Origin of the sequence: Thioclava sp. F36-7 (assembly GCF_002020075.1) — a bacterium.
Taxonomy (GTDB): Bacteria; Pseudomonadota; Alphaproteobacteria; order Rhodobacterales; family Rhodobacteraceae; genus Thioclava; species Thioclava sediminum.
Genome location: NZ_MPZR01000012.1, coordinates 1 through 56,124, shown reverse-complemented (window position 1 = coordinate 56,124; position 56,124 = coordinate 1). Strand labels below are relative to the sequence as shown.

General features: G+C 63.8%; 55 protein-coding genes and 1 tRNA gene (1 of these 56 only partly in view). 27 read left to right on the top strand and 29 right to left on the bottom strand.

Going from position 1 to position 56,124, the window contains the following annotated elements:
* On the bottom strand, positions 1-1,708 hold the 5' end (the start) of the coding sequence (locus BMI89_RS18585) for a peroxidase family protein (RefSeq protein WP_078572320.1). 5,069 nt of this gene lie to the left of the window's left edge; 1,708 of the gene's 6,777 nt are visible here — the first part of the coding sequence; its start codon is at positions 1,706-1,708; its stop codon lies beyond the left edge, outside the window.
* Positions 1,709-1,962: 254 nt separating this feature from the next.
* Between BMI89_RS18585 and BMI89_RS18580 the strand changes: the two genes are divergently transcribed.
* Complete coding sequence (locus BMI89_RS18580; RefSeq protein ID WP_168176837.1) at positions 1,963-3,465, top strand: ATP-binding protein; 1,503 nt, start codon at positions 1,963-1,965, stop codon at positions 3,463-3,465.
* A 180-nt stretch (positions 3,466-3,645) separates the two neighbouring features.
* Positions 3,646-4,308, top strand: coding sequence for a response regulator transcription factor (locus BMI89_RS18575; RefSeq protein WP_158522160.1), 663 nt, complete (start codon positions 3,646-3,648; stop codon positions 4,306-4,308).
* Between the two features lie 39 nt (positions 4,309-4,347).
* Here the strand turns inward: BMI89_RS18575 and BMI89_RS18570 are convergent, their stop codons facing one another.
* Positions 4,348-5,121, bottom strand: coding sequence for a 3-hydroxybutyrate dehydrogenase (locus tag BMI89_RS18570; protein ID WP_078520656.1), 774 nt, complete (start codon positions 5,119-5,121; stop codon positions 4,348-4,350).
* Positions 5,122-5,439: 318 nt separating this feature from the next.
* Here BMI89_RS18570 and BMI89_RS18565 point away from each other — a divergent pair, with 318 nt between their 5' ends.
* From BMI89_RS18565 to BMI89_RS18540, 7 genes are all read left to right on the top strand, one after another.
* Positions 5,440-7,266 carry an extracellular solute-binding protein gene (locus tag BMI89_RS18565; protein WP_078572317.1) on the top strand — a complete coding sequence of 609 codons (1,827 nt, stop codon included), beginning with the start codon at positions 5,440-5,442 and terminating at the stop codon, positions 7,264-7,266.
* Positions 7,263-7,382, top strand: a complete 120-nt coding sequence (locus BMI89_RS21260; RefSeq protein WP_338113616.1) for a lipoprotein — start codon at positions 7,263-7,265, stop codon at positions 7,380-7,382. The genes BMI89_RS18565 and BMI89_RS21260 overlap by 4 nt, the downstream gene beginning before the upstream one ends.
* 133 nt (positions 7,383-7,515) lie before the next feature.
* Positions 7,516-7,839, top strand: a complete 324-nt coding sequence (locus tag BMI89_RS18560) for a hypothetical protein (RefSeq protein ID WP_078520654.1) — start codon at positions 7,516-7,518, stop codon at positions 7,837-7,839.
* A gap of 142 nt (positions 7,840-7,981) precedes the next feature.
* Positions 7,982-9,502 (top strand): class I adenylate-forming enzyme family protein, encoded by a 1,521-nt coding sequence (locus BMI89_RS18555; RefSeq protein WP_078572316.1) that lies wholly within the window; start codon positions 7,982-7,984, stop codon positions 9,500-9,502.
* Positions 9,499-10,146: a DsbA family oxidoreductase gene (locus BMI89_RS18550; protein WP_078572315.1), complete on the top strand. Its 648-nt coding sequence runs from the start codon at positions 9,499-9,501 to the stop codon at positions 10,144-10,146. Before BMI89_RS18555 ends, BMI89_RS18550 begins: the two co-directional genes overlap by 4 nt.
* 138 nt (positions 10,147-10,284) lie before the next feature.
* Positions 10,285-11,505 carry a multidrug effflux MFS transporter gene (locus BMI89_RS18545; RefSeq protein WP_078572314.1) on the top strand — a complete coding sequence of 407 codons (1,221 nt, stop codon included), beginning with the start codon at positions 10,285-10,287 and terminating at the stop codon, positions 11,503-11,505.
* A gap of 68 nt (positions 11,506-11,573) precedes the next feature.
* Complete coding sequence (locus BMI89_RS18540; RefSeq protein ID WP_078572313.1) at positions 11,574-12,248, top strand: class I SAM-dependent methyltransferase; 675 nt, start codon at positions 11,574-11,576, stop codon at positions 12,246-12,248.
* Here the strand turns inward: BMI89_RS18540 and mfd are convergent.
* Positions 12,220-15,663: a transcription-repair coupling factor gene (gene mfd / locus BMI89_RS18535; RefSeq protein WP_078572312.1), complete on the bottom strand. Its 3,444-nt coding sequence runs from the start codon at positions 15,661-15,663 to the stop codon at positions 12,220-12,222. The genes BMI89_RS18540 and mfd overlap by 29 nt on opposite strands.
* Positions 15,664-15,712: 49 nt before the next feature.
* Positions 15,713-16,246 (bottom strand): hypothetical protein, encoded by a 534-nt coding sequence (locus BMI89_RS18530; protein WP_078550422.1) that lies wholly within the window; start codon positions 16,244-16,246, stop codon positions 15,713-15,715.
* A gap of 156 nt (positions 16,247-16,402) precedes the next feature.
* Between BMI89_RS18530 and hemB the strand changes: the two genes are divergently transcribed.
* Positions 16,403-17,404 (top strand): porphobilinogen synthase, encoded by a 1,002-nt coding sequence (gene hemB, locus BMI89_RS18525; RefSeq protein ID WP_078572311.1) that lies wholly within the window; start codon positions 16,403-16,405, stop codon positions 17,402-17,404.
* Positions 17,405-17,545: 141 nt separating this feature from the next.
* Positions 17,546-18,103 carry a YSC84-related protein gene (locus BMI89_RS18520; RefSeq protein ID WP_078520647.1) on the top strand — a complete coding sequence of 186 codons (558 nt, stop codon included), beginning with the start codon at positions 17,546-17,548 and terminating at the stop codon, positions 18,101-18,103.
* Positions 18,104-18,202: 99 nt separating this feature from the next.
* On the opposite strand, the gene BMI89_RS18515 is transcribed toward BMI89_RS18520, so the two are convergent.
* The 4 genes from BMI89_RS18515 to BMI89_RS18500 all read right to left on the bottom strand — a co-directional run bounded on the left by BMI89_RS18515 (position 18,203) and on the right by BMI89_RS18500 (position 20,437).
* Complete coding sequence (locus BMI89_RS18515) at positions 18,203-18,826, bottom strand: lytic transglycosylase domain-containing protein (protein WP_078520646.1); 624 nt, start codon at positions 18,824-18,826, stop codon at positions 18,203-18,205.
* 116 nt (positions 18,827-18,942) lie between these two features.
* Entirely contained in the window at positions 18,943-19,434 is a 492-nt protein-coding gene (locus BMI89_RS18510) for a helix-turn-helix transcriptional regulator (protein WP_232621768.1), read from the bottom strand.
* A gap of 54 nt (positions 19,435-19,488) precedes the next feature.
* Positions 19,489-20,088 carry a cytochrome b/b6 domain-containing protein gene (locus BMI89_RS18505; protein ID WP_078572310.1) on the bottom strand — a complete coding sequence of 200 codons (600 nt, stop codon included), beginning with the start codon at positions 20,086-20,088 and terminating at the stop codon, positions 19,489-19,491.
* An 85-nt stretch (positions 20,089-20,173) separates the two neighbouring features.
* Positions 20,174-20,437: a PepSY domain-containing protein gene (locus BMI89_RS18500; protein WP_158522159.1), complete on the bottom strand. Its 264-nt coding sequence runs from the start codon at positions 20,435-20,437 to the stop codon at positions 20,174-20,176.
* A 275-nt stretch (positions 20,438-20,712) separates the two neighbouring features.
* Here BMI89_RS18500 and ssb point away from each other — a divergent pair, with 275 nt between their 5' ends.
* The gene (ssb, locus tag BMI89_RS18495) at positions 20,713-21,231 is read left to right on the top strand and encodes a single-stranded DNA-binding protein (RefSeq protein WP_078572308.1); all 519 of its coding nucleotides are present in this window, start codon (positions 20,713-20,715) and stop codon (positions 21,229-21,231) included.
* Between the two features lie 88 nt (positions 21,232-21,319).
* On the opposite strand, the gene BMI89_RS18490 is transcribed toward ssb, so the two are convergent.
* The 10 genes from BMI89_RS18490 to BMI89_RS18445 all read right to left on the bottom strand — a co-directional run bounded on the left by BMI89_RS18490 (position 21,320) and on the right by BMI89_RS18445 (position 29,136).
* Positions 21,320-21,856 carry a DsbE family thiol:disulfide interchange protein gene (locus BMI89_RS18490; protein WP_143593947.1) on the bottom strand — a complete coding sequence of 179 codons (537 nt, stop codon included), beginning with the start codon at positions 21,854-21,856 and terminating at the stop codon, positions 21,320-21,322.
* Positions 21,849-22,067, bottom strand: coding sequence for a heme exporter protein CcmD (gene ccmD / locus BMI89_RS18485; RefSeq protein WP_078520640.1), 219 nt, complete (start codon positions 22,065-22,067; stop codon positions 21,849-21,851). Before ccmD ends, BMI89_RS18490 begins: the two co-directional genes overlap by 8 nt.
* Positions 22,064-22,792: a heme ABC transporter permease gene (locus BMI89_RS18480; protein ID WP_078572307.1), complete on the bottom strand. Its 729-nt coding sequence runs from the start codon at positions 22,790-22,792 to the stop codon at positions 22,064-22,066. The genes ccmD and BMI89_RS18480 overlap by 4 nt, the downstream gene beginning before the upstream one ends.
* An 80-nt stretch (positions 22,793-22,872) precedes the next feature.
* Entirely contained in the window at positions 22,873-23,529 is a 657-nt protein-coding gene (gene ccmB, locus BMI89_RS18475; RefSeq protein WP_078572306.1) for a heme exporter protein CcmB, read from the bottom strand.
* Between the two features lie 163 nt (positions 23,530-23,692).
* Positions 23,693-24,325, bottom strand: coding sequence for a heme ABC exporter ATP-binding protein CcmA (gene ccmA, locus BMI89_RS18470; RefSeq protein WP_078572305.1), 633 nt, complete (start codon positions 24,323-24,325; stop codon positions 23,693-23,695).
* Positions 24,322-24,702, bottom strand: a complete 381-nt coding sequence (locus BMI89_RS18465; protein ID WP_078572361.1) for an Mth938-like domain-containing protein — start codon at positions 24,700-24,702, stop codon at positions 24,322-24,324. Before BMI89_RS18465 ends, ccmA begins: the two co-directional genes overlap by 4 nt.
* Positions 24,686-25,672, bottom strand: coding sequence for a protein translocase subunit SecF (gene secF, locus BMI89_RS18460; protein WP_078520635.1), 987 nt, complete (start codon positions 25,670-25,672; stop codon positions 24,686-24,688). The genes BMI89_RS18465 and secF overlap by 17 nt, the downstream gene beginning before the upstream one ends.
* A 13-nt stretch (positions 25,673-25,685) precedes the next feature.
* The gene (gene secD, locus BMI89_RS18455; protein ID WP_078572304.1) at positions 25,686-27,356 is read right to left on the bottom strand and encodes a protein translocase subunit SecD; all 1,671 of its coding nucleotides are present in this window, start codon (positions 27,354-27,356) and stop codon (positions 25,686-25,688) included.
* A gap of 21 nt (positions 27,357-27,377) precedes the next feature.
* Positions 27,378-27,716: a preprotein translocase subunit YajC gene (yajC, locus tag BMI89_RS18450; protein WP_078520633.1), complete on the bottom strand. Its 339-nt coding sequence runs from the start codon at positions 27,714-27,716 to the stop codon at positions 27,378-27,380.
* Positions 27,717-27,972: 256 nt separating this feature from the next.
* Complete coding sequence (locus BMI89_RS18445) at positions 27,973-29,136, bottom strand: M20 aminoacylase family protein (RefSeq protein WP_078572303.1); 1,164 nt, start codon at positions 29,134-29,136, stop codon at positions 27,973-27,975.
* A gap of 63 nt (positions 29,137-29,199) precedes the next feature.
* Here BMI89_RS18445 and mazG point away from each other — a divergent pair, with 63 nt between their 5' ends.
* Positions 29,200-30,042: a nucleoside triphosphate pyrophosphohydrolase gene (gene mazG, locus BMI89_RS18440; protein WP_078572302.1), complete on the top strand. Its 843-nt coding sequence runs from the start codon at positions 29,200-29,202 to the stop codon at positions 30,040-30,042.
* Positions 30,043-30,149: 107 nt separating this feature from the next.
* On the opposite strand, the gene BMI89_RS18435 is transcribed toward mazG, so the two are convergent.
* The 5 genes from BMI89_RS18435 to BMI89_RS18415 form a co-directional block, all read right to left on the bottom strand.
* On the bottom strand, positions 30,150-30,965 hold the full coding sequence (locus BMI89_RS18435) for a sulfite exporter TauE/SafE family protein (RefSeq protein ID WP_078572301.1): 816 nt from the start codon (positions 30,963-30,965) through the stop codon (positions 30,150-30,152).
* A gap of 25 nt (positions 30,966-30,990) precedes the next feature.
* A complete protein-coding gene (gene dusA / locus BMI89_RS18430; protein ID WP_078572300.1) occupies positions 30,991-31,989 on the bottom strand; it encodes a tRNA dihydrouridine(20/20a) synthase DusA in 999 nt (332 codons plus the stop codon).
* 87 nt (positions 31,990-32,076) lie between these two features.
* Positions 32,077-32,153, bottom strand: a tRNA-Arg gene (locus BMI89_RS18425).
* Between the two features lie 51 nt (positions 32,154-32,204).
* Positions 32,205-33,311, bottom strand: a complete 1,107-nt coding sequence (gene aroB / locus BMI89_RS18420) for a 3-dehydroquinate synthase (protein WP_078572299.1) — start codon at positions 33,309-33,311, stop codon at positions 32,205-32,207.
* Complete coding sequence (locus BMI89_RS18415) at positions 33,304-33,876, bottom strand: shikimate kinase (protein WP_078572298.1); 573 nt, start codon at positions 33,874-33,876, stop codon at positions 33,304-33,306. Before BMI89_RS18415 ends, aroB begins: the two co-directional genes overlap by 8 nt.
* 234 nt (positions 33,877-34,110) lie before the next feature.
* Between BMI89_RS18415 and BMI89_RS18410 the strand changes: the two genes are divergently transcribed.
* The 6 genes from BMI89_RS18410 to BMI89_RS18385 all read left to right on the top strand — a co-directional run bounded on the left by BMI89_RS18410 (position 34,111) and on the right by BMI89_RS18385 (position 40,283).
* Complete coding sequence (locus BMI89_RS18410; protein ID WP_078520626.1) at positions 34,111-34,320, top strand: hypothetical protein; 210 nt, start codon at positions 34,111-34,113, stop codon at positions 34,318-34,320.
* Positions 34,310-35,914 (top strand): hypothetical protein, encoded by a 1,605-nt coding sequence (locus BMI89_RS18405; protein ID WP_078572297.1) that lies wholly within the window; start codon positions 34,310-34,312, stop codon positions 35,912-35,914. Before BMI89_RS18410 ends, BMI89_RS18405 begins: the two co-directional genes overlap by 11 nt.
* A complete protein-coding gene (locus BMI89_RS18400; protein ID WP_078572296.1) occupies positions 35,911-36,888 on the top strand; it encodes a site-specific tyrosine recombinase XerD in 978 nt (325 codons plus the stop codon). Before BMI89_RS18405 ends, BMI89_RS18400 begins: the two co-directional genes overlap by 4 nt.
* Before the next feature lie 33 nt (positions 36,889-36,921).
* Positions 36,922-38,244: an HlyC/CorC family transporter gene (locus BMI89_RS18395; RefSeq protein WP_078550460.1), complete on the top strand. Its 1,323-nt coding sequence runs from the start codon at positions 36,922-36,924 to the stop codon at positions 38,242-38,244.
* A gap of 148 nt (positions 38,245-38,392) precedes the next feature.
* Positions 38,393-39,955: a glutamine-hydrolyzing GMP synthase gene (guaA, locus tag BMI89_RS18390; protein WP_078572295.1), complete on the top strand. Its 1,563-nt coding sequence runs from the start codon at positions 38,393-38,395 to the stop codon at positions 39,953-39,955.
* Between the two features lie 52 nt (positions 39,956-40,007).
* Positions 40,008-40,283, top strand: coding sequence for an antibiotic biosynthesis monooxygenase (locus tag BMI89_RS18385; RefSeq protein WP_078520621.1), 276 nt, complete (start codon positions 40,008-40,010; stop codon positions 40,281-40,283).
* Positions 40,284-40,287: 4 nt separating this feature from the next.
* Here the strand turns inward: BMI89_RS18385 and BMI89_RS18380 are convergent, their stop codons facing one another.
* The 6 genes from BMI89_RS18380 to BMI89_RS18355 form a co-directional block, all read right to left on the bottom strand.
* On the bottom strand, positions 40,288-41,844 hold the full coding sequence (locus BMI89_RS18380; protein WP_078572294.1) for a trimethylamine methyltransferase family protein: 1,557 nt from the start codon (positions 41,842-41,844) through the stop codon (positions 40,288-40,290).
* 71 nt (positions 41,845-41,915) lie between these two features.
* On the bottom strand, positions 41,916-43,001 hold the full coding sequence (locus tag BMI89_RS18375) for an ABC transporter ATP-binding protein (RefSeq protein ID WP_078572293.1): 1,086 nt from the start codon (positions 42,999-43,001) through the stop codon (positions 41,916-41,918).
* A gap of 10 nt (positions 43,002-43,011) precedes the next feature.
* Complete coding sequence (locus tag BMI89_RS18370; protein WP_078550466.1) at positions 43,012-44,652, bottom strand: alpha-glucosidase; 1,641 nt, start codon at positions 44,650-44,652, stop codon at positions 43,012-43,014.
* Positions 44,652-45,809, bottom strand: coding sequence for a carbohydrate ABC transporter permease (locus BMI89_RS18365; protein WP_078572292.1), 1,158 nt, complete (start codon positions 45,807-45,809; stop codon positions 44,652-44,654). The genes BMI89_RS18370 and BMI89_RS18365 overlap by 1 nt, the downstream gene beginning before the upstream one ends.
* On the bottom strand, positions 45,809-46,786 hold the full coding sequence (locus tag BMI89_RS18360; RefSeq protein WP_078572291.1) for a sugar ABC transporter permease: 978 nt from the start codon (positions 46,784-46,786) through the stop codon (positions 45,809-45,811). Before BMI89_RS18360 ends, BMI89_RS18365 begins: the two co-directional genes overlap by 1 nt.
* Before the next feature lie 73 nt (positions 46,787-46,859).
* Positions 46,860-48,224, bottom strand: a complete 1,365-nt coding sequence (locus BMI89_RS18355) for an ABC transporter substrate-binding protein (RefSeq protein ID WP_078520615.1) — start codon at positions 48,222-48,224, stop codon at positions 46,860-46,862.
* A gap of 256 nt (positions 48,225-48,480) precedes the next feature.
* Here BMI89_RS18355 and BMI89_RS18350 point away from each other — a divergent pair, with 256 nt between their 5' ends.
* From BMI89_RS18350 to BMI89_RS18315, 8 genes are all read left to right on the top strand, one after another.
* Positions 48,481-49,512 (top strand): substrate-binding domain-containing protein, encoded by a 1,032-nt coding sequence (locus tag BMI89_RS18350; RefSeq protein WP_078572290.1) that lies wholly within the window; start codon positions 48,481-48,483, stop codon positions 49,510-49,512.
* Between the two features lie 46 nt (positions 49,513-49,558).
* Positions 49,559-50,887, top strand: coding sequence for a GH1 family beta-glucosidase (locus BMI89_RS18345; protein ID WP_078572360.1), 1,329 nt, complete (start codon positions 49,559-49,561; stop codon positions 50,885-50,887).
* Complete coding sequence (locus BMI89_RS18340; RefSeq protein ID WP_078572289.1) at positions 50,884-51,840, top strand: ROK family protein; 957 nt, start codon at positions 50,884-50,886, stop codon at positions 51,838-51,840. The genes BMI89_RS18345 and BMI89_RS18340 overlap by 4 nt, the downstream gene beginning before the upstream one ends.
* Before the next feature lie 113 nt (positions 51,841-51,953).
* Positions 51,954-52,244, top strand: coding sequence for an STAS domain-containing protein (locus BMI89_RS18335; RefSeq protein WP_078572288.1), 291 nt, complete (start codon positions 51,954-51,956; stop codon positions 52,242-52,244).
* The gene (locus tag BMI89_RS18330; protein WP_078520611.1) at positions 52,235-52,600 is read left to right on the top strand and encodes a response regulator; all 366 of its coding nucleotides are present in this window, start codon (positions 52,235-52,237) and stop codon (positions 52,598-52,600) included. Before BMI89_RS18335 ends, BMI89_RS18330 begins: the two co-directional genes overlap by 10 nt.
* Before the next feature lie 10 nt (positions 52,601-52,610).
* On the top strand, positions 52,611-54,848 hold the full coding sequence (locus BMI89_RS18325; protein ID WP_078572287.1) for a chemotaxis protein CheA: 2,238 nt from the start codon (positions 52,611-52,613) through the stop codon (positions 54,846-54,848).
* 3 nt (positions 54,849-54,851) lie between these two features.
* A complete protein-coding gene (locus BMI89_RS18320; protein WP_078572286.1) occupies positions 54,852-55,322 on the top strand; it encodes a chemotaxis protein CheW in 471 nt (156 codons plus the stop codon).
* Entirely contained in the window at positions 55,319-56,050 is a 732-nt protein-coding gene (locus tag BMI89_RS18315; protein WP_078572285.1) for a CheR family methyltransferase, read from the top strand. The genes BMI89_RS18320 and BMI89_RS18315 overlap by 4 nt, the downstream gene beginning before the upstream one ends.
* The last annotated feature ends 74 nt before the right edge of the window (positions 56,051-56,124 follow it).

Here is a 56,124-nt window from a genome sequence, read left to right as displayed (position 1 = left end):
AGACCTTGTGACGGGCCAGAAGCGCGTCATCGTAGGTGAAGGCGCCCGCATTCGGGTCCGAGGCCGGGTCGAGCTCGTTGCCCTGGAAATCGGCGCCCGGCGCGGCGCCATGCGCGATATCCAGAAGGATCGCCTGATTGGTGGTGCGCACCTCGCCGATATCGGCCGCGGCGCATTTGCCCTCCATCGCGTCCTGCAGGGTCCAGCGCACGAAGGGGTCATAGCCCGCAGCTGCCACATCGGCAAAGGAGGTGTAGGTCATGCCCCCGATCTCGATCCCGGTCGTGGAAGCGATCGCTTCGAGATCGGCGATGCTCTGATCCGAGCGGAAGAGGAAATCGCTCTGCGGCGTGAAGTTCATCCGGCCGATCGCATCTGCGTTGATCCACGGGCAATCGAGCACATCCGTGTCGACCAGTTCGATCCCGATCCGAGCCGCGTTGATCTTCATGTCGGCCCAGGTCGCCAATTCGTCCTTGCCCGTGACCTCCGTGCCATCGGGTGCGACTGCCGCCCCCGTCGAGACGTCGAGTTCCACCAGATTGCCATTCGCATCCGGGCGGTGGACGATCCCGTCCTCGGCCCCGGTGATCAGCTTGCCGGTGAGGACGCCATTGGCATCGTATTGGCGCAGCAGCACGTTGACCGCCTCATGCGAGCCGTAGGTCTGGCTCTGGTCGATCATCAGGCCGGTATTGTTGTTGTAGAGCGGCGTGACACCCGGCAGCAGGTTGCCGTTCTCGTCGAAATCCGTATCGGGGTTCGACAGTTTCGCCCGGCTCAGCATCATCATGTTCGAGACGCCCGGGATATAGGCCGGATCGGCGGGGTCGATCCATAGCGGATCGTTCGGGCTCAGCGGGATCATCACCACGCCGCCGGTCTTCTGGATGAAGTCCAGACCGTGATCGAAGAACTGACCGAAGGCCACGAACCATTCGTTATAGGTGACACCACCGAGGATGCCGGGGTTCGGCATGAAGGCGGTGGTGATGTCGCCCACGACGGAGTTCGACACGTCCACGGCCGAGCCGCCCAGATTGTTCATCGCGGCGACGGCGGCCGGGTTGTAGTTCGGATCGGTCATGTCGACATTCGAGCTGGTGATCAGCTGCGAGATCAGGCGCGGGGTGGAATCCACCACGACCGAGCTGTTGAGAATGTCGAGCGTCGAACCATCGGTGCCGAACTGGTATTCCGCCTGCGCGTCCGACATCGCCACCATCATCGACATCGCGTCGACGGTGGGCGTGTAATCGGGATCGCCGGGCATATTCCCTGCCCCATCCGCCACGAACATCGAGGGCGACATCGACATCGGGTTGTCGACCAGCACCTGCTTCGAGGTTGCGACATAATCGGGATCGTCGGGAAGACGGCCCTCACTGTCGGGCAGCACCAGCGTCACCCACATCTTCTGCACGGTCGCATAAGAGGTGCCGTATTCCGGCTCGGTCGGGTGATTGGTGGTGAACATGCGCAGGAACTCGGTATCGGCCTGCCCCCAATCGGGATGCACATTGCCGCCGGTCCAGACGATCGTGCCATCCGCACCGACGGTATAGCCGCCCGCGAGGTTGTTGTTATAGCCCGACACCTCGCGCACCCCGTTCGGGTCGAGCGCGCTCGTCAGTCGGGAATAATCGTTCAGGATATTTGCTTGTTGCAGCAGATAGTCGAGATCGGCTCCGGCCAGTTTGATCGTCATGTCAGCCCCCTAAGACCAAATCGGGCCGCATCGCGGTCCCGTGTCACACCCATCGCCGGTGCTTGGCTCATCAGGAGGCTGTGCGAGACGGCACTTACCCCTGTGCCTCGCCTCGCGCCGTCACCCCCCACAAGCACGGCGCTTTTTCCTGCCTTCCATCAGGCCAGCAAATCGAGGGGGCGAAAATTGTCTTAGGTCGAACGAGATTCTCCCCTATGGTCGGGAACGCTCCTCGCCAAAGGACGCAAGGGACTATGGGACAAAGGTCTAAGAGCGATGCGACCAAGGTCGGGGGTTTGGGGGCCCCGGACCCGGTGCAGACGGTGCGAAACCCGTTGCGCTGGTTTCTGGGGTTTTCGCTGTCGCTGCAGTTTCTCGTGGGGCTTGGGCTGGTGCTCAGCCTCCTGCTCGCCTCCCTCGCGTACTGGATCAACAACCGTGCGACGACGCGGCTGCTCGATGCCTCTGCCGACACGGCCGCCTTCTACATGCAGAACCTGTTGCAGCCGCATGTGCAGGCTCTGGGCCAATCGGAGGCCCTGCTCCCCGAGGATTTCGCCGCCCTGGATGCGCTCGCGGAGGGGTTTCGTAAACAGGGCAATTTCCTCGCCATCAAGATATGGAGCCGCGAAGGCAAGCTGGTCTTCGCGCCCGAGACCGGGCATGGCCACGTCCTACCCGACGACGAGATTTTCGAGGCGCTCAAGGGGAAGGTCTTCGGGCGCTTTCCCGATCTGGAAGACGCCGCCCATGATGCCGAACGCGCGCTGGGCGTGCAGCTTTATGAGATTTACGCCCCGCTGCGCGATATCGAGACCGGCGCTATTCTGGCGGTGGGAGAATTCTATCAGAATGCCGATGTGGTCCGGGGAGCGCTGCTGACCTCCGCCAAGACGACGTGGCTCTTCGTGGGGCCAGTGGCGATCATCGTCTTCACCATGCTGTTCCTGATCGTGCGGCGCGGCAGCCTGACGATCGAGCGCCAGACCGTCGAGCTCCGCCGTCAGTTCGCCGAGCGCGAGCGGCTGCTGCTGGGCAATTCGCAATTGCACCGCTCGATCGCGGAGGCCGCGCAGAATGCGTCGAACATCGACGAGCGCGCGAAACGGCGTATCGGGGCGGACCTGCATGACGGGGCGTGCCAGCTTCTGTCCTATCTGGTGCTGGAGATCGACCGGCTGGAGCATATGATTCGTTCTCCCGGTGCGACCGATGAGCCGAAAGCGGCCGGGATTGTCGCGGAAATCAAGAAAGTCGCACGCAAGACGATGGAGGAAATCCGTGCCATCTCGGGCGGATTGGTCGCGCCGCAATTCGACGCCGCGCCGACGCTTGCCGCGCTGATCGAAACGCTCGCCACGGACCATGGCCGACGCAGCGGAGCGCAGGTCACACTCGCGCTTGCGCCGGACGCGCCGGAGCTGACCGAGACGACGCGGCGCACCTTGGGTCGGATCGTGCAGGAGGCCTTGGCCAATGCTGCGCGTCACGCGCCCGGATCGAGCCAGAAAATTGAAACCTATCAAGAGGATGACCGCTTCGTCCTGCGCATTTCCGACAGCGGCCCGGCCCCCGGCTACACCATCGAGCAAGAGCGCGAATACCGCGAGGGTGGGCTTGGTCTGCCGGGGATGCAATTCCGGGCGCAATCGCTTGGCGGTACGCTCGAATTCCGCCGTCTCGAGCCGCAGGGCGCGGAGGTGGTTTGCCGCATCCCGCTCGATCCAGACACCCCCCTAAAGGTGACGCGAACGTAATCCTAACGGTCAACAGCCATAGACAGATTGGACTATACTGTAAGCGTCTTTCTTTATTGTGTTTCTTCAGGACACCTTCATTCTAATGGTCCGGGGGAAGACGGATTTCGCGGCATTCCGGACGGCATGTCCGTCGCGCGTTGGGGAACGCGGTCGCGGGATCGTTTAAGGGGTATTTCCATGTCTGATTTCGTGCCGACGACGGCTTGTATTGTCGATGATCATCCAATTTTCCGGCAGGGGCTGTGTGCCGTCCTGCAAGACGCGCTCGGGATCGACGTGATCGATCAGGGCAGTTCTGCCATCGACGCGATCGAGCTGGCCCGGACGCGCAGGCCGGACGTGATGATCCTCGATCTCAGCATGCCCGGCGGCGGGCTGAACGCGCTGCGCAAGATCATCGACCATGACCCGTCCATGCAATGCATCCTGCTGACCGCCTGCGACGAGCCTGCAACCGCGATCGAAGCGATGAGCGCGGGGGCAAAGGGCTACATTCTCAAGGGCGTGGGCGTCTCGGAGTTGCAGGCCGCGATCGACGCGATCCTGCATGGCGGCACCTTCGTCTCGCCCAGCTTCGCGGCGGCGCTGTTGCAGGCGGCGCTATCAGGTCAGGAGAAATCCGAGAGCGAGAACCTTACCCATCGCGAAATGCAGGTACTGCGGGAGTTGGAACGCGGCAAGACCAACCGCGAAATCGCCACGCGCCTCGCAATCAGCGAGAAGACGGTGAAGTTCTACATGACGAATATCATGCAGAAATACGGGGTGAAGAACCGCCTGGAGGCCGTGATCGCCCATCGTCAGGCGCATGAGCGCGCGCTCTCGTCGCGCCCCTATTGATCCGGCGGAGCATGCCCGCTCCGCCAGAGGGTTTTCCGATTACAGCGCCGTCCAGCCGCCATCGACCGAGATCGTGGTCCCGGTGATCTGCGCCGCCGCATCCGAGCACAGGAACACGGCGGTGCCGCCGATCTGCTCGACCGTCGCGAATTCCTTCGAGGGCTGACGCGCGAGGATGACCTTCTCGATCACTTCTTCCTCGGTCATGTTGTATTCCTTCGCCGTGTCGGGGATTTGCGCCTCGACCAGCGGGGTCTTCACATAACCCGGGCAGATCGCGTTGACGGTGATGTCTTCCTTCGCTGTCTCGAGTGCTGTGACCTTGGTCAGGCCCACGACGCCGTGCTTGGCCGAGACATAGGCCGATTTATAGGGCGATGCGGTCAGACCATGCGCGGAGGCGATGTTGACCACCCGGCCCCAGCCCGCCTTGCGCATCATCGGAAGCGCGACGGCGGTGGTGTGGAAAGCCGAGGTCAGCATGATCGCGATGATCGCATCCCATTTCTCGACCGGGAAGTCCTCGATCGGCGAGACATGCTGGATGCCCGCGTTGTTCACGAGGATATCGCATTTGCCCGCCTGCTCGATCAGCGCGCGCGCCTCGGCGCCTTTCGACAGATCGGCCTTGATGTAGCGTGCGGTGACGCCGAATTCCTTCGCGATATCGGCGGCGAGCTGATGGTCCTCATCGCGATCGGTGAAGGAGTTGATGACGACATCGGCGCCGGCCCGCGCCAGTTCGCGCGCGACCCCGAGACCGATCCCGGAATTCGACCCGGTAATGACGGCGGTTTTTCCCTGAAGCGACATGTTCTCTCCTTCGGTGGCGATAAGTTACGGATTCGCCGGGATCATGCCGTGCCGCGCCTGCGAACGCCATGCTGCAAGCGCAATACCGCGTGATATCGCGGTGAGGACCTTGTTTTCTTGGGGGATGACGTAAAAAAAGACGCCCGCGCTAGGGCGGGCGTCAAGTCATGAGGCAGGTTTCATACAGGCAAGAAACCTATCGAGCAGTGCATCCCTTATAAGCAATCCTGCGCCGCTCTCCAAGGGAAAAGTTTGCGCAGTTTCAAACCTCTCGCTAGCTTGGCGCCAATAAATGCAGGCAAGGCAGGGATTGTTAACATGACGAGATCGGTGTTTTTCCATTTACTCGGCGGGGCGCTTTTCGGGCTCGCCCCTGTATTTACAGGGATCGCCGCCGCGGAGCCACAACCTGCGATTGCAATGTATGGAGAGCCTGCACTTCCGGCCGGCTTTACCCACCTGCCCTATGCCAATCCCGACGCGCCCAAGGGCGGCGAGATCAGATTTGGCGTGGCCGGCATGTTCGATTCGCTTAACCCGTGGATTCTGAACGGGCGCCCGGCGGAGGGAATCAGCCGCTATGTCGCCGAATCGCTGATGGGCCGCTCGATGGACGAGCCTTTCACGCTTTACGGGCTTCTGGCCGAATCGGTCGAGACCGATCCCGACCGCACCTGGGTGGAATTCACCCTGCGCCCGGAGGCCAAGTTCTCCGACGGCAATCCGGTGACGGTCGCGGATGTGATCTGGTCCTACGAGACGCTCGGGACAGAAGGTCATCCGCGCTACCAGAACGCCTGGTCGAAGGTCGAGAAGATCGAGAAGACCGGCGAGCGCAAGGTCCGCATCACCTTCAAACCCGAGGTGAAGGACCGCGAAATGGCGCTGATCATGGGGATGCGCCCGGTTCTGGAGAAAGCGCAATGGGAGGGACATAACTTCGCCTCCACCACCAACATGGCTCCGATCGGGTCCGGGCCTTATGTCGTGGGCCGCGTCGATCCCGGCAAATTCATCGAGCTGAAACGCAACCCAGATTACTGGGGCAAGGATCTGGGCTTCAACAAGGGGCGGAACAATTTCGACACGATCCGCTACGACTATTTCGGCGATGGCGGGGTTGTGTTCGAGGCCTTCAAGGGCGGCGAGACCGACAGCTATACCGAATGGAACGCCGCCGACTGGGGCCGCAATTACGACTTCCCCGCCGTGCAATCGGGCGACGTGGTGAAATCCGAGATCCCGAACGGGCGTCCCTCGGGTATCAAGGGGCTGGTCATGAACACCCGCAACCCGGTCTTCGCCGACTGGCGGGTGCGTCAGGCGATGATCGATGCGTTCAACTTCGAATTCATCAACAAGACGATCAACGGTGGCGCCGAGCCGCGGATTTCCTCCTATTTCTCGAATTCTGAGCTGGGGATGGAGCACGGCCCCGCCGAAGGGAAAGTGAAAGCCCTGCTGGAGCCTTTCGCTGATCAACTGCCGCCCGGTACGATCGACGGCTATACGCTGCCCACCTCCGACGGCGGCGTGCGCAACCGCAAGAACATGCGCGCCGCGGCGAAGCTGCTGGAAGACGCGGGCTGGCAGGTCGATAGCGACGGCGTGCTCAAGAAGGACGGCAAGCCCTTCACCTTCGAGATTGTGCTGCAGCAAGGCGCGGCCGAGACCCAGAGCATCGTCGATATTTATACCGAGGCGCTCAAGAAGCTGGGGATCTTCCCGAAAGTGACCGTGATCGATGACGCGCAATATACGCAGCGCACCAATGCCTATGATTTCGACATGGCGTGGTACTGGCGCGCGCTGTCGCTGTCGCCCGGTAACGAGCAGAACCTTTATTGGGGCTCGAAAGGCGTGAAAGAGCCCGGCTCGCGCAACTGGATGGGCATGAACTCCCCCGCCGCCGAGGCGATGGTCAAGGCCATGCTCGACGCCAAAAGCCACGAGGATTTCGTCGCCGCGACCCATGCGCTCGACCGGGTGTTGACTGCAGGTCGCTATGTCATCCCGATCTGGTATGCCCCGGTTGACCGCATCGCCCATATCAAGCAGCTTCACTACCCTGAGAAGACCCCGCTATACGGGGCATGGCCGGGTTTCCAACCCGATGTCTGGTGGTATCAAGAGGCAGGACAATGAAAAAACTCATCCTTCTGGCAGCAGTCGCTGCGGCATTGGCAGGCTGCAACACGGTGGCCGGTGTGGGCGACGACATCTCTGGCGGTGCGCGCTCGGTGCAGGGCTGGTTCAGGTAACCTCGCGGATCTGATCACGATATGGAACCGCGCGAGGTATCTTTGCCTTGTGCCTTGCAAAGCCCCCCGGGCGTCCCTTTCTCAGAAATAGGGCCGCCCGTGAGACGAGCCGCGAAGAAAAGGATCAAAAGCGATGAAATGGCACCATATCGAGGAAAACTGGGCGGCATTTTACGAGGCGATCGTGGACAAGTGGCCCGAAGCCGACGAGGCCGAACTTGACGAGATCGACGGCGATCAGAAGGCCTTCATCCGCTATATCGCCGAGCTGACCGAACAGGAGCCGGCCGACGCGCGCGACGAAATCCGCGACTGGATGCGGGGCGAATTGCCCTCCGACGTGGTCATGGACCCGACCCATGACGGTCATTCGATTGCGCTGTCGGCGAAATATGTCGGCGAGGGCGAAGACGAGTATGACGACGACGCCCGCTTCGGCGACGACGACGAAGAGTGAGCGTCGCGCGCATGACCTAGGTTGAACGGGGCTCTGCCCCGCGGCTCCGCCGCTCCCCGGGATATTTTCGCCAAGGCGAAGCGAAAGTGATGTCGGCGCGTTCGGGCTTGCTCGGGCGCGTGCTGCGTCCTAGCTAGGCTGCATGGATTCCGTTTACCGCACAGACCCGATCCCCGACCCGCCAAGCGCCTTCAACATGGCCGCACATGTTTTGGCGGCGGGGTCCGCGACGCCCGACAAGCTGGCGATGCAGATCGTGAAGCCTTCCGGCGCGCAGCGCTGGTCCTATGGGCGGCTGATCGCGGCGGTGCGCGGTGCTGGGTCTCTTCTGTTGGAGACAGGGCTCACGCCCGGCGACCGCGTGATGCTGCGGCTGGGCAACGGGCCGGAATTTCCCATCGCGTTCCTTGGCGCCATCGCCGCCGGTCTGGTGCCGGTGCCGACCTCGGCGCAGCTGACCGAGGCCGAGATCACCAAGCTCGCCGCCGATCTCGATCCGGCGGCTGTCGTGGCGGGCGACGGGATCGCCCTGCCCGATCATCCAGCGCGCGTGATCCCTGCCGAAATTCTGCGCAAGGCCGAGGACGCCGCGCCCTGCGAGTTCGCAATGGGCGATCCGAACCGCCTCGCCTATATGATCTTCACCTCCGGCACGGGCGGTTCGGCGCGGGCGGTGATGCATGCGCATCGCGCGATCTGGGCCCGGCAGATGATGTATCGCGGCTGGTATGGCATGGGATCGGACGACCGTCTGATGCATGCGGGCGCGTTCAACTGGACCTACACGCTCGGGACCGGGCTGATGGATCCGTGGACGCTCGGCGCGACCGCGCTGATCCCGGCGGACGGGGTGGAGCCACGCAGCCTGCCCCTGCTGCTCAAGCGCTTCGACGCGACGATCTTCGCTGCTGCCCCCGGGGTCTATCGGCAAATCCTGAAACATCACGAGACGCTGTCACTGCCGAAGCTGCGCCATGGTCTGAGCGCGGGCGAGGCGCTACCAGACCCCACGCGCGCGGCCTGGAACGCGGCGACGGGCACCAAGGTCTATGAGGCGCTCGGCATGTCGGAATGTTCGACCTTCATCTCGGGCAGTCCCGATCATCCCGCGCCGCCTGGCACCTGCGGCTATCCGCAGGCGGGCCGCCATGTCGCCGTGCTGGGCGAGGATGGGCAACCGGTGCCGCGTGGCGAACCGGGGCAGCTTGCGATCCAAGAGAGCGATCCCGGCCTCTATCTGGGCTATTGGAACGCCCCCGAAGAGACGGCCGCGCGCCGGATCGGCCCGTGGTTCGTGACCGGCGACACGGTCTCGATGGGCGAAGACGGTGCGATCACCTATCTCGGGCGCGGCTATGATATGATGAATGCGGGCGGCTTCCGGGTCTCGCCGATCGAGGTCGAGGAGGTCATGCATGACTGCCCCGGCGCGGGCGATGTGGCCGCGGTCGAGATCGCGGTGAAGGCCGATGCCAGCGTCATCGCGCTCGCCTATACCGGCGATGCAGAAGAAGACAGTTTGCGCGCTCATGCCGAGGCGCGGCTTGCACGTTACAAGCAGCCCCGCCTCTACGCCCATATCGCCGCCCTGCCCCGCAACCGTAACGGCAAGGTGCTGCGCTCCGAAATCCGCACCATGCTGCAACAGGAGGTCACCTCATGATCACGCTCGATATTTTCGCCGATCCCGTTTGCCCGTGGTGCTTCATCGGCAAGGCGCGCCTCGACCGGGCCTTGGCGCAACGCCCGAACCACCCGTTCCAGCGTGCCTGGCAACCGTTCGAGCTGAACCCGACGATGCCGCCCGAGGGGATGGCGCGCGCCGATTACCTTCAGGCGAAATTCGGTCAGGACGGGGCCGCGAAAATGCATGTGCAGCTCCTCGAGATCGCGGAGGCCGAGGGCTACGATTTCCACCCCGAGCGCGTCACGCATCAGCCCAATACCCGCAACGCGCATCGCCTGCTCCACTGGGCGGGGCTGGAAGAGCGTCAGGAGGACGTGATGGAGGGGCTGCTGGCCGCGCATTGGCGCGATGGGCGCAATATCGGCGACGCGACCGTGCTGTGCGAAGTTGCGGAAGCCGCGAAGATGGACCCGCGATTGGTGGAACGCCTTCTGGCCTCGGATGCGGATATCGACACGATCGTCGCCAAGGAAGCGCATGCGCGCGAGCGTGGGATCAACGCGGTGCCCTCGGTCGTCGTCGCGAACGCCCATCTGGTGAGCGGCGCGCAACCGACCGAGCTGTGGCTGCAGGTGATCGACGAGCTGTCCGGCGCACCGTCCGACGCGACCCAGCACTGACCGCTTTGTCCGGCGTCGCAACCGCCGTCACTATCGCGTGAGCGCACAGGGGGCTGCGCGCCCGGCCCTCTGGCCAAATCGGCGCAGCTCCCTATGCTCGCGCTTCGAATAAATCCGACTTTCGGAAAGCCCCCCAGAATGTCCCAGATCTCTGACGCGCCCCGGGCGCGTACGCCTCTTTCGCTGCCCGAACTGACGGTCATGCTCGCCTCGCTGATCGCGACGATCGCCTTTTCGATCGACGGGATGCTGCCGGCGCTGCCGGATATCGCGGCCGAGCTGAGCCCCGATGCGGTGAACCGCGCGCAGTTGGTGCTGACCTCCTTCGTGCTGGGCATGGGCGTGGGCACGCTGTTCGCCGGGCCGATCTCGGATGCGCTGGGGCGGCGCAAGACCATCGCGGGCGGGATCGCGATCTACATGGTCGGGGCGTTCGTCGCCGCCCACGCCCAAAGCCTAGAGGCGCTGCTGGCCGCGCGGGTGCTGCAAGGGATCGGCGCTTCGGGACCTCGGATCACCGTGATGGCGCTGGTGCGCGATCTGTTTGCCGGGCGCGAGATGGCGAAGATCACCTCCTTCATCATGATGATCTTCATCCTCGTACCCGCCGTGGCGCCGTCGATCGGCCAGCTCGTGATTGCGTTTGCGGGTTGGCGCGGCGTGTTCTGGGCTTTCATGGTCTTTGGTTGCGTCGGCGTGAGCTGGCTGATGATCCGGCAACCCGAAACGCTCGCCCCCGAAGATCGCCGGCCGCTGAGCGTCTCAAAACTACGCGCAGCCGCGATGGAGGTGATCACCCATGCCGATGTGCGCCTCTATATCGTGACGATGACGCTGGGCTTCGGGCAGATGTTCGGCCTGCTGTCGACCGCGCAGCAGCTTTACGCGGCCCATGGCGTGACCGACACGTTCCCGATGTGGTTCGCGATCGGCGCGCTGATGGCGGGCTCGGCCACGATCTTCAACGCGCGCTACGTGATGCGGCTGGGGATGCGCAAGATCGTCAAAGGGACCTATATGATCCAGATCGTCGTTTCGGCGGTGATGCTGGTTCTGGTGCTTTCGGGGCTGACCGAGGGTGCAAGGGGCTTCCCGTTCATCTTCGTCTATTCGGTCTCGGTCTTCGCGATGGCGGGCCTGACCTTCGGGAACCTGAACGCGCTGGCGCTGGAGCATATGGGCCATATCGCGGGCATGGCGGCCTCGATCGTGGCCGCGATCTCGACGGTCGGCGCGGTGGTGATCGCAGCCCCCGTGGGTCTGTCCTTCAACGGCACGGCACTGCCGATGGTGGTCGCGACGCTGATCTGTTCGAGCCTCGCCTGGTGGCTGATCCGCAAGACGCAGGAGACCGACTGACGGGGCTTTACGCACGGGGGCAAAGGGCGCATACCCGCGCATCTTTCCCCGGTCCCGAGTCGCTCCCGATGTCCTCGCCCTATGCCCGCCCCGGGTTCTACGATGAGGCGCTCGCCAAGGGTCGCCACCGCGACATCGTGGGCGGGCGCTGGGACGAGACCGGCCGCGCGCAGATGGCGGCGCTCATGGATCACGGATTGCAGCCCGATCACGTGCTTCTCGATATCGGCGCGGGCGCGTTGCGGCTTGGCTGCAAGGCGGTGCCCTATCTGGAGCCGGGCCACTACTGGGGTACCGATGCCTCGCGCGCGCTGATGCTCGCGGGCTATGCGGCGGAGCTGGATGCCCGCGAGCGGCTCGACCCTGTGCAGCTGGTCGAGGATGCGGATTTCGGTTTTGATGGTGTCACCGACACGATCACCCATGCCATCGCCTTCGGCGTCTTCCCGCATCTTGAGAGCGACGCAATTGCACGCTGTCTCAATGGGTTGCGGCGCTTTCCTCAGCTGGAATGCGTGCTGCTGACGGTGTTCCTCGCATCCGACGAAGCGACCAGCCACCGCCAGAAAGACGGCGTCGTCACCCATGCCGCGCGCGCGCCCTATCACCTCTCGGAAACCGCGCTCTACGCGATGGCGGACGCCTCAAGCTGGCGCCTCACCCGCGACGACCGGATGCTGCCGCGCGGACAGGTGATGTTCCGCGCGGAGCCGCTCAGGCTTTCGCCTTCTTCGCCTCGATAACCTTCTCGGCCAGATCGCGGGCAATCGCGAAGGCGCCCTTGATCTTGTCCTTGTCGTTCTTCCAGTCGCGGCGAATGACCAGCTTGTTGTCCTTCACCTTGGCCAGATCGCGCTGCGCAGTCAGGAATTCCACGAGGCCCTGCGGGTTCGGGAATTTGTCGTTGTGGAACTGGACCGTCGCGCCTTTCGGACCGGCATCGAGCTTGGCGATCATCGCGCGTTTGCACATCGCCTTGATCCGGACGACCAGCAGCAGCGTGTTGACCTCTTTCGGAAGCTCGCCGAAGCGATCGATCAGCTCGGCGGCAAAGCCTTCCAGCTCGACCTTGGTGGTCAGGCTCGACAGACGACGATAGAGTCCGAGGCGCACGTCGAGGTCGGGAATGTAGGCCTCCGGGATCATCACCGGCACGCCGAGATTGATCTGCGGCGACCAGTCGCCATCCCCGGCCTCGGTCAGCTCGCCCGATTTCAGCTTCGAGATCGTCTCTTCCAGCATCGACTGATACAGCTCGTAACCCACCTCGCGGATATGGCCCGACTGTTCCTCGCCCAGAAGGTTGCCAGCGCCGCGCAGATCGAGGTCCTGGCTCGCAAGGTTGAACCCCGCCCCGAGACTATCGAGCGACCCCAGCAGACGCAGCCGTTTCTGCGCCTGCGGCGTCAGCGGCATCCGCGGCTTCGTCGTGAGGTAGCAATAGGCACGCGTCTTCGCGCGGCCCACCCGGCCGCGGATTTGGTAAAGCTGGCTGAGGCCGAACATATCGGCACGGTGGATCACCATCGTGTTCGCGGTCGGAATATCGAGGCCGCTTTCGACGATCGTCGTCGCGAGCAACACGTCGTATTTTCCATCGTAGAAGGCGTTCATCCGGTCATCGAGTTCGCCCGCCGCCATCTGGCCATGCGCCACGAGATATTTCACCTCCGGCACGTGGGTTTGCAGAAATTCCTCGATTTCGGGAAGATCGGAAATCCGCGGCACGACATAGAAGCTCTGCCCGCCCCGGTAATGCTCCCGCAGGAGCGCTTCGCGCACGGTGACGGTGTCGAATTCGCTGACATAGGTGCGGATCGCGAGCCGGTCGACGGGCGGCGTGCCGATGATCGACAAGTCGCGCACCCCGGTCAGCGAGAGCTGCAGCGTGCGCGGGATCGGCGTCGCGGTCAGCGTGAGCACGTGAATTTCCGAGCGCATCTCTTTCAGGCGCTCTTTATGCTGCACGCCGAAATGCTGCTCTTCGTCGATGACCAGCAGGCCGAGGTTGGCGAATTTCACCGACTTGGCCAGCACCGCATGGGTGCCGATCACGATATCGACCGTGCCATCGCGCAGCCCCTCGCGGGTCTTTGTAGCCTCCTTGGCGGAGACGAAGCGGCTGAGCGGTTTCACGTTCAGCGCGGTGCCCCGGAAGCGTTCGGCGAAGGTCTTGTAGTGCTGGCGCGCGAGCAGCGTCGTCGGCGCGATCACCGCGACCTGCATGCCCGATTGCGCGGCGACGAAGGCCGCGCGCATCGCGACCTCGGTCTTGCCGAAACCCACATCGCCCACGACGAGACGGTCCATCGGCGTGCCCGATTTCAGATCGTCCACGACATCCTCGATCGCGCTCATCTGATCGTCGGTCTCGGTATAGGGGAAGCGCGCGGCGAAGCTTTCCCACTCGTGATGCGGCGCTTCCAGAATGGGCGCGTTGCGCAGGTGACGCTCGGCCGCGATCCGCATCAGCTTGTCGGCGATCTGGCGGATGCGTTCCTTCAGCTTGGCCTTCTTGGCCTGCCACGCGCCCCCGCCGAGCTTGTCGAGCAAGCCTTCCTCATGGCCATAACGGCTGAGCAGTTCGATATTCTCGACCGGCAGATAGAGGCGATCCCCGCCCGCATATTCCAAGAGCACGCATTCATGCGGCGCGCCAAGCGCCGTGACCGTCTCCAGACCCTTGTAGCGCCCCACCCCGTGATCGACATGCACGACCAGATCGCCGGGCGACAGCGTCGTGTGTTCGGTCAGGAAATTCTCGGCCTTGCGCTTGCGTCGCGGCTTCGAGACGAGCCGTTCGCCCAGCACGTCCTGCTCGGAAATCACGGTCATCTCGCCGCCGTCGCGCGGGGCTTCGAACCCCTCGTCGAGCGGCCAGACGGTGAGGTTCACTCCCGGCCCGATCTCGCGCGCAGAGCCGATCAGCTTGGCGCCGATCAGCCCTTCGTCTTCCATCAACCCGCGCAGACGCTCACGTGCCCCCTCGGACCAAGAAGCGATCACTACGGGCCCATCGGCCAGACGCGCTTGAACATGATCCTTCAAGGCGCTGAACAGGCTGACGTTTTCGACCTTGCGCTCGGGCGCGAAATTTCGCCCCACGCGCCCGCCCGCATTCAGGATGCCGGGTCCGGGCGGTGCCGGGATCACCTGCAGGCGCAGCACGCGAAGCGGTTTCAACACCGCCTCCCAACCCTCTGGGTTCAAATACAAAAGCTGCGGCGGAGCGGGTTTGTAGACCGAATCCAGCCGGTCGCGCCGGGTCATCGCCTCGCGCCGCGTGTCATACTGATCCGCAATCCCGTCCCACCGGCTTTCCTGCTGCGCGGCGATCTGATCGTCGAGCATCACCGACGCGTCGGGCAGATAGTCGAATACCGTCTCGAGCTTTTCATGAAAGAAGCCCAGCCAATGCTCCATCCCCGCCTGTTTGCGCCCTGCCGAGACGGCCTCGTACAGCGGGTCTTCCGCGCCGCCCGAGCCGAATTCGATCCGGTAATTCTGCCGGAAGCGCGTGATCGCCGCCTCGTCGAGGATGACCTCGGAGACCGGCGCCAGCTCCACGCCTTTCAACTTCTCGGTCGTGCGCTGGGTCACCGGGTCGAAGCCGCGCGCGTCGTCGAGCACATCGCCGAACAGGTCGAGCCGCACCGGGCCGCCCTCGCCGGGCGGGAAGATGTCGATGATGCCGCCGCGGATCGCGTAATCACCGGGCTCGGAGACGGTCGAGGCCTGCGAGAAGCCCATCCGCACGAGGAATTCGCGCAACGCCTGCTCGTTGATCCGCTTGCCGACCTGCGCGGTGAAGCTCGCACCGGCCAGCACCTCGCGCGCGGGCACGCGCTGCATGGCAGCCGAGAGCGTCGTCAGCAGAACGAACGGCCCGGGCATCCCCGAGGCGAGCGCAGCCAGCGTCGCCATCCGCGTGGCCGAGATATCGGCATTGGGCGAGACCCGGTCATAGGGCAGACAATCCCAGGCCGGGAAGTCCAGCACCGTCGCCTCGGGCGCGAAGAACGCGAGTGCCCCGCGCATGGCCGCCAGACGGCGATCGTCGCGCGCGACATGGATGACCGATTTGCCCTTCGCGAGCTCTTTGGCCAGCAAGGCGGCGTCGAACCCTTCCGGGGCGCCCGAGAGAAGAAAATGCTCCATAGCCAAGCGAGGTATCGGCCCTGCCGCCGGTGTCAAGTTGCTTCGCGCGTCAAACCAGCATCGAAGCGAGAAGGTTCTGATACATTCCCCAAAGCGCGCTCACGATGATCGCCACGACGCCGATCGCCTGCACGTTCACCCGGTGACGCGAGAGCGCCTTGATCGCAAGCGTCGGATCATGCGCCAGCGCTGGGTCCGCGTCGAGTTTATGCGCCAGACGCAGGCTCAACCCGAACACCCCCATCATCGGAACCAGCAGCAGCGCGAATGCCTGCGCCGTCTCCGAGCCATAGATGAAACCGGTGATCAGCAGGAAGCTCAGCATGAACGGAATGGAGATCGACATCGAAAACCCCGCATCGCGCCGGATCCGGTTCAGCCTGCGCGCGTTCAGTGCCGTCATCGCGGCGAGATCCTCGGCCGCCTCGCCGCCCTTGCGGCGCGCGCGGATCACCATGTCCCACGGCACGCCCAGCACCCAATGCGAGGCGGAGGACCAGACTGCGGCGAGCGCGATCCAGTACCACAAGTTGGAAAAGCTGCGCAGGTCGATCAGCCGCGCGATCGTGTCGAAAACTTCCAAGCCCCTCGCCCTCGTTCTTCCGGGTCGTCGTGTCGCGGCCCCTCAAGTCGATGCATAGACCAGCCTCGGCCCGAGCGGAACCCCGCGCGGATCGGCCGCGCTTGCCTGTGGCACCGATCCATGGCACCCATTTGGCCGAGCCAGAGGAGCCTGCCGATGAACCCGATCCTTCCGCCCTTCCCCCACACCCGCCTGCGCCGGATGCGCCGTACTGCCGCGCTGCGTGATCTCGCGCAGGAACACCGGTTGAGTGTGAAGGACATGATCTGGCCGATCTTCATCACCGACGTGCCGGGCGCGGATGTCGAGGTGCCGTCGATGCCGGGCGTTGTCCGCCGCACGCTGGAGGGTGCGGTGCGCGCCGCTGAAGAGGCCGCAAAGCTTGGTATCCCGGCGATCTGCCTTTTTCCCTATACCGATCCGGCGGTGAAGACCGAGGCCTGCGAAGAGGCCTGGAACCCCGAGAACATCACCAACCGAGTGATCCGCGCGATCAAGGCGGAGGTGCCCGAGATCGCGATTATGACCGATATCGCGCTCGATCCCTACAATGCGAACGGCCATGACGGGCTGGTGCGCGACGGGATCATCCTCAACGACGAAACCGTTGAATGCCTTGTGAAAATGGGGATTGCGCAGGCCGAGGCCGGGGCGGATATCCTCGGGCCCTCGGACATGATGGACGGGCGGATCACGGCGCTCCGCTCAGCGCTCGAGGCCGCAGGCCATGCCGATGTGACGATCCTCAGCTACGCCGCGAAATATGCTTCCGGCTTCTACGGGCCGTTCCGCGATGCAGTGGGCGCCACCGGTGCGCTCAAGGGCGACAAGAAGACCTATCAGATGAACCCCGGCAATTCCGACGAGGCGATCCGGCTGGTTGCGCGCGATCTCTCCGAGGGCGCGGATATGGTGATGGTGAAGCCGGGGATGCCCTACCTCGACATCTGCCACCGCGTGAAAGAGCAGTTCGGCGTGCCGACCTATGCCTATCAGGTGTCGGGTGAATACGCGATGATCATGGCGGCGGTGCAGAACGGCTGGCTCGACCATGAAAAGGTCATGCTCGAAAGCCTGATGAGCTTCCGCCGCGCGGGCTGCGATGGTGTGCTTACCTACTTCGCACCGGAGGCTGCGAAACTGCTCGGTAACGGCTAAGCAGGGTCTTGCCACTTCAGCGTGAATGGGCTCAAGAATAAGTGACAAAACGGGTTCCCTCGTCTATTAATTGTGCCAAGCGGTCGTAATAAGACCAATCAGCCCGGCGCGAGATCGGGCATATCGAGCGGAGCGAAAGACATGACGAAACTTTCCAGACGGACCCTTCTGGCGATGGGCGGTGCGGGGCTCGGCCTTGCAGCCTGCGGCAACGGTGTGGGCAGTGCGGGCAGCGCCAAGCTGGACGCGCGGGTCGATGCGACCCGGAACTACCTTCTGACAAAATATCCCGGCACCCGCGATCTCGAGAACAAGTCGGTCGGCGTGCTCTGGATGCCTCTGATGACCGAAGCGGGTTTCGGCATCGGTGGCGCATTCGGGCGCGGCGCGCTGCGGATCAACAACGTGACCGTGGATTACTACTCGGCAGCGGCGGCGAGCTTCGGCCTGCAGATCGGCGCACAGCAATACGCCCATGCCCTGTTCTTCATGACGCCCGAGGCGCTTGCCGGCTTCCGCCGCGGCGATGGCTGGCAGCTCGGCGCAGATGCGCGCTATGCGGTGCCGGATCAGGGCGGCGCGATTTCGGCCTCCACCCTGACCTCGACCGCGCCGATCATCGCGCTGGTCTTCGGCCAGGCCGGTCTGATGGCGGGCGCGACGCTCGCGGGCACGAAATACACCCGTATTATTCCGTAAGATCAGCCGCTTCGGCGGCTCTCTTCAGACGAGACATAAAGAAAGCCCCGCAGATCGCTGATCTTGCGGGGCTTTTCTCTATTTGTGAGTTGAGAAGGATCAGCCGCCGAGGATGATCCGCACATAATTCCGGGTCTCGCGATAGGGCGGAATGCCGTTATGTTTCGCGACGGCCTCCGGTCCCGCATTGTAAGCCGCGAGCGCCAGCCGCCAGCTTCCGAACCGATTATACATCATCTTCAGGTAGCGCGCGCCGCCTTCGAGGTTCTGCGCCGGATCGCGCGGGTTCACGCCGAGTTTGCGTGCGGTGGCGGGCATCAGCTGCGCCAGCCCCATCGCGCCCTTGTGCGAACGCGCCTGCGGGTTCCAACCGCTCTCCTGCTGCACGAGACGCAGGAACAGATCGGTCGGGATGCCATGGCGCGAGGCCACCGATTTCGCGGTGCTCATATATTGGCCGCGATACTTGCCGTTGTAGCGCGGCACGTTCTCTACACTGGCGGTCTGAGTCAGCTTGCCCTTGGGCGTCAGCCGCGAGGAATGTTCATATTGCTGTGCGGCGCGGGTATCGAGAATGTTGGTCTGGTTTCGGAACAGCATCGCGCGGGATTTCGAAGAACTCCCCTGAAGCCGCAGCCCCTCTGCCTGGGCGCTCATTGGGCCCGCCATCACCGCTGCCGCGGCAATCGCCGCCAGCCCGAGAATTCCGATCGTTCTACGCATCGGCCCCCACCACTCACTGTCCACGTATTCTGGGGCAAACTATAGAGAAATCAGCGAAAAGTTAAAGCAAAACGCCAATCGCCTCGGCAACCTCCCGCCGATAAGCTGCCGTTGCGTCAGATTGCGTGCGCCTGTTGCTTTTTCGCATCGGCCTTGATGGGGCCGTGAAACAGTTCCTCCACGAAGATCGAAACGAGCTGAGAGCGACCCGATACGCCCGCCTTGCGATAGACGGAATTGAGGTGGGATTTCACCGTGGCCTCGCTGGAGCCGCGGAAAGAGGCGGTCTCCGAGACCGAGAAGCCCTTGATGGTGAAGGCTGCGACATCGGCCTCCGCGGGGGTCAGTCCCCATTGGTCGAACTGCGCGCTCATCATCTCGGCCATTGCGCCTTGTGCAGCCCCGATCGTGCGGTCGGCATGCGCCTGACGTCGCAACAGCGCCCAAAGCACGGCCGCCTCGACGACGATCCCCGCGATCAGGCCGAGATTGGCGAAAAGCTCCATGTTGAGATGCAGGGAGAGACGCCCGGCCTCGCGGAAGTCGTCGAACACGTCGGCCACGAAGAGCGATGTGCAGGCGGCTTGGAATATGATGAGGGCGACCAATGCGCCCTCTTTCGTCCAGATTGAGACTCGCTCTCGCGAAACCGCCATCGGCGCTTACCCTCTGTTGCCGCGGAACACCTTCTTACCGGTGATCATCGCGCGCGCAAGGTTCACGCGCAACCGGCGGCTTTCGAAGACGACGGCAGCGATATGGACGGCGATCGAGACTTCGGCCCAGTTGACGGCGAGTTCATGCACTTCCTGAGGCCATTTAACGCCCCAATAGGCGTCAGTGGTCATCAACCACCCCGATCCCGCTATGACGAGAAGCGTGATCAAAAGGTTGTAAATCATCAGCGCGCCGAGCGGCGAATGGCCCAGATGCGCGTGCCGCCTTCCCGTCGCCATATCGCGCAGCTGCGTCAGCGCGCCGGTGGGCGATGGCGGGAAATCCTTGAACCGTGCATGGCGCGTGCCGAACAGCCCCCAGAGGATGCGCGCGGTCACGAGCCCCGCGACCGTGTAGCCGATCCAGTGGTGCAGATCGTGCTTCGGCGAGGTGAAGAACGCATTGGCGGTGAAGAGGCCCGCAATGGACCAGTGGAACACCCGAACGAACGGGTCCCATACGCTATGCGCACCGACGGGCGGCGGTTCTGCGTGAGACGTCTCCTGCGACGGAAGATCGGTAAAGCTCGCGTCTTCGATGGCCATGATCGGGCCCTCCTGCTGCTTCTGGAAAGACTGGCGTGAGGAAGACGGGCCGGATCATACCGGCCCGTCGAAAAGGCGCTGACGATTAGTTGTCGCCCGAGCGCTTCACCTGCTTGAGGTTGGAATCGAAGTAGAGTTGGGCGCGCTTGCCGTCCTTCATCGCGTAGACTTCGATATAGCCGTCTTCCATTTCCATCCGGCGCACGTCGTAGCCCTGATTTTTCAGCTCGGCGGAAAGCTTCTGCTCTTTCGCCGGGGCCACGGCGCCTTCGCCACCTTCTGCGAGAGCGGGGAGAGTGGAGGCAGCGGCAATCGTGGCGCTCGCGGCGATCAGCATCAGGTATTTCATGGGGTATCTCCTCATGGGATGTAGGGTTGCTCGACCGGATCGGGTGGGGTTCGTCCCCGTGTGCCGTCCGGCTCGTCCAGACCTGTGGCAAACCCACGGCGCCATCTATCGGCACAAGGTTGGAAATCCGGGGCCGAAATCGCTCTCAAACCAAAGATGCACGCGGGATTTCGCCGCTTTCCGTCACGGTTGAGCGAAGCTTCGCCCCTAGGCTCTCGCGGGGCTCTGCTCTATACCCTTTGGGACCAATTCTAGAATCGCGAGGCGGAGGCAATATGGCAGGCAGCGTCAACAAGGTCATTCTGATCGGCAATCTGGGCCGAGACCCGGAGGTGCGGACCTTCTCGAACGGCGGTAAGGTGTGCAACCTGCGCATCGCCACCTCCGAGACGTGGCGCGACCGCAATACCGGCGAGCGCAAGGAGCGGACCGAATGGCATTCGGTCGCGATCTTCTCGGAGCCGCTGGCGAAAGTGGCAGAGCAATATCTGCGCAAAGGTTCGAAGGTCTATATCGAGGGCCAGCTCGAAACCCGCAAATGGCAGGACCAGAACGGTCAGGACCGCTACTCGACCGAGGTCGTGCTGCGCCCCTATCGCTCGGAACTGACCATGCTCGACGGGCCTGGCGGCTCGGGCGGCGGTCAAGGCGGCGGTGGCGGTGGCTACGGCGGCCCGTCCTCGGGTGGCGGCGGCTACGATGATGGCGGCGGCTATGGCGGACCGTCCTCGGGCGGCTCCGGTGGCGGCGGCGGCGGTGGCCGCTCGGATTTCGACGACGAAATCCCGTTCTGAGTTTCAGACAAGAAAGGCCCCCGGTTCGGGGGCCTTTGCTTTTGGTGCGATCGGGATCGGGGCCAGTGACGCGCTTGCGCCCTGCCCTTTACTTCGCGGTCGTCTCGCCGTTCAGGAGCGGGCGCAGATCCGAGGCGATCACACGCTCGGTCAGCGGACCGGCGAAGCGATAGAGCACTTTGCCGGTGCCATCGATCACGAAGGTCTCGGGCACGCCGTAGACGCCCCAGTTCAGCGCCATCTTGCCGTTCGGATCGGCGCCGAGCTCGGCGAACGGGTTGCCCATTTCGCTCAGGAAGCCCTGCGCTTTGACCGGCTTGTCCTTGTAATTGACCCCGTAGATCGGGATCCCCTCTTCGGCGAGCGCTTCGAGGTTGGGATGCTCCACCCGGCACGGCGCGCACCACGAGGCCCAGAAGTTTACCAGTTTGACCTTGCCGTCCTTGAGATCGGCATCGGTGAAGGGCTTGAAATCACCCAGCGGTTCAAGTTGCACCGGCGGCGCGGGCTTGCCCGCGAAAGCGGTCGGCAGCTGCGTCGGGTCCTCGCGCGTCATCCCCCAGATGAACACGCCCGCAAGCCCCGCGAAGATCAGCGGCGGCAGCAGCATCAGCGGCTTAACCATGGGCGCCCCCTTTCCGGCGAGCCTCGGCCTCGGCCAATTGACGTTTCACCTTCGCGCCACGCATCAGCGAGACGACGATGATCAGCACCAGAAGCACAACTGTCGACGCCCAGGCGATGTTGACGGTTTCGGTATAGGATTTGGTGGACGGATCCACGAGGACGACGCCGCCCTCGGTGACGGTGCCGCCTTGCTCGGTCGTATCACTCATGCCATGCGCTCACGTTGCTGGATGGCGCCCAGACGGCGCGCGCGGACCTCGGTGCGGGTGCGGATCAGCACCAGAGAGAGGAAGAAGAAGATGAACCCGGCCATGCACAGAAGCAGCGGGAACCAGTAGACATCGGCGATGTGCTGCTCAGAATCCATCGAGAGCGTCGCGCCCTGATGCAGACCCTGGTTCCAGAAATTCGCCGCGTAGCGCGAGAGCACGGCGAACACCCCGCCGACGAGGCTGAGCACGCCGGTCAGATCGGCGGCCGTATCGGGGTTCTCGACCGCCGCCCAAAGCGCAATATAGCCAAGGTAGAACAGGAACAGGATCAGGAACGAGGTCAGGCGCGGATCCCATTCCCACCAGGTCCCCCACATCGGCTGGCCCCAGACCGCGCCGGTGATCAGCGCGATCAGCGTCATCACCGCGCCGATGGGCGCCGCGGCCTTCGCGGCCAGCGCCGAGACATGGTGGCGACGGATCAGCCAGATCAGCGAAGTCACGACCATCATCACCCAGATGTTGATCGCCATCATCGCGGCGGGGACATGGACATAGATCACCTTCACCGAGCCGCCGAAGTTCTCGGCAGCCGGGACGAAGAAATAGCCCCAGACCAGCCCGACGATCAGCGTGATCGCGGCAATTCCCACCGTCCAGGGCAGGATCTTGTCCGTGGTCTTCATGAATTTGACGGGGTTGGCGTATTCCCAAATCGACATCTTGTTGTTCTGCTCACCTTCTGGCCAGGTTGGCTCTGTGTATCACGGCTCTTCCTATCACGGCGCGCGCATGGGTTGCGCTAGCGCAGATTGACGCGGATCGCGGCGGCCGAGGCGAAGGGCACCAGCGCGACCGTCGCCGCCGTGATCCCGGCCAGCATCAGAAGCGGTGTCTCAGTGTTCATCCCCTCGGCGCCACGGCGCACGAGCTCCGCCCCGAAGATGAGGGTCGACACATAGAATGGCAAGACCAGCAGCGACAACAAAAGTCCGCCGCGCTTCAGCCCGACCGTCAGCGCGGCCCCGAACGTGCCCAGAACCGAGAGCGCCGGCGTGCCCAGAAGAAGCGAAACGACCATCCAGACATGCGCGCCCTGCGGCAGATGCAGCAAGATCCCGAAGATTGGGGCCGCGATAACCAGCGGCAGCCCCGTGGTGATCCAATGCGCGAGCGCCTTGATCGAGACGACCCCTTCGAGCGGCACCGGCGCCGTGACCAGAAGATCGAGCGAGCCATCCTCGTAATCGAGCGCGAAAATCCGGTCGAGCGAGAGCAGGCAGGCCAGAAGCGCGCCGACCCACAGGATGCCCGGGGCGATCCGCGCGAGGATTTTCCCCTCGGGGCCGACCCCGAACGGGACCAGCGTCACCACGATCAGGAAGAAGGCCAGCCCGAGGCCGAAGCCGCCGCCCGCTCGCACGGCGAGGCGCAGATCTCGCATGAGAAGTGCGATCATGCCCGACCTCCTTTGCCAGCCAAGGGGGCGCTGCCCCCTTCGCGGCTGCGCCGCTCATCCCCCGGGATATTTCCCCCAATCTGAAACAGCGCGCAGCTGGCTTCGCCTTGGTTCAAATATCCCCGCCGGAGGCTCCCGACCGCGCCGATAGCGCGCCGCGCGATCATAGGAAGGCCTCGTCGAAAGCGCCCTGCATCCCGCCCTCTTCCGGCGTCTTGGCCTTGAAGGGCGTCAGGTCGAGAACCTTGGCCTCGTTTAGCCCGAGATCGATATGGGTCGCGATCAGCGCGGCCCCGCCGCTCGCCAGATGGCCGCGCACGGCCTCGGCGAAAAGCGCGACGGAGGCGGTGTCGAGCGACACGGTCGGCTCGTCCAGCACCCAGATCGGGCGGCCGGTCACGAGAAGCCGCGCAAGGCCAAGGCGGCGCTTCTGCCCGGCAGACAGGCTATGGGCGGGCCGCGTCTCGAGGCTTTGCAGGTTCATCCGCTCCAGCGCCGGTTCGATATCGTTCGTCGCATAGATCGAGGCCCAGAAGCCAAGGTTCTCGCGCACGGTCAGCGTCGATTTCAGCCCGTCGGAATGGGCGGCATAGGCCATGCTCTCGGGCGGCATCGAGACCGTCCCGACCAGCGCCGGTTGCAGCCCGGCCAAAGTGCGCAGAAGCGTCGTCTTGCCGACCCCGTTGGGGCCGCGCAACACCAGCGCATGGCCTGCGTCGAGCGAAAAGCTCAGGTCTTCCAGAACCGGGAGACCACCGCGCGACACCGCGAGCCCTTCGACCGACAGCATGCTCATTCAGGCGTCTCGGGGTTTTCCGGCATAGCTATCAGCGCGCAGCCGACCCGACGGCCTTCGGACAACAGCACGTTGTAGGTGCGGGCCGCCGAAGGCGTGGCCATGCCCTCGCACATCAGACCTTCGGCCTCCAGCTCGGCCACGAGGTCCTTCGGCAGATGGGCGATCTCTTCGCCCGTGCCGATGAACAACACGTCGAGCTTGTCTGCCAGCGCACGCAGCGCAGCGCGGTCGTCCAGACCGCCCCAGCTGCCCATCTCCTCGCCCGCGACCCAGATCGAGCCGCGCGTGACCTCTCCGGCCACGCGGAAAAACCCCGGCCCGTAGCCGTCGATCGGCAGCGAGGCCCCGAAATTGGCTTCAGTCAGTAGCGACATCCGTTTTGTCGAAGAACTTCTCCGAGGGGTCCTTCTTCTCCTTGTTGCGGTCGAGTCCGATGAACAGGACGATGTTCTTTGCGACATAGACCGAGGAATAGGTACCCACGATCACGCCCCAAGTCATCGCGAAGACGAAGTTGCGGATCACGTCGCCGCCGAGAACCAGCAGAGAGATCAGAGCGAGCAGCGTGGTGCCCGAGGTCATCACGGTCCGCGACAGCGTCTCGTTGACCGAGAGGTTCATCACGTCGCGCAGCGGCATCTTCTTGTATTTCACGAGGTTCTCGCGAAGACGGTCGAAGACGACGACGGTATCGTTGATCGAATAGCCGAGGATCGTTAGCAGCGCCGCGATGATCGACAGGTCGAACTTGATCTGGAACAGCGCGAAGATGCCGACCGTGACGGTCACGTCATGGATCAGCGCGGCGACCGCGCCCACCGAGAACTGCCATTCGAACCGAAGCCAGATATAGACAAGGATCGCGGCGACGGCGGCCAGCACGGACCAGATTGCGGTCCAGATCAGCTCGCCCGAAACTTTCGGGCCGATCGACTCGGTCGCGACGATCTTGATGTCCTTGTTCACCGACTTCAGCGATTCCAGCACTTTGGCCTGGGTGTCGGGGCTGATCGCCTCCTGCCCGTCCTGCGCCTGGATGCGGATCGTGACGACCTTCTGATCGGCGCGGAAGTTCGGGTCATAGACCTGCGTGATCAGCACGTCGCCCAGATCGAGCGGCGCGATGGCAGAACGGTAAGCGCCGATATCGACCGGCTCGGTCTGATCGGCCTCGGTGCGGATCGTGGTGCCGCCGCGGAAGTCGATGCCGAGGTTCAGCCCCATCACGAGCACCAGCACGATCGAGGCCAGCACCATGAAGACGGAGAAGCCGAAGGTCGCGACCTGATGTTTGAAGAAGTCGAAGTTGGTCTTCTCGGGGACCAGTTTCAGACGGAATGCCATGTCTCGATCTCCCTTACAGTACCAGTTCGCGGGGACGACGGCGCGCGAACCAGATGCTCACGAACAGCCGCGTCACCCAGATCGCGGTGAAGACCGAGGTGATGATCCCGATCAGGAAGGTGACGGCGAACCCGCGCACCGGGCCCGCGCCCAGCACGAAGAGGATCACCGCCGTGAGGAAGGTGGTCACGTTGGCGTCGACGATGGCGGACATCGCGCGCTCGTAGCCAAGCTCGATCGCGCGGGCGGCTTTCGCCTTTTGCTGATTGCGCAGCTCCTCGCGGATACGCTCGAACACGAGCACGTTGGCGTCGACCGCCGTACCCATCGTCAGCACGATCCCTGCGATACCCGGCAGCGTCAGCGTGCCGCCGATCACCGAGAGGATCGCGAAGATCAGCGCGATGTTGATCCCCAGTGCCAGCGAGGCGAAGACGCCGAAGGTGCCGTAGGAGGCGATCATGAAGACCACCACGAGCACCGCGCCCACGGCTGCGGCCATCTTGCCGGCCGCGATCGAATCCGCGCCCAGCTCCGGGCCGATGGTCCGCTCTTCGAGGAAGGTCATCGAGGCGGGCAGCGCACCGGCGCGCAGCAGCAGCGCCAGATCGGTCGCCTCTTTCACCGTGAACCGACCGGTGATGATGCCCGAGCCGCCCGCGATATGCGATTGGATCGTCGGCGCCGAGATCACCTTGTTGTCGAGCACGATGGCGAAGGGCTTGCCGATATTGTTTTGCGTGTAATCGCCGAAAGTGCGGGCCGCGCTCGCATTGAAGCGGAAGGCCACCGCCGGATAGCCGTTCTGATCGGTATCGGGGCGCGCATCCGTCAGGTCCTCGCCGGTCACGACCGGAAGGCTGTCGAGAATGTAATAGAGCCCCTTCTGATCGGCCGAGGGCAGGATTTCCTGATCGGAGCCCACCGCCTCGTTCGGGTTCGAGCTGGTGCCGATCACCGAGTTGAAGGTCAGCTTCGCCGTGGTGCCGATGAGCTGCTTGATCTCTTGTGCGGAGCTTGCGCCCGGCACCTGGATCAGGATGCGGTCGGAGCCTTCGCGCACGATCGTGGGTTCACGGGTGCCCGCAGCGTCGATCCGGCGGCGCACGATCTCCAGCGATTGCTGCATCGTGCGGTCGTCGGTCGCGGCCTTCTCGGCATCCGAGAGCTGCACGATCAGCTGGTTGCCTTGGGTCGTGATCGCGAGCGTCTTCTGCCCCACACCGGTCAGCGACGAGACCGGGTTGTTCAGCGTCTCGGCGATCTTCTGGGCTTCCGCGATCTGGTCGGCATTGCCGATCTGGATCCGCAGGACGCCCGGATCGGCATTCAGACGACGGATCGAGCCGAGCGTACCGCGTTCGGCGGCGAGCGCCTTGCGGAACTCGGGCCAGAGCGCATCGACGCGCGCCTTGTAGACTTCATCGACATTGACCTCGGCCAGAAGCTGCGCGCCACCGCGCAGATCGAGGCCGAGATTGACGATGTCGGAGGGCAGCCAATCGGGCCAGCCAGCCTGCGCGGCCTGCTGCTCGGGCGTCAGAGACTCGCCCTTCGCGGCGGCGGCAACGGCATCGTTATGCCCCTCCACCCGGTTGTAAAAGATGTTCGGCGCGGCAAAGACGACCCCGATCAAAATGATGATCAGGATCAGCACGCGCTTCCACAGCGAGATGTGCAACATGGGGGACGGGCCTTTTATGGCTTATTCAGAGGTCTTGGCGGGTTCGGTGCGCGAAACAACCTGCACGATGGTCGATTTCACCACGCGGACTTTGACGCCCTGCGCGATCTCGACCTCGACCTCGCCGTCTTCCTTGATATGGGTGACTTTGCCGAGAATACCGCCCTGGGTCACGACCTGATCACCGCGGCGCAGCGCCTCGAGCATCGCCTTGTGCTCCTTGGCTTTTTTCTGCTGCGGACGGATCAGCAGGAAATACATGATCACGAAGATCAGGATCAGGGGAAGGAACTGGCCGAACGCGGCGGCGGGGTTACTGGCGCCACCGGCGGCCTGCGCGAAAGCGGGGGTCACGAACATGATCTATGGTCCTTTGTCATGGGCCTTGGGGGCAGCAAGCCCCGGTTGTCGGCGCGCACCCTAGCCGTGGCCCTCAGGCTTGGCAAGGCGAAGCGGCCCCTGTGAACGCGTCCTCACGTCGCGGTGACGGAGCGAAAGGAAACGGGGCGCAGGCCCCCTGTCGCCGGAGGGCTGTGATCGGCAAGGAAAAAGGGGCTCTGCCCCCGCTCCTGCGGAGCGTCCCCGGGATATTTTTCCCAAGATGAAGAGAGGCGGCTCAGCCCAAGGGCAAGGCGCGCTCGGCCAGACGGGCGAGGTAGGAGGCCCCCACGGGCGCGGCCTCGTCGTTGAAATCGAAGCGCGGATGGTGGAGCCCCGCGCCCTCGCCCGTGCCCATGAAAAGATAGGCGCCAGGCCGGGCCGCCAGCATATAGGCGAAATCCTCTGCCCCCATTTCGCGCGGAGCGTCGGTCACGACGCGCTCGGGGCCTGCGATTTCGCTTGCGACTTCGGCGGCGAAGCCTGTCTCGTCGGGGTCGTTCACGGTGGGCGGGTAACCACGTTCGTATTCGATCTCGACGCTGACGCCATGCGCCGCCGCGATGCCTTCGCAGATCTCGCGTAGCCGTTTTTCCGCCAGATCACGGATGTCCGGCTCGAAGCAGCGAATCGTCGCGGTGAGGAAGCCGCTTTCGGGGATGATGTTGAGCGCGGTACCCGCATGGATCTGCGTGACCGAGACGACGAGCGCATCGCCCGCGCCGACATTGCGCGACACGACCGTTTGCAGCGAGGTCACCATCGCCGAGAGCGCCGGGATCGGATCGATGCAGCCCTGCGGGGTCGCCGCATGGCCGCCGCGCCCCGTCACCGTCACGCGCGCCTCGTCGACCGAGGCGAGATAGGGGCCGGGCGTGGTGTAGAAATGTCCGAAGGGAAGCCCCGGCGCGTTGTGGATCGCGAAGACGCGCGAGATGCCGAAGCGCTCCATCACGCCGTCCTCGACCATCACCTCGGCCCCGCCGCCGTCTTCCTCGGCGGGCTGGAAGATCAGCGCCACGGTGCCTGCGAATTTCCGGGTCTCGGCCAGATAGGCCGCCGCCCCCAGAAGCATCGCGGTATGCCCGTCATGGCCACAGGCATGCATCTTGCCTGGCGTCTCGGAGGCGTATTCCGCATGGGTTTCTTCCGTGATCGGAAGCGCGTCCATATCGGCGCGCAGGCCGATTGTGGCCCCCTCGCCCTGCCCTTTGATCAGCGCCACGATCCCGGTCTGCGCGATCCCTTCATGGATCTCATCCACCCCGATTTCACGCAGCCTTGCTGCGACAAAACCCGAGGTCTGGTGCAGGTCGAAACGCAGCTCGGGATGGCGATGCAGCCAGTGCCGCCATTCGGTCATCTGCGGGCCGAGATCGGCGATACGGTTGAGAACGGGCATAGTGGACTTCCCCTTGCGGGCTGGTTAGGCCAGAGGCATTCGCATGGCAGGAGGCAAGCTGCAATGGCCAAACCCGACGACGCACTCATCTTCGACGATACGGGCGATGCGGCCCATCAGTTCACTCGGCTGACCGCGATCATGGAATGCCTGCGTGATCCGGAGAGCGGTTGCCCGTGGGATCTGGAGCAGGATTTCGCCTCCATCGCGCCCTACACGATCGAGGAAGCGCATGAGGTGGCCGATGCGATCACGCGGCAGGCCTGGTCGGAATTGCCGGGCGAGCTGGGCGATCTGGCGCTGCAGGTGGTCTATCACGCGCAGATGGCGTCCGAGGACGGGCGGTTCGATATCTCCGACGTGCTGCGTGCGATCAACGCGAAGATGGTCGCACGTCATCCGCATGTCTTCGGCGACGAGAGCCGCGAGAAATCGGCCGAACAGCAGACCGCCGATTGGGAAGCGATCAAGGCGGCCGAGCGCAAGGCTGCGGGTAAATCCGAGCGTGTCGGTGTGCTCGATGGGGTGGCTCTGGGTCTGCCCGCGCTGACCCGTGCGATCAAGCTGCAGAACCGTGCGGCGCGGGTGGGGTTCGACTGGCCCTCGACCGATGAGGTGCTCGACAAGATCGTCGAGGAAGCGCGCGAGTTGGAAGAGGCGCGTGACGAGTTGGGTCCGGAAGAGCTCGCCGAGGAATATGGCGATCTGCTGTTTGTGATGGTCAATCTCGGGCGGCATCTGGGGCTGGACCCGGAGGCGTCCCTGCGCGCGGCAAATCTGAAATTCACCAATCGGTTCAAACATATCGAGCGTGAACTTGAAGCGCGCGGTAAGGCACCCAAGGACAGTGATCTGGCCGAGATGGATGCGCTTTGGAACGAGGCGAAGGCGCGCAAGATCAAGTGACGGTGGGGGCTCTGCCCACGCGCGCGGCTGCGCGCAAAACTCAAACGTTGAGGGGGCGCTGCCCCCGCGCTAGCGCGCCCCCCGGGATATTTTCGCCAAGAGGAAGTTCAGAGAAACGCTTTGCGCAGCATGTTGAGTGCGACGAGCATCAGGAAGCCCGCGAAGACGCGCTTGAGCTTCTTGGGGTCGAGCTTGTGGGCCAATGCCGCGCCCAGGGGGGCGGTGATCGTCGTCATCGCGATGACGATCAGAAAGGCGGGAATGTTGACCGCGCCGATCGAGTAAGGCGGGGCGTCGGCCACCGGCGTCAGCAGGAAGCCGATCGCCGAAGGCAGCGCGATGGTCACGCCGAAGCCTGCCGAGGTCGCGACCGCGCGGTGGATCGGGATACCGTGGAGCGTCTGCATCGGCGTGCCGATCGAGCCGCCGCCGATACCCAGAAGCACCGACAGGAAGCCCATCAGCGGGCCGAACCACGCGCGGAAGATCCCACCCGGCAATCCATCCGAAATCCGCCAGCTCGATTTACCGAACATCATATAGCAGGCGATCACCAGCACCATCACCGCGAAGATGATCTGCATGGTCGAAGAGCGCAGCTGATGCACCACCAGCACCCCGATGATCGCGCCGATGGCAATGGGGGCGATCCATTGCTTGAGAATGTCCCAATCGACCGCGCCCTTGCGGTTATGGGCCATGACCGAGCGGATCGACGTGACGATGATCGTGGCCAGCGAGGTCGCGACGCAGACCTGCATCAGATCGTTCGATCCGTAGCCCAAGCCGCTGAAAAGATAGAAGAAGGCGGGCACGAGGACGATCCCACCGCCGACCCCCAGAAGCCCCGCCAAGACGCCTGCGAACGCCCCCACTGCCATCAGGATCAAGACGAGCGGCGCGAGCGTGGCGAAATCGGGCATGTCGGGAAATCTCCTTGGGTTCCGCTCAGTTAACCCGTTCACGTACGGCTGACAACGCACTCTCGAAAAGTTCAACCCCAGCACCCTCGCGGGTCGCGCCGTCCGAGAGGATCTGCCGGAAGCGGCGCGCGCCTGGCTTACCGTGGAACAGGCCCAGCATGTGGCGGGTGATCTGGTGCAGCCTGCCGCCACGCTCGATATGACGCGCGATATAGGGGATCATCGCCTGCGCCACGTCGAAGGGATCGCGGGCCGCGCCCTGCCCCCAGATCCGCTGATCGGCGGCGCCCAGCACCTCCATCGGCTGATGATAGGCGGCGCGGCCCACCATCACCCCGTCGAGCCCTTGCGCGAGTTCCACCTCGGCTGCGGCGAGATCTTTGATGCCGCCATTGATCGACAGATGCAGCTGCGGATAGGCCGCCTTCATCGCGTGGACGAACGGGTAATCGAGCGGCGGGATTTCGCGGTTGTCCTTGGGCGAGAGGCCCTGCAGCCAAGCCTTGCGGGCGTGGATCGTGATGCGGGTCACGCCTGCGGCAGCGACCTTCTCGATGAACTCGGGCAGCACCTCCTGCGGGTCCTGATCGTCGACCCCGATGCGGCATTTCACCGTGACTTCAACGGGTTGTGCATCGATCATTGCGGCACAGCACTCGGCCACCAGATCGGGCGACTTCATCAAAACCGCGCCGAAGGCCCCGGACTGCACACGATCGGACGGGCAGCCGCAGTTGAGGTTGATCTCGTCATAGCCGAAATCCGCACCGACCTTCGCCGCCTCGGCCAGTTCCTTCGCGTCCGAACCCCCGAGCTGCAGCGCCACCGGGTGCTCTGCCTCATCGAACCCAAGCAGCCGATCGCGATCGCCGTGAATCACCGCGGGCGCGGTCACCATCTCGGTATACAGCAGCGCGTTGCGGCTGATCTGACGGTGGAAATAGCGGCAATGGCGGTCCGTCCAGTCCATCATCGGCGCGACCGAGAGCTTCGCTGCGCGGATCAGGGCGTCATCTGTCGTCATCGCATCTCTCATCGGGTCTGTCTCGGGGCCGTCTCGATAGCGTCTGTGCCGCCCCCAAGGCGCTGATATTCCGGAGATTGGGGGAAATGGCGCACCCAGAAGGATTCGAACCTTCGGCCTCTGCCTTCGGAGGGCAGCGCTCTATCCAGCTGAGCTATGGGTGCCTGAAGCGGCGTATAAAGAAGGAGCGCGCGGCTCGCAACTGGGAAATCGGCTTACCGGGCGGCGAGCGCGTCGTCGAGCACGCCTGCCAGCGCATCGCGCGGCACATCCGAGGTCACGAAAGCCTCCCCGATGCCGCGCGCGAGGATAAAGCGCAGCTTGCCGTCGAGCACTTTTTTGTCCTGCGCCATCAAGTCGATCAGAGCGTCACGGCCCGGCAAATCGCCTTCGATATCGGCGAGATCGGTCTTCATTCCCATGTCGCGCAGGTGCGCGCGCACGCGGCTCGGCGCTTCTTGCGAACACAGGCCGAGGCGCTGGCTGAGCTCGAACGCCATCGCACACCCGATCGCCACGCCCTCGCCATGCAGGAGCCGGTCGGAATAGCCGGTCGCGGCCTCCAGCGCGTGGCAGAAGGTGTGACCGAGGTTGAGGAGCGCGCGGTCGCCCTCTTCCGTCTCGTCGCGGGCCACAATCTCGGCCTTCATCTCGACCGAGCGTTTCACCGCATGCAGGCGTTTTTCCATATCGCCCGCGGCCATTGCGGGGGCGTTTGCCTCGAGCCAGTCGAAGAATTGCGCATCGCCCAGAAGGCCGTATTTCACCACCTCGCCATAGCCCGCGAGGAAGTCGCGCGGCTCGAGCGTGCCGAGCACGTCGAGGTCGGCCAGCACCAGCGACGGCTGATGGAAGGCGCCGATCAGGTTCTTGCCCTGCGGCGCATTGATCCCGGTTTTGCCGCCCACGGAGCTGTCGACCTGCGCCAGAAGCGAGGTCGGGATCTGCACGAAGCGCACGCCCCGGCGCAGCACGGCGGCCGCAAAGCCAACCAGATCGCCGATCACGCCGCCGCCCAAAGCGATGACTATATCCTTGCGCTCGACCTTCTGCTCCAGCAGCCATTCGACGGTGCGGGTAAACTGCGGCCAGCTTTTCGTGCCCTCGCCCGGCGGCAGGGTCAGCGAGACCATCTCGATATCGCCAAGGCCGCGGCGCAGGGTCGCGAGATGCAGATCGGCCACCGTCTGATCGGCGACGACAGCCACGCGCGGACGGCGCAGCAAAGGCGCGATCTCGGTGCCTGCGTTTTCCAGCAGCCCGGTGCCGATGCGCACCTCGTAGGAACGCTCGCCCAGCTCGACCGGCACGATCTCACGCATCTTTCACCTCTTCGATCAATCCATCCACCTCGCGCAGATGCGAAACCACCTTGCGCGCCATGCCCTGCACCGAGAGGCCCGGCTCGGCCTCGACCACGATCTGAGCCTTATGATAATGCGGAATGCGTGCGGCCAGCAGATCGCTCAGCGTCCGTTTGGGGTCGGCCGTGCGCAGCAAGGGCCGCGTATTCTTGTGGCGCACCCTGTTCCACAGGATCTCCAGATCCGCCTTCAGCCAGACCGAGACGCCGAGCCGGTTGATCAGCTCGCGGTTCTTCTCGGAAAGGAAGGCCCCGCCCCCGGTGGAGATCACGCCGGGCGGGCCCATCAAGAGCCGCTCCAGCACTTCCGATTCGCGGGCGCGAAAGAACGGCTCACCATCGCGGGCGAAAATCTCGGCCACGGTCATCTGGGCGGCGCGTTCGATTTCATGGTCGCTGTCGAGGAATGCCGAATCGAGCATCTTGGACAGGGCGGTGCCGACCGCCGTCTTGCCCGAGCCCATCATGCCGACGAGCACGACGGAGCGCGTCAGATGCCCCTCGATCCCGCTTTCGCCTTCCACCTAGCGCCCCCTGCCTCGCGTCGCCTGCGGTATTCCTGCCCTGTCAATCCCGGCGGGACGGACAAGGCTTGCCATCGGCGGAGCCTTGCACAATCGTGACGCAGGACCCCTTGAATGGCGTGAACTTCCCTGAAATGCCATATATGATCAACGCGAAACCGCAACCAAGAACGGCCCGCCCGCCGAGAGACACGTTATGGGACGGGCCGCGACAGACGGCAGAAAAGAGAGATTATGGGGCGCATCTTCAAGCTTATCGTCATCCTTCTGGTGCTTGGCGCGATCGGCGTGATCGGCTTTGCTTACTTGGGCGACATGAGCCCCGACAGTCAGGAACAGCGGATCGAAGTCACCCTGCCCGACGGCTCGGGCATGGCGGGCACGAGTAATTCCGATGCAGGGACTGCGACAGGCACTGACAGCGAGGCTGCGAGTGGCAACTGATCGCCGTGCGGCGACCCTTGGCCTGATCTGGCTGAGCGGTTTCGCGCTTGGCGGTCTGGTGGCGGGTCCCGCCGCCGCGCAATCGAATGCCGCGGTGGACGCCAGCGCTGCGGCCGGCAGCCCGATGTCGGCGATCGACTGGCTGTCGCATTCCTTGGCGAATTCGCCGCGCGACGGGTCGGCGTCTTCGACTGCGCCTGTCACCGGGGCGGGCGGGATCGAGGATATCGCGGTGCTCTCGCTCGACGCGCCCTCCGCCGATACTCTGGGGCTGCTGACGCCGGATCGCACCGGGTTGCCGCGCGATCTCTGGGGCAAGACCCCCGAACCGGAACTGGCGCAGGCGCTGCGCGCGATGCCCCTCGATCAGTTGCCCGCGCTGCGGGAGCTGAGCCTGACGCTGCTGCTGGCCGAGCTGAACCCGCCGCAGATCGAGACCCCGTCGCAGCGCAACCAGCTATTCCTTGCCCGGATCGACCGGCTTCTGGACATGGGCGCGCTGGAACAGGCCAATGCGCTTCTGGGACAGGCGGGCACCGCCAGCCCCGAGATTTTCCGCCGCAGCTTCGACGTGGCGCTGCTGCTTGGGCAGGAGAACCGCGCCTGCAAGATCATCGAGCGCACGCCCGGTATCGCGCCGTCGTATGCCGCGCGGGTGTTCTGCCTTGCGCGCAACGGGCAGTGGGACACGGCCGAGCTGACCTATGGCACGGGGGCCGCGCTGGGGCAGATCCCGCAGGAGGATCGCTCTCTGCTGGAACAATTCCTCGATCCGGCCCTGGCCGAAGAGTCCGAGGATGCGCCGCCCCCCGATCACGTCACGCCGCTCGCGTTCAAGATGATGGAAGCGATCGGTCAGCCGCTGCCCACCGCGACGCTGCCGCTGGCCTTCGCTCAGGCCGATCTGACCGAGAATAACGGCTGGAAATCGCAATTGGAGGCCGCCGAGCGGCTGGCCCGTGCGGGCGTGCTCGACCCGAACCGGCTGCTGGGCCTCTATACCGAGCGCAAAGCCGCGGCGTCGGGGGCGCTCTGGGATCGCGTGTCGGCCGTGAGTGCGCTCGATCAGGCGCTTGAGGCGAGCGATACCGACAGGGTCGCGACCGCCCTGCCCGCCGCCTATGACGTGATGGCCTCGGAAGATCTCGCGCCGGTTCTGGGCGCGCTGTTTGGCGACCAGCTCGCGGGGATGGACCTGCCGGGCCGCGCGGGCCGCCTCGCCTATGAGCTGAGCTTGCTGACCCCGAATTACGAAGAAAACGCCCGCAAAGGGACGCAGAGTTCGGCGCAGGCCGCGCTGCTCAAGGGGCTGGCCGCAGGCGATACCAGCGCAACCCCCGCAACGGGCGCGCGCGATCAGGCGCTGAAGGCGGTCTTCGATGCGCCGCCCGGCGCCGCGCCCGACCGCTACAAGGGATTGCTGCCCGATCAGCTTGGCCTCGCACTGATCGAGGCGATCGGGGATGTCGGCGACGGCGCGAAGGGCGATTATCCGCGCTTGCAGGACGGTCTGAGCCTTCTGCGTCTGGCCGGGCTGGAAACCGTCGCGCGGCGCGCCGCGATCGAGCTGATCGTGCTGGGAGATCGCGGATGACCGGACCCGGTTCAGACGCGCCGCCCGATCCGCAATGGCTTCCGAGCTTTCTCGACGCGCAATCCGCCGAAGCCGGTGCCGCGCGCAACACGATCCTCAGTTACGGGCGCGATCTCAATGACTTCGCAGGCTTTCTTCAGGCGAAGGGCCTCAGCTACACGACGCTCACCCGCGCCGATATCGAAACCTATCTGATCCGCTGCGAGGCGGAGGGCTTGGCGAAATCGACCCGCGCGCGCAGGCTCTCGGCGATCCGGCAACTCTATCGCTTCGCCTATGAGGAAGGTTGGCGCGCTGACAATCCGGCGATCCGCATCGCAGGCCCCGGGCGCGCGCAACGCTTGCCGAAGACACTGAGTCTCGAAGAGGTCGAGGCGCTGCTGGAGGCCGCCCGCGATCAAGGGCGCTCGCAGAAGGATCAGATCCGCAATCGCTGCCTGATGGAGCTACTTTACGCGACGGGGATGCGGGTCTCGGAGCTGGTCTCGCTGCCGGTGTCCTCCGCGCGCGGCGATCCGCGGATGCTTCTGGTGCGCGGCAAGGGCGACAAGGAGCGGATGGTGCCGCTCTCGCCACCGGCGCGCGAGGCGCTGGCCGCGTGGCTGACCGCGCGCGACGAGGCTGAAGAGCAGGCCCGCATCGAGCATCGCGCGCCGCCCTCGCGTTTCCTCTTTCCCTCGGGCGGCAAGGAAGGTCACCTGACGCGTCAGGGCTTTCACAAGCTGCTGAAGGACATCGCGGTGAAGGCCGGGGTCAGCCCCGCCAAGGTCACGCCCCACGTCTTGCGCCACGCCTTCGCCACCCATCTACTGCAAGGCGGCGCGGATCTGCGCGCGATCCAGATGCTTCTGGGGCACGCGGACCTGTCGACCACGGAAATCTACACTCATGTCCTCGACGAACGGCTCAAGGAGCTGGTGCTGACGCATCACCCGCTGGCGAAACCGCGCGGCAAAAGTGACGGCACCGCTTGAATGCGCCCTGCCCGCGCCCCATAACCTGACACCATGGAAAACACTCTCGATTTTGCCTTCTGGATCACCGCCGGTTCGATCATCCTACTGCTGGCGCTCTCGGCCTTCTTCTCCGGCTCCGAAACGGCGCTGACGGCGGCCAGTCGCGCCAAGCTGCGCGCGCAGGCCGATAAGGGCGAAAGCGGCGCGCAGACCGCGCTGGAAGTCACCGAGGACAGCGAGCGGCTGATCGGCGCGATCCTTCTGGGCAACAACGTCGTCAACATCCTGTCCGCCTCGCTGGCGACGGCTTTGATGACGCGGGTCTTCGGGCAATCGGGGGTGGCGCTGGCGACGCTGGTGATGACGGTGCTGGTGCTGGTCTTCTCGGAAGTGCTGCCCAAGACCTATGCGATCACCCTGCCCGAGAAAGTCGCCTCGAAGGTCGCGGGGCCGATCCGCGTGGTCACGCTCGTCCTCGCCCCGATCGTCGCCATCGTGCGGATGATCGTGCGCGGCATCCTCTATGCCTTCGGGATGCGGACGGACAAGGACACCCATATGTTCTCGATCCACGAGGAGATCGCAGGCGCGCTGGCGCTGGGGCAATCCGAGGGCACGGTCGACAAGGAAGACCGCGACCGGCTGCTGGGCGCGCTCGATCTGGGCAATCGCACGGTCGAGGAGATCATGCTCCACCGGAGCCAGATCGAGATGATCGATATCGAGGAAGATCCCGACACGATCCTGACAGCGGTGCTGTCCTCGCCCCACACCCGCCTGCCGCTCTATCGCGGCGAGCGCGAGAACGTGGTGGGCGTGATCCACTCGAAAGACCTGCTGCGCGCGGTCGAGAAGGTCGTGCGTGGGGGCGACGGGACGTTGGAAAGCGTCGCCGATCTCGACATCGCCAAGGTGATGATGAAGCCCTATTTCGTCCCCGAGACGACGCCGCTCGACGAGCAGATGCAGGAGTTCCTGAAGCGTCGCACCCATTTCGCGCTGGTGGTGGATGAATATGGCGACCTGCGGGGTCTGCTGACACTGGAGGACATCCTCGAAGAAATCGTCGGCGAGATCACCGACGAATTCGATCCCAAGGCCGAGAAGCGTCTGAAGCCCACCGAGAGCGGCGATTACATCGTCGACGGCGCGATGACGATCCGCGACCTGAACCGCGAGACCGACTGGACGCTGCCCGACGAAGAGGCCAACACCGTGGCCGGTCTGGTGATCCACGAGGCGCAGACCATCCCGACCGAGGGGCAGGTTTTCTCCTTCCACGGCTTCCGCTTCGAGGTCGCAGGCCGCAAGGACAACCGGATCACGCGGCTGAAAATCCGGCCGCTGATCCCGGGCGGCTATCCGGAGAGTTAAACGGCGATCCCGGAGGGGGCGCTGCCCCCGCGGCTGCGCCGCCCCCCGGGATATTTTTGCCAAGAGGAAGGGGTGATCCTGGCGATAAATATGAGTCACGCAAGCTGCCCTCTTGCCAAGCGCGAAAACGCGCCCTAATGCCAACGGCATGACAGACCATCAGCGCCTCCTCATCATCGACTTCGGTTCTCAAGTCACGCAGCTGATTGCGCGGCGGCTTCGCGAGCTTAACGTCTATTGCGAAATCCATCCCTATCAGAACGTCACCGACGCCTTCCTGAAAGAGTTCGCCCCGAAAGCGATCATCTTCTCGGGCGGACCGGATTCGGTTACGCGCGAGGGCTCTCCCCGGCCGCCGAAATCGGCCTATGAGCTGGGCGTGCCGATCCTCGGCATCTGCTACGGCCAGCAGGTGATGATGCAGGATCTGGGCGGTCTGGTGGAGGCCAAGCACGGCTCCGCCGAATTCGGGCGCGCCTATGTGACGCCGACCGAGACGCGGATCGATCTGCTGACCGGCTGGTTCATGGATGGCGCGGGCCGCGAGCAGGTCTGGATGAGCCATGGCGACCATGTCAGCCGCATCGCGCCGGGCTTCGAGGTCTATGGCACCTCGCCGGGCGCACCGTACGCGATCACCGCCGATCTGAGCCGTCGCTTCTACGCGGTGCAGTTCCACCCGGAGGTGCATCACACGCCCAACGGCAAGACGCTCTACGAGAACTTCGTGCGCGACGCGGGCTTCACCGGCGACTGGACGATGGACGCCTATCGCGACGAGGCGATCCGCCAGATCCGCGAGCAGGTGGGCGACAGCCATGTCATCTGCGGCCTGTCGGGCGGCGTCGACAGCTCGGTCACCGCGATCCTGCTGCACGAGGCGATCGGCGATCAGCTGACCTGTGTCTTCGTGGATCATGGTCTGCTGCGGCAGAACGAGGCCGAAGAAGTGGTCACGATGTTCCGCGACCACTACAACATCAAGCTGATCCATGCCGATGAGAGCGAACTGTTCCTTGGCGAGCTGGAAGGCGTCACCGACCCTGAGGTCAAGCGCAAGACGATCGGGCGCCTCTTCATCGACGTGTTCCAGAAATACGCGGGCGAGATCGAGGATGCGAGCTTCCTCGCGCAGGGCACGCTCTACCCCGATGTCATTGAATCGGTGAGCTTCTCGGGCGGTCCCTCGGTCACCATCAAGTCGCACCACAATGTGGGCGGCCTGCCCGAGAAGATGGGCCTCAAGCTGGTCGAGCCGCTGCGCGAGCTGTTCAAGGACGAGGTCCGCGCGCTCGGTCACGAGCTGGGTCTGCCGGCATCGTTCATCGGCCGTCACCCCTTCCCCGGCCCCGGCCTGGCGATCCGCTGCCCCGGCGAGATCACCCGCGACAAGCTGGAGATCCTGCGCAAGGCCGACGCGGTCTATATCGACCAGATCCGCAAGCATGGCCTCTATGACGAGATCTGGCAGGCTTTTGTTGCCATCCTGCCGGTGCGCACCGTCGGCGTGATGGGCGACGGGCGGACCTATGACTACGCCTGCGCCCTGCGCGCGGTGACCTCCGTCGATGGCATGACCGCAGATTACTACCCGTTCAGCCATGAATTCCTCGGCGAGACCGCGACGCGGATCATCAACGAGGTGAAGGGCATCAACCGGGTGACCTACGACATCACCTCGAAGCCCCCCGGCACGATCGAGTGGGAATGAGTTTCAGGCCCGCGTCCGAAAGGCGCGGGCCTTTTCTTTTGGGGAGACAAAGATGGCCGTCAAACTGACCGGGCGCCTGATCTGCGCCGATGCTGCCGAGGTCGGAATTGTCCGCGTTCACCTGCCCGAGCATATCGCGCTGACGCATGCCGAGCCGGGATGCGAGATGTTCGAAGTCAGGCAAGGAGCCGATCCGCTGGTCTTCACCGTCACGGAACGCTTCACCGACCGGGCCGCGTTCGAGGCGCATCAGGCGCGGACGAAGGCCTCGGAATGGGGCCGCGCGACCCAGGGGATCGCGCGGGACTATCAGATCGAGGAAGACTGAGCCGTTACAGGAAGGCGTCAGGCACTTCGGCCTTCTTGCGCGCGACATAGGCCGCCAGCGCCTCGGCGACGCTCGGATCCATTGCGGGCTGCTGATACTCGCCGAGCATCTTCTCGACCCGCTGCGTCGCCAGCGCCATCGTGTCGGGCGCGCCCTGCTCTTCCCAGGTCTCGAAAGGCCGGTAATCGAGCAGCTTCGTGCGCCAGAACGCGTCCTTGAAATTTGCCTGCGTATGGGCGCAGCCGAGATAGTGACCGCCCGGCCCCACCTCGCGGATCGCATCCATCGCCTGACCGTTCTCCGAAATATCGACGCCCTTGGCGAGGCTGTGCAGGATTCCCAACTGGTCGGCATCCATCACGAATTTCTCGTAGGACGAGACCAGACCGCCCTCCAGCCAGCCGCAGCCGTGCAGCATGAAGTTCACACCCGCATAGAGCCCGTTATTGAGCGTATTTGCGGTCTCGTAAGCGGCCTGCGCATCGGGCAGTTTCGATCCGGTGAAGCCGCCCGCCGAGCGATACGGCAGGTTCAGACGCCGCGCGAGTTGCCCCGCGCCGAGCGTGATCAGCGAGGCTTCGGGCGTGCCGAAGGTGGGCGCGCCCGAGTTCATGTCGATCGAGGTGACAAACGCCCCGAAGATCACCGGCGCGCCGGGACGGATCAGCTGGCTATAGGCGACGCCCGCAAGCACCTCGGCCAGCACCTGCGTCAGCGTGCCCGCGACCGAGACCGGCGCCATCGCGCCACCGACGATGAAGGGCGAGATGATGCAAGCCTGATTGGCCTTCGCATAGACCTCGAGCGCCCCCATCATCGTGGAGTCGAAGGTCAGCGGCGAGTTGATGTTGATGAGCGAGGTCATCACCGTGTTCTGGTCGACGAACTCGTCACCGAAGAGGATCTTCGACATCTCGACGCTGTCGGCAGCGCGCGAGGGCTCGGTGACCGAACCCATATAGGGCTTGTCCGACAGTGTCATATGCGCGTGGAGCATGTCGAAATGGCGTTTGTTCACCGCCACATCGGTCGGCTCGCAGACGGTGCCGCCCGAATGGTGGACCCATTTCGACATGTAGCCGAGTTTCACGAAGTTCCGGAAATCCTCGATCGTCGCGTAGCGGCGGCCACCCTGGCTGTCGCGCACGAAGGGCGGGCCGTAGACCGGAGCGATGACGAGGTTGCGCCCGCCGATCTCGACATTGCGCTCGGGGTTGCGGGCGTGCTGGGTGAATTGCGACGGCGCGGTCGCGCAAAGCTTGCGGGCAAGGCCGCGCGGGATGCGCACGCGCTCGCCTTCGATCGAGGCCCCGGCCTCGCGCCAGCGTTCCAGCGCTTCGGGGTTCTCGACGAAGTTGACGCCGATCTCTTCGAGCACGGTTTCCGCGTTATGCTCGATGATCTCGAGGGCTTCCTCGTTCAGGATTTCCATGTCGGGAATGTTGCGCGTGATGAAGCGCGAGAACTCCACCTTCACGGCCGTGCGTTCGGCACGACGGGCTGCCCCGCCACCACCGCGCGCGCGACGCCCCACACGTTCACCCAGTTCCGAATCGGCCATGATTGCCTCCGCCCGTTTATCTCGCCTCAAACTAACGGGCAGAGGGATGCGCGATGGCCTGTTTGCGTCCGTCAGCGGTAGAGAAGCGACTGACCGTCCGCGAAGAGATGCACTTTGGACGGATCGGCGCCGAGAGAAATCTCGGTATAGCGACGGTCGTGATGGATGCCGGGCAGTTTCGCGATGATCGGGTCGTGACCGCCTTCGGCCTCGAAATACAGAAGCGTCACTTCGCCCAGAGCTTCGACGATATCGACGCGACCGGTGTAGATCGCCGCGTCCTCGGTGGGCACGAAATCCTCGGGGCGCACCCCGATTTTCACGCGGCGCGACAGGTCCTCGGTACGCGTCGGGATGGTGGAGCGTGCGATGCCGCCGCCATCGAGTTTCACCGTGGTCATCTCGCCTGTCTCGGTGATCTCGCCCGACAGCAGGTTCATCGCGGGAGAGCCGATGAACTGCGCGACAAATTCGTTGCGCGGTTGCTCATAAAGCTCCAGCGGCGTGCCGACCTGCGCGATCCCCTTATTCGCCAGCACCACGATCCGGGTCGCGAGCGTCATCGCCTCGACCTGATCGTGGGTGACGTAGATCATCGTGCGATCGGGCATCGCCTCTTTGAGCTGGGCGATCTCGATCCGGGTCGCGACGCGCAGCGCCGCATCGAGGTTCGAGAGCGGCTCGTCGAAGAGATAGACCTTCGGGTCGCGCACGATGGCGCGCCCGATGGCGACCCGCTGCCGCTGACCGCCCGAGAGCGCCTTGGGCAAACGGTCGAGATAGTCGGTCAGTTGCAGCATATCCGCCGCCTTCTCGACGGCGGCGTTGATCTCTTCCTTCGACTGTTTCGCGATCTTCAGGGCGAAGGCCATGTTGTCGCGCACCGTCATGTGCGGATAGAGCGCGTAGGACTGGAAGACCATCGCGATGCCGCGGTTCGAGGGCGGCACATCGTTCATCCGCACCCCGTCGATCTCGAGCGTGCCGCCCGTGATCTTCTCGAGCCCCGCGATCATCCGCAGAAGCGTCGATTTCCCGCAGCCCGAGGGGCCCACGAAGACGATCAGCTCACCCGCTTTGATGTCGAGGTTGATGTTCTCGAGAACCGACACCTCGCCATAGCTTTTCGCGACGTTTTCCAGTTTGAGTTCGGCCATAGTCTCCCCCTCAGGCCTCGTGTTCGTCGAGGCGCAGAATGCTCGGCTGCCATGGGCCGAGATGCAAAGTGTGATCGGGCATCGGTCGGATCGAGCCCAGCTCGCCCCCCACCGTCACCCAGTTGCCCGGCGGAACGGTGGCGTTCACCGGATGATCGGACAGGTTGAAATAGCACAGGATCGTCTCCTCCTCGTTCCTGCGCGTGAAGACCAGCAGGTCGCCGGAACAGTACATATCCTCCATCGCGCCGGTCCGAAGCACGTCGTGATTGCGACGGAAGCCGATCGCGCGGCGGTAATGGTGCAGCAGCGAGGCGGGATCGTGCTCGGCCACATCGGTCGCGATGTTCTGGTGCGTGGTGGGCACAGGAAGCCACGGGCGCGCCTGCGAGAAGCCAGCGTAGGCGGCGTCGCGTTCCCAGACCATCGGCGTACGGCAGCCGTCACGGCCTTTGAATTCCGGCCAAAATTCCTTGCCGTAAGGATCCTGCAGGTCTTCGTAGGACAGCTCCGCCTCGGGCAGACCCAGTTCCTCGCCCTGATAGAGACAGAGCGACCCGCGTAGGCACATCATCAGCGACGTATAGAGGCGCGCCGAGGCCGGCGTCAGCTGCCAGCGCGAGATATGGCGTTCCACATCGTGGTTCGAATAGGCCCAGCAAACCCAGCCGTCCTTCGCAACCGCATCGACCTTGTCGAAGACGGATTTGAAGTAGCTCGCCTTGAGCGGTTCATGCCCGGAGAGCAGCTCGAACGCGTAGGACATCTGCATCTTGTCCGCGCCGGAGGTGTATTCGCCGAGGATCTCCAGCCCGCGCTGGCTGTCGCCCACCTCGCCCACGGCCGCCGCGTTGTAGTTGTTCATCAGCGTCCGGAGCTTGCGCAGGAAGCGCAGGTTCTCGGGGTTGTTCTTGTCGTAGATATGGCGCTGGTGATTGTAGGGGTTCACCTTGGGCGCGGTCTGGTCGTTACGCTCTTCCGGCGGCAGCGGCGGGTTATCGCGCAGCTCGTCGTCATGCATATAGAAGTTGATCGTATCGAGGCGGAAGCCATCGACACCGCGCTCCAGCCAGAACTGCGCGACATTGAGCAATTCCTGCGTCACTTCCGGGTTGTGGAAGTTCAGATCGGGCTGCTCCACGAGGAAGTTGTGCATGTAATACTGCTCGCGCCGGCTGTCCCAGTGCCAGCCCGGCCCCCCGAAGATCGACAGCCAGTTATTGGGCGGCGTGCCGTCGGGCTTGGGATCGGCCCAGACATACCAGTCGGCCTTCGGGTTGTCCCGGCTCGACCGGCTTTCCTGGAACCATGGGTGCTGATCGGAGGTATGGCTCAGCACCAGATCGATCATCACCTTCAGACCCAGCGCATGGGCCGTCGCGATCACCTGATCGAAATCGGCGAGGCTGCCGAACATCGGATCGACATCGGTGTAATCGCTGACGTCATAGCCGAAATCTTTCATCGGCGAGGTGAAGAAGGGAGAGATCCAGACCGCATCGGCCCCGAGGCTCGCGACATGCGGCAGGCGGCGGACGATCCCGAGAAGATCGCCGATGCCATCGCCATTGCTGTCCTGAAAGCTGCGCGGATAGATCTGGTAGATCACGGCCCCGCGCCACCAGTCTTCTTTTTTTGTAAGGGTTTTCATCAACCACCTTTAACCGAACCCGCCAGCAGACCGCGGACGAGATATTTCTGCATAGCGAAGAACACCAGAAGCGGCACGGCGATGGAGATGAAGGCGGCGGACGCCAGAATGCCCCAGTCGCCGCCGCGCGACCCCAGAAGGTCGTCGGCGATCTTCACAGTCATCACCTTCGAGGCGTCATTCGCCGGAAGGAAGACCTTCGCGACAAGTAGGTCATTCCAGACCCAGAGGAATTGGAAGATTGCAAAAGAAGCAAGCGCCGGGAATGACAAAGGCAGCACGATTTTCATGAAGATCTGGAAATCGGTCGCCCCGTCGACCTTCGCGCTCTCGATGATGTCGCGCGGAAGACCGACCATGTAGTTGCGCAAAAGGTAGATCGCGAGCGGCAGGCCGAACCCGGTATGGGCCAGCCAAATCCCGAGGAAGCTCTGCCCGATGCCAATCTCCTGATGGAGCCGTAAGAGCGGCACCAGCGCCAGCTGCAGCGGCACGACCAGAAGGCCCACGACCGCCGCGATCAACAGGCCCCGGCCTGGAAACTCCATCCAGGCCAGCGCATAGGCCGCGAAGGCCGCGACGAGGATCGGGATGATCGTCGCCGGGATCGTCACCGTCAGCGTGTTCATGAAGGCCTGCCCCATACCGTCCGAGAACAGCACGTTGCGGTAATTGGCCAGCGTGAAGGCGGGCGGCATCTCGGCCACGAAGTAGACCCGCGGGCCCGAACCCTCGAAGCTCGTCTTCGACGTCGCCTTATAGGTGCCGTCCTTGGCGACGCTCAGCGTGCCGCCATCGCCGGTATCGACCGTCTCGCCCGCCTCGTAGGCGCCCGGCTTGATGCCCGAGGTGCCGAAGGCGGTGATCGTCGTGCCCGCTTTCAGGTCGTTCGCGTTCTGCCCGTTATTGAGCAGATCGCCCTCGAGCACGTAGAGCCCGTCGACCTGTTTCTCACCGTCCGCCGGGATGCGGTCGCGGAAAGCTTTCTCCACCGAGAAGGCCGCGTCCCACCAGCCCGACTGGCTGATCTGGTCGGTCGTGCGGAAGGAGCTGACGAGGAGCCCCACCGTCGGCACCAGCCACAGCACTACCATGAAGACGACCGAGAGTTGCACCGCCCAAGTCAGGCGCGATTTCTGTCCTGCGATAGCGGCCATCAGCGCGTCTCCCTACGGGCTTGAATGATGTTCCAGATCATCACCGGCAGCACGATGATCATGATGACGAAGGCCACCGCCGTCGCGCGCCCGTCATCGCGGAACATGTATTGCATCATGTAGCTGGGCAGGATCTGCGTGCCGAAATTCCCGCCGGTCGTTGCGTAGACGATGTCGAAGACCTTCAGCACGAGGATCGTGATCGTGGTCCAGACCACGACGATCGTCGGCATGATCTGCGGCACCTTGATCTTGAAGAACAGCTGGAACGGGTTGGCCCCGTCGAGCACCGCGGCCTCGATCGTCTCCTCGGGGATGCCGCGCAGCGCGGCCGAGAGGATCACCATCGCGAAGCCGGTCTGGATCCAGATCAGGATCACCATCAGGAAGAAGTTGTTCCAGAACGGCACCTGAAGCGGGTCGAGCGGCTGCATGTGGAAGGCCACGCGGATCGCGTTGATCATCCCGATATCGGGGTTCACCGCATAGACGAATTTCCAGATCAGCGAGGCGCCCACGAAGGAGATCGCCATCGGCATGAAGATCAGCGATTTCGCGATATTCCCCCATTTGATGCGGTCGGTGAGCTGTGCTGCCAGCAGACCGAGGAAGGTCGCGAGCGCGGGCACCACCAGCACCCAGAGGAAGTTGTTGAACACGGCCTGACGGAAGTTCGGATCCATCGCGAGCCGCTCGTAATTGCCAAGGCCGACGAAGGTGCCGCCGTCGCGGTTGAACAGCGAGCGCCAGAACGAGCCGACCACCGGATAGGCCAGATACAGACCGAGCGCGAAGATCGCCGGGAACAGAAACAGCCAAGGGCGGACCATGTTCGCGCGGTTGATATTGCGCCCCGGGTCTTTGCCGCTCGGCGGGAAGATGACTTTGTCGAGGACGATATTCGCGGCGTAGAAATAGGCGACGCAGCCGCCCACCCCAAGCGCGATCGTAATCAGACCCTGCAAGATCGGTGACATCTGGCCCCTCCCCGAACCGGCGTGAAAAGATGCGAACGCCCCCGGAGAACGGCTCCGGGGGCGCAGGCGTTACTTACTTCTGGATGCTGTCCCAGCGCTTCTGAACCGCGTCTGCGGCCTCTTGCGCGGTCTCGTCACCGGTGGTGTAGGCGACCATCGCCTTCCAGAACGCGTCCGTGCCGATCTCGCCTGGCATCTGGTCCGACCCGTCGAAGCGGAAGGTCGTGGCGTCCAGCAGGATCGAGTTCATGTGACGCTGCACGTCATTGGCGAAGGCCGCCGGGTTGACGTTCTTGTTCGGAGTCAGGAAGCCCGATTGCGCCATCCAGATTTCCGAGGCGATCGGCGTCTCGAGGAACTTCACGAAGGCTTCGGCGGCCTTGGAGTCCTTGGTGATGCCGAACATCGTGCCGGCACCGAGAACCGGCTTGCCCAGATCCTTGCTTGCGTAGGACGGGAAGTAGAAGAAGTTCACGTCCTGCCCCACCTTGGTCCCGTCGGGGAAGAAGGTCGGGATGAAGCTCGCCTGCTTGTGCATGTAGCATTTCGGCGGGAAGTCGAAGAGACCTTTCGGGCTGTCGCGGAAGTCGGTGGTGGCCACCGCCTGCTCGCCGCCTTCGGCGAAGCCGGGGGTCTTGGCGAACCAGCCGTAATCCTTGATCGCCTCGACGACCTTGGGATCGTTGAACTTCAGCTTGTTGGTGACCCAGTCGTCATAGGTCTCGGGCGACTGCGTGCGCAGCATGAAGTCCTCGACCCAGTCGGTCGCGGGCCAGCCGGTCGCTGCCCCGGAGCCCAGACCAATGCACCACGGCGTGCCGCCATCGGCCTTGATCTGCTCGGTCAGCGCCTTGAGGTCCTCCATCGTCTCGGGAACCTTGTAGCCCGCTTCCTTGAAGTTCTCCGGCACATACCAGACGAGCGATTTCAGGTCCGCCTTGAAGGGGAAGGTGAAGGTATGGTTCTCGCCGTCCTTGCCCTTGTAGGTGGACAGATCCTCCCAGGACTTCCCGGCGGCGTAATTGTTCTTGATCCAGTCACCCGTGCCATCGGGCATCGCCGTCAGGTAGCCCTGCTTGGCCATGTCGGAGGCGAGGCCCGGCTGCGGGAAGACCGCGATGTTCGGCGGCGTGCCAGCCTTCGCGGCGATCACGATATCCTGCTCGAAGCTTTCCGAACCGGAGTAGTTCACCTTGGCGCCGGTCGCGGCCGAGAAATAGGCCAGAACGCTCTCAAAAAGCGCCTTGTCGTTGCCCGTCCACGGGCCGGTGATCGTGAGCGTCTCGCCGCTCAGATCGGTGTCGTTCTTGAATTGATCATAGCTCGCCCAGTCAAACTTGTCGGCATCGCTGCCCGGCGCGAATTTGAGATCCTGCGCGTGAGCGAGCCCCGCCGACAGCGCGAGCGCCGCGATCCCAAGCATCAGATGTTTGGTCATGAAATCCTCCCGGTGTGTCGCGCTTTTTGGCCCAAGGCGACTCGCCCGCCCAAAGCGCTTTGGACAGCTCCGACCGTTTCAGAGCCTCGCGAAGAAGTCAATTGTGCCTGCTCACGCTAAAATCAATTCCGCTTTATATCCTCATGACTTACCCAGAAGTCTATGCCGCATCGCAGCATATGCCGCGCCGCACGCGCATCATTGACGTCGATAGACGCGCACCCTAGTCTCGCGATAATCCAAAGCGGTTTGGCTCATGAATCTCAAGACATTGGCACTCGAATTGGGGCTGTCGCCCACCACTGTGAGTCGCGCGCTCAACGGGTACCCGGAAGTGTCCGAGGCCACGCGGCGTCGGGTGCGCGAAGCGGCAGAGGCCGCCAATTATCGTCCCAACACACAGGCCAAACGATTGGCGACGGGGCGTGCGATGGCCATCGGCCACATCATCCCGATCTCGGACCGCCACGAGATCGTGAATCCGGTTTTCGCGGATTTCATCGCGGGCGCCGGTGAAGTCTATGCGCGTGCGGGCTACGATATGGTCATGACCATCGTGCCCGATGATTCCGAGGCCCGCGCCTATGCCGAGCTGCGCTCGAAAGGGAATGTCGACGGCGTGCTGATTCACGCGCCCAAGGTCGAGGATCACCGCATCGCCATGCTCGACGCGCTGGGGCTGCCCTACGTGCTGCACGGGCGGGTGAGCGGAATCAACTCCCCCTTCAGCTGGGTCGATGTGAACAACAAACGCGCCTTCGAGCGGGCCACGAATTTCCTGCTCGATCTGGGGCATCGCCGGATCGCGCTGATCAACGGCATCGGAGAGATGGATTTCGCCCGCAGGCGCCGACGCGGCTATGAGGCGGCGCTCAAAGCGCGTGATCTGCCCCTCGACCCGGCCCTGATCGTCGAGGGCGAGATGACCGAGGCGCAGGGCCATGATGCGGCGCGCGAGATGCTGCAATGGCCCGACCCGCCGACGGCCTTCCTGACCGCCTCGCTGCTGTCTGCGATGGGCGCGCGGCGCGGTATCGAAGAGGCCGGGCTGGTGATGGGGCGCGATGTTTCCATCGTGACCCATGACGACGAGCTGGGTTACTTGAAAAACGGCACGGCGGAAGAGCCGATCTTCACCGCGACGCGCTCCTCGGTGCGCGAGGCGGGACGGCGCTGTGCGGCGCTTCTGATCGAACAGATCGAGAGCGGCGACCGCAGCCCGCGCCACGAATTGATGGAGGCGGTTCTGGTCGTCGGCCAGTCTACCGGTCCGGTCCCCACGCAATGAGGCGCGCTGCGCCCGAGTTGAAACCAATTTTATATACAGGATGAAGATGCTCCCGAAACGCGCTGATTTTCCTGCCGATTTCCAATTCGGCGTCGCCACCTCCTCCTATCAGATCGAGGGTCATTCCTTCGGCGGTGCGGGCCCCACCCATTGGGACACTTTCGCCGCCACGCCGGGCAATGTCGTGCGCGCCGAGAACGGTGCGGTCGCCTGCGACCACTATCACCGCTGGGAGGAAGACCTCGACCTGATCGCCAATGCAGGGTTCGACATCTACCGCTTCTCGACGTCGTGGGCGCGGGTCATGCCGGAAGGCCGAGGCCCGGTGAACCGCGAGGGGCTGGATTTCTACGACCGGCTGGTCGACGGAATGCTGGAGCGTGGCCTCAAACCGGCGCTTACCCTCTATCACTGGGAATTGCCCGCCGCGCTCGCCGACAAGGGCGGCTGGCGCAATCGCGACATCGCCTCGTGGTTCGCCGATTTCACGCAGGTGATCGCGGATCGCCTCGGCGACCGCATCTGGTCCGCCGCCCCGATCAACGAGCCCTGGTGCGTCGGTTGGCTCAGCCATTTCCTCGGCCATCACGCACCGGGCCTGCGCGACATCCGCGCCACGGCCCATGCGATGCATCACGTGCTGCTCGCCCATGGCAAATCGATCCGGGTGATGCGCTCACATGGGATGAAGAACCTCGGCGCGGTGTGCAATCTCGAATACCCGATCCCCGCCGACGAGACGCCCGAGGCCGCGGCGGCCGCCAATCTCTATGACGCCTATTACAACCGCTTCTTCGTGGAGGGCATCTTCAAGGGCCGCTATCCGCAGGAGGTGATGGAGGCCTTCGCGCCGCATATGCCGCACAATTGGGAAGACGATTTCGCGCTGATCGGCGAGAAACTCGACTGGCTCGGCCTAAATTACTACACCTGCAAACGCATCGCGCCCACCGAAGGCCCGTGGCCCGCGCATCACGAGGTCGACGGCCCGCTGCCCAAGACCGCGATGGGCTGGGAGATCTATCCCGAGGGGCTCTATCAGTTCCTGACACGGCTCAAGCGCGACTATACCGGCGATCTGCCGCTCTACGTCACCGAGAACGGCATGGCCGCGCCCGATGTGGTCGAAGACGGCAAGGTCGAGGACCCGCATCGCATCGCCTATTACCGCGATCACCTCGCCTCCGTGCAGCGCGCGATCGCCGAGGGCGTGCCGGTGAAGGGCTATATCGGCTGGTCGCTGATGGACAATTACGAATGGGCCCTGGGCTATGAGAAGCGCTTCGGGCTCGTCCATGTGGACTTCGACAGCTTGCAGCGCACCCCCAAAGCGTCCTATCTGGCATGGAAAGACGCATTGGGGAGCCGCGGATGAGCGATCAAATCACCCTGCTGGCCGATATCGGCGGCACCAATACACGCGTGGCGATGGCCCGCGACGGCAAGCTGATCCACTCCACGATCCGCCGCTTCTCGAACAAGGGGCGGGGCGCGCTCGAGGACATCCTCGAGGAGTATATCCGCGACGAGGATTGCGGCGAAATCGCGGGTGCCTGCGTGGCCGCCGCCGGTCCGGTGCGCGACGACGTGGCCGAAATGACCAATCTCGCCTGGGTGATCCGCGCCGATAATATCGCGCGGCTGACCGGGACCGATCATGTCTTCGTGCTCAACGATCTGCAGGCGCAGGGCCATGCGCTGGGAAGCCTCGCCGAAGATGCCGTGCACCCGATCCTGCCCGGCCTGCCTGCGAAGGAGGGCTCTGCGCGGCTGGTGGTCGGGATCGGCACCGGGTTCAACGCAGCTCCGGTGCATGAGGGGCCCGGCGGGCGCGTCGTGCCGCCCTCGGAGGCGGGCCACACCACCTTGCCGATCGAGACCGAGGAGGATTTCGCGCTCAAGACCTATCTCGACGCGAAGCACGATTTCGCCAGTGTCGAGCATGTCGTGTCGGGGCGCGGTCTGGAACGGCTCTACGCCTATCTCAGGGGCGAGGATGACGCGACCACCTCGGGTCAGGAAATCCTCGAAGCGATAACCCGTGGCGAGGAAACCGCCGTAGCGGCAGGCCAGCTTTTCGTGCAGATGCTGGGCCGGGTCGTGGGCGATCTGGCGCTGACCCACCTGCCCTTCGGCGGCATTTACCTGATCGGCGGGGCTGCGCGCGGCGTGGTTCCGTGGCTCGACGAGTTCGGGTTCGCCGAGGCGATGCAGGCAAAGGGGCGCTTCTCGGAATTCCTGCGCGCTTTCCCGGTCAGCGTGGTCGAGGACGACTACGCAGCACTTCAGGGCTGCGCCTCCTATCTTTCTTCGCGCATGGTGCGATAGTCGCGTTTCCGTCAAGGCTATTTTAACGGCTTGGGCTTAGACCTCTTTCACGGATGTGTTTGAAAGAGGTTGCCGATGCGTACGCTCTGCCTTCGTGACTTTGTGGTGGCGCCATGACCGCGCTTGCCCTGCCCGACCGGATCGACCTTGCGACCGTGCGCCCCTTGCAAGCGTCGCTGCAATGCGTGGCGACGGAAGATGTCGCCCTTGACGCTTCCAGCGTGACCCATTTCGGCGCGCTGGGGCTGCAACTGCTGCTTTCTGCGGCGAAGACTGCCCGCATCGCAGGTCACCGCCTCGAGATCGCCGAGAGTTCGGAGGCGTTCGACAGCGCCCTGACCCGGTTCGGCCTTTCGCATGAGGATCTCCAGCACCTGCCGGATGCGGAGGCCCCATGTCACTGAAAGTTCTCGCGGTCGATGACAGTCGCACCATTCGCGACATGCTCAAGCTCACCCTCGAACACGCCGGGATGGAGCTTTACCTCGCCGAAGACGGCGTGCACGGGCTGGAGGTGCTCGACGGGTTGGAGCCTGACGCGATCATCTCCGACATCAACATGCCGCGCCTCGACGGGTTCGGCTTCATCGAGGCCGTGCGCGGGCAGGACCGCCACCGCGCGACCCCGATCCTCGTCCTCACCACCGAATCCGCGGCCGAGCTGAAAGCCCGCGCCCGCGCCGCCGGGGCAACCGGCTGGATCGTGAAGCCCTTCGACCCGACCAAACTGGTCAAGGCGCTCAACATGGTTGCTGGATAAGGAGCGCGACATGACCGACCCGATGGCAGAAATCAAAGCATCCTTCTTCATCGAATGTGAAGAGCTGCTCGAAAGCCTACAAGACGCGCTCTCCGACCTCGACGAGGGCGCTGACGATGGCGAGACGATCAATGTCGTCTTCCGGGCAGTCCATTCGATCAAGGGCGGCGCAGGCGCGTTCGGCCTCGATGCGCTTGTCGCTTTTGCGCATCGGTTCGAAACCGTTTTGGACGAGCTACGCGCCGGAAGGCTCGACCTGACGCCTGAGGCGGTCAAACTCTTTTTCCAGGCGGCCGATTTGCTTGCAGACGAAATCCGTGCCGCGCGTGAAGGGTCTCCCGAACCCGAGGCCGCCGAGGAGTGCCTTCAGGCGCTTGAGGCGCTTTTGGGGGATCGGGGCCCTGCACATACGGCTGATGCGGAAGACGAGGTGGAGGCCGCGGACTTCCAGCCGATGGGCCTCGCGCTCGACCTCGACTTCGATTTCACGCCAGAGGATGCGTCCCCGACCGGCTTCACCCTGCAGTTCCGCCCGGACGGCGCGCTCTATGCCTCGGGCAACGAGCCGCTGCAGCTCCTCCGCGCCCTCGCCGAGATTGCGGAGGTCTCGATTATGACCGACGCATCGGCGGTCCCGCCACTCGATATGCTCGATCCGGAGGAGAACCATCTAAGCTGGACCGTACAGATCACTGGGGATGTAACGGAAGACGAAATCCGGGAAGTGTTCGATTTTGTCGAAGACGTCTGCCAGATCGATATTTCGTCGATGCCAAAGTCATCTGAAACGCCCCTCCCGGAGCTGCCCGAATTTGATCGCAAGCCGGCCGGCGACACTGACGAAGATGAGAAATTTAAGCCCGAAGTGGAAGTGGGTGGCCTCGGTTCCGTCAATCCTGCGTCGCCTCCAACCGATGAAATAGCGGAGACCGCACCCGAAGCTCCCGCGCGCACGCCTGACCCGGGCCCGGCCGAGCAACAAGCAGAGGCCGCGAAGCCCTCCGCCGCTCAGCCTGCGGCCGCCAACACCGCTCCCGCGGCAGAGCCCGGCGCCACCGTGCGCGTCGATATCGAGCGCATCGACCGCTTGGTGAACCTCGTCGGCGAGTTGGTGATCAACCAAGCCATGCTTGCCCAATCCGTCGCCGAAGCCGGTCTGCCGCCAAACTCCGCCGTGAATACCGGGCTCGAAGCCTTCATGATGCTGACCCGAGACATTCAGGACAGCGTGATGATGATCCGTGCTCAGCCGGTCAAACCGCTGTTCCAGCGAATGGCCCGGATCGTGCGCGAAGCCTCGTCGGCGATCGGCAAGGACGTCCGTCTCAAAACCGAAGGCGAAACGACCGAGGTCGACAAGACCGTCATAGAGCGCCTCGCCGATCCGCTCACCCATATGATCCGAAACGCCGTCGATCACGGCCTCGAATCCCCCGACATGCGCGAAGCCTCTCGCAAACCACGCGAAGGAATCGTCACCCTCTCCGCTCACCACCGATCCGGCCGCGTCGTGATCGAAGTCAGCGATGACGGAGGGGGAATCGACCGTAAGAAGGTCTTTGAAAAAGCCATCGAAAAGGGGCTTGTCACCCCGGATGCCCAGCTTTCCGAAAGCGAAATCGACAACCTTCTCTTCCTGCCCGGTTTCTCTACCGCAAACCAGGTCTCCGCGCTCTCGGGCCGCGGCGTCGGCATGGATGTCGTGAAAAGCTCGATCCAATCTCTAGGTGGTCGGATTTCGATCACTTCTGAACCCGGCAAGGGCAGCTGCTTCTCAATTTCCTTACCACTGACCCTAGCCGTGCTCGACGGAATGGTCGTCAATGTCGCAGGCGAAACTCTCGTGGTCCCGCTCTCCTCGATCCTTGAGACCGCGACGCTCACAAGCGAAGACATCCGCGCGCTCGGTCCATCGACGAACGTCATCCATCTGCGGGGCGCCTTCGTCCCTCTTTTCGATCTCGGTGCAGAACTCGGATACCGCGGACCGAAGCGCTCGTATAGCGGCGACGTCGTTCTGCTCACCGCTCAGGAAGATGGCGCCCGTTCCGCCCTCGTCGTCGATTCAATCCTCGAGCAGCGCCAGGTCGTCATCAAGGGTCTGCAGCAGTCCTACGGTCACATCCCGGGCGTCGCTGCCGCCACGATTCTTGGCGACGGTCAAATCGCGCTCATTCTCGACCCCGCCGATCTCGTCCAGTCCGCATCGGGCAATACCCGCGCCACTGATCTCTCACTCGCAGGATAAGCCATGACAGAAGACACCACGCCGAAAACCGAAGCCGCAGAGGTTGAGCTTCTCTCTTTCCGCCTCGGCGATGAAGAATACAGCGTCGACATCATGTCCGTGCGCGAAATTCGAGGTTGGACCCGGGCGACGCCGCTCCCGCATGCCCCAGCATTTGTACGCGGCGTGATCAATCTGCGCGGCACCGTTCTGCCTGTCGTCGACCTTTCCATCCGTCTCGGTATGGAACCGGTCGCCGGTGACGCACGCAACGTGATCATTGTCGTCCAGGTCGGCGGCCAAACCGCAGGGCTTCTCGTCGATGCGGTCTCGGACATTCTCGCCCTGCCCCGCTCTGAAATGCAATCTTCGCCCGACCTTAATGCCGACATTTCGCAACGATACATCTCGGCGCTCACTATCGTAGAAGGCCGGATGATCAGGATTCTCGATCTCACGTCCGTGTTGCCGCAAGAGGCGATCGAAGCTGCATGAACGTGCCCCTGTCCACATTGGGGCAGGTCGCACCGACCGAGTCCGAATTCAGAGCTATCGCTCAGCTCCTGCACGAGACGACGGGCATTGTGCTTGCGCCCGGAAAATCTTCGATGGTGCAAAGCCGTCTTGCAAAGAGACTTCGGACCTTGGGGCTCGCGCAATACAAAGACTATATCGCTCTCGTGACCTCCGAATCTGGTCGCGAAGAGCGTCGACAAATGGTGTCCGCACTCACCACAAACGTGACCCATTTCTTCCGCGAGAACCATCATTTCGAATCTTTGCGCCGTATCGTTCTTCCCACCCTCTTGGAAACTGCAAGGAATGGTGGTCGCGTTCGGCTCTGGTCTGCGGGATCGTCGAACGGACAAGAAGCCTATTCGATAGCCATGACGATTGCCGAATGCGCGCCTGATTTTGCGAAGCTAGACCTTCGGATACTCGCAACCGACATCGACCCTCTTATGATCGCAGCAGGGTCGAAGGGTTTCTATCCCGCGACCGCAGTTGCAGCTGTGCCCGAGACTTTGCGAAAGAAATATTTCCGACCGGAGGGTGAAGACTTTCAGATCATCTCAGAGCTCCGCGATATCGTGAAGTTTCGCGAACTCAATCTTCACGATCCTTGGCCAATGCGCGGAAAATTTGACGTGATCTTCTGCCGCAACGTCGTCATCTATTTCGCGCCCGAGGCACAAGTCAGTCTTTGGAAACGGTTTGAGTGAGCTACTCCCCGACTCTTGGACAGGATCTGGCGTAAATTAAGCTACTCGTTGCACCTGCTGACCGGATTGGTTGA

What these genes read in the sequence shown, in the direction of transcription:
- ccmA (WP_078572305.1), bottom strand. Translation starts at nt 24,325, where the DNA reads ATGAGCATGCTGTCGGTCGAAGGGCTCGCGGTGTCGCGCGGTGGTCTC.
- BMI89_RS18500 (WP_158522159.1), bottom strand. Translation starts at nt 20,437, where the DNA reads ATGAAATACCTGATGCTGATCGCCGCGAGCGCCACGATTGCCGCTGCC.
- mfd (WP_078572312.1), bottom strand. Translation starts at nt 15,663, where the DNA reads ATGGAGCATTTTCTTCTCTCGGGCGCCCCGGAAGGGTTCGACGCCGCC.
- ccmB (WP_078572306.1), bottom strand. Translation starts at nt 23,529, where the DNA reads ATGATCGCACTTCTCATGCGAGATCTGCGCCTCGCCGTGCGAGCGGGC.
- BMI89_RS18410 (WP_078520626.1), top strand. Translation starts at nt 34,111, where the DNA reads ATGGGGCGCATCTTCAAGCTTATCGTCATCCTTCTGGTGCTTGGCGCG.
- BMI89_RS18505 (WP_078572310.1), bottom strand. Translation starts at nt 20,088, where the DNA reads ATGGCCATCGAAGACGCGAGCTTTACCGATCTTCCGTCGCAGGAGACG.
- aroB (WP_078572299.1), bottom strand. Translation starts at nt 33,311, where the DNA reads ATGCGTGAGATCGTGCCGGTCGAGCTGGGCGAGCGTTCCTACGAGGTG.
- BMI89_RS18580 (WP_168176837.1), top strand. Translation starts at nt 1,963, where the DNA reads ATGGGACAAAGGTCTAAGAGCGATGCGACCAAGGTCGGGGGTTTGGGG.
- secF (WP_078520635.1), bottom strand. Translation starts at nt 25,672, where the DNA reads ATGGCATTCCGTCTGAAACTGGTCCCCGAGAAGACCAACTTCGACTTC.
- BMI89_RS18545 (WP_078572314.1), top strand. Translation starts at nt 10,285, where the DNA reads ATGTCCCAGATCTCTGACGCGCCCCGGGCGCGTACGCCTCTTTCGCTG.
- BMI89_RS18400 (WP_078572296.1), top strand. Translation starts at nt 35,911, where the DNA reads ATGACCGGACCCGGTTCAGACGCGCCGCCCGATCCGCAATGGCTTCCG.
- BMI89_RS18480 (WP_078572307.1), bottom strand. Translation starts at nt 22,792, where the DNA reads ATGTCGATTTGGGAATACGCCAACCCCGTCAAATTCATGAAGACCACG.
- BMI89_RS18355 (WP_078520615.1), bottom strand. Translation starts at nt 48,224, where the DNA reads ATGACCAAACATCTGATGCTTGGGATCGCGGCGCTCGCGCTGTCGGCG.
- BMI89_RS18330 (WP_078520611.1), top strand. Translation starts at nt 52,235, where the DNA reads ATGTCACTGAAAGTTCTCGCGGTCGATGACAGTCGCACCATTCGCGAC.
- BMI89_RS18435 (WP_078572301.1), bottom strand. Translation starts at nt 30,965, where the DNA reads ATGCCCGATTTCGCCACGCTCGCGCCGCTCGTCTTGATCCTGATGGCA.
- BMI89_RS18320 (WP_078572286.1), top strand. Translation starts at nt 54,852, where the DNA reads ATGACAGAAGACACCACGCCGAAAACCGAAGCCGCAGAGGTTGAGCTT.
- BMI89_RS21260 (WP_338113616.1), top strand. Translation starts at nt 7,263, where the DNA reads ATGAAAAAACTCATCCTTCTGGCAGCAGTCGCTGCGGCATTGGCAGGC.
- BMI89_RS18365 (WP_078572292.1), bottom strand. Translation starts at nt 45,809, where the DNA reads ATGGCCGCTATCGCAGGACAGAAATCGCGCCTGACTTGGGCGGTGCAA.
- BMI89_RS18550 (WP_078572315.1), top strand. Translation starts at nt 9,499, where the DNA reads ATGATCACGCTCGATATTTTCGCCGATCCCGTTTGCCCGTGGTGCTTC.
- yajC (WP_078520633.1), bottom strand. Translation starts at nt 27,716, where the DNA reads ATGTTCGTGACCCCCGCTTTCGCGCAGGCCGCCGGTGGCGCCAGTAAC.
- BMI89_RS18315 (WP_078572285.1), top strand. Translation starts at nt 55,319, where the DNA reads ATGAACGTGCCCCTGTCCACATTGGGGCAGGTCGCACCGACCGAGTCC.
- ccmD (WP_078520640.1), bottom strand. Translation starts at nt 22,067, where the DNA reads ATGAGTGATACGACCGAGCAAGGCGGCACCGTCACCGAGGGCGGCGTC.
- BMI89_RS18515 (WP_078520646.1), bottom strand. Translation starts at nt 18,826, where the DNA reads ATGCGTAGAACGATCGGAATTCTCGGGCTGGCGGCGATTGCCGCGGCA.
- dusA (WP_078572300.1), bottom strand. Translation starts at nt 31,989, where the DNA reads ATGACGACAGATGACGCCCTGATCCGCGCAGCGAAGCTCTCGGTCGCG.
- mazG (WP_078572302.1), top strand. Translation starts at nt 29,200, where the DNA reads ATGGCCAAACCCGACGACGCACTCATCTTCGACGATACGGGCGATGCG.
- BMI89_RS18565 (WP_078572317.1), top strand. Translation starts at nt 5,440, where the DNA reads ATGACGAGATCGGTGTTTTTCCATTTACTCGGCGGGGCGCTTTTCGGG.
- BMI89_RS18370 (WP_078550466.1), bottom strand. Translation starts at nt 44,652, where the DNA reads ATGAAAACCCTTACAAAAAAAGAAGACTGGTGGCGCGGGGCCGTGATC.
- BMI89_RS18465 (WP_078572361.1), bottom strand. Translation starts at nt 24,702, where the DNA reads ATGTCGCTACTGACTGAAGCCAATTTCGGGGCCTCGCTGCCGATCGAC.
- BMI89_RS18540 (WP_078572313.1), top strand. Translation starts at nt 11,574, where the DNA reads ATGTCCTCGCCCTATGCCCGCCCCGGGTTCTACGATGAGGCGCTCGCC.
- BMI89_RS18555 (WP_078572316.1), top strand. Translation starts at nt 7,982, where the DNA reads ATGGATTCCGTTTACCGCACAGACCCGATCCCCGACCCGCCAAGCGCC.
- secD (WP_078572304.1), bottom strand. Translation starts at nt 27,356, where the DNA reads ATGTTGCACATCTCGCTGTGGAAGCGCGTGCTGATCCTGATCATCATT.
- BMI89_RS18360 (WP_078572291.1), bottom strand. Translation starts at nt 46,786, where the DNA reads ATGTCACCGATCTTGCAGGGTCTGATTACGATCGCGCTTGGGGTGGGC.
- BMI89_RS18350 (WP_078572290.1), top strand. Translation starts at nt 48,481, where the DNA reads ATGAATCTCAAGACATTGGCACTCGAATTGGGGCTGTCGCCCACCACT.
- BMI89_RS18385 (WP_078520621.1), top strand. Translation starts at nt 40,008, where the DNA reads ATGGCCGTCAAACTGACCGGGCGCCTGATCTGCGCCGATGCTGCCGAG.
- BMI89_RS18570 (WP_078520656.1), bottom strand. Translation starts at nt 5,121, where the DNA reads ATGTCGCTTCAGGGAAAAACCGCCGTCATTACCGGGTCGAATTCCGGG.
- BMI89_RS18575 (WP_158522160.1), top strand. Translation starts at nt 3,646, where the DNA reads ATGTCTGATTTCGTGCCGACGACGGCTTGTATTGTCGATGATCATCCA.
- BMI89_RS18560 (WP_078520654.1), top strand. Translation starts at nt 7,516, where the DNA reads ATGAAATGGCACCATATCGAGGAAAACTGGGCGGCATTTTACGAGGCG.
- BMI89_RS18345 (WP_078572360.1), top strand. Translation starts at nt 49,559, where the DNA reads ATGCTCCCGAAACGCGCTGATTTTCCTGCCGATTTCCAATTCGGCGTC.
- BMI89_RS18490 (WP_143593947.1), bottom strand. Translation starts at nt 21,856, where the DNA reads ATGGTTAAGCCGCTGATGCTGCTGCCGCCGCTGATCTTCGCGGGGCTT.
- hemB (WP_078572311.1), top strand. Translation starts at nt 16,403, where the DNA reads ATGAACCCGATCCTTCCGCCCTTCCCCCACACCCGCCTGCGCCGGATG.
- ssb (WP_078572308.1), top strand. Translation starts at nt 20,713, where the DNA reads ATGGCAGGCAGCGTCAACAAGGTCATTCTGATCGGCAATCTGGGCCGA.
- BMI89_RS18395 (WP_078550460.1), top strand. Translation starts at nt 36,922, where the DNA reads ATGGAAAACACTCTCGATTTTGCCTTCTGGATCACCGCCGGTTCGATC.
- BMI89_RS18520 (WP_078520647.1), top strand. Translation starts at nt 17,546, where the DNA reads ATGACGAAACTTTCCAGACGGACCCTTCTGGCGATGGGCGGTGCGGGG.
- BMI89_RS18325 (WP_078572287.1), top strand. Translation starts at nt 52,611, where the DNA reads ATGACCGACCCGATGGCAGAAATCAAAGCATCCTTCTTCATCGAATGT.
- guaA (WP_078572295.1), top strand. Translation starts at nt 38,393, where the DNA reads ATGACAGACCATCAGCGCCTCCTCATCATCGACTTCGGTTCTCAAGTC.
- BMI89_RS18375 (WP_078572293.1), bottom strand. Translation starts at nt 43,001, where the DNA reads ATGGCCGAACTCAAACTGGAAAACGTCGCGAAAAGCTATGGCGAGGTG.
- BMI89_RS18335 (WP_078572288.1), top strand. Translation starts at nt 51,954, where the DNA reads ATGACCGCGCTTGCCCTGCCCGACCGGATCGACCTTGCGACCGTGCGC.
- BMI89_RS18340 (WP_078572289.1), top strand. Translation starts at nt 50,884, where the DNA reads ATGAGCGATCAAATCACCCTGCTGGCCGATATCGGCGGCACCAATACA.
- BMI89_RS18380 (WP_078572294.1), bottom strand. Translation starts at nt 41,844, where the DNA reads ATGGCCGATTCGGAACTGGGTGAACGTGTGGGGCGTCGCGCGCGCGGT.
- BMI89_RS18445 (WP_078572303.1), bottom strand. Translation starts at nt 29,136, where the DNA reads ATGCCCGTTCTCAACCGTATCGCCGATCTCGGCCCGCAGATGACCGAA.